Below are 57,671 nucleotides of genomic sequence, written 5' to 3'. Positions count from 1 at the left end.
TTAATTCCATAAGCAATCCCGACCTTTCTATATTCGTTATTGTAACATAATTGCCTAATGGAGTTGGGGTTTACGGGTGGCTTGACCTGTATGGGATACAGAAAAAAGACGCGAATCATCACAGGGATAATCCGCGTCTTAGCAGTTGTTTATGTTTATTTCAGCCGCTCGATCAGCAGCTTGTTAGCGAGTGCCGGATTGGCTTTTCCTTTAGACGCTTTCATAATCTGGCCGACTAGGAACCCAATCGCTTTATCTTTGCCAGCTCTATAATCCTCAACAGATTGAGGATTCGCTTCTATGATTTGATCTACGATTTGTAGAACAGCACCTTCGTCGCTTATTTGAACAAGCCCTTGCTCCTCAACGATTTGCTGTGGCAGCTTGCCTGTTTCCAGCATCGTCTTAAACACCGTTTTAGCGATTTTACCGTTGATCGTGCCTTTCTCAAGCAAACCAATCATTTCTCCAAGGCCTTGTCCGGTTATTTTCACATCGCTGATTTCCTGATTGTTCGCATTCAAATAGCCAAGCAAATCGCCCATGATCCAGTTAGACACGGACTTGGCATCCTTTGTATAAGAAAGGCTCTCCTCAAAGAAATCCGCGAGTTTTTTGGATGATGTAATCACTTCCGCATCATAGGATGGCAAGCTGTAATCGACCGTATATCTCGCTTTGCGTGCATCCGGCAATTCTGGTATGGTCGCACGAATGCTTTGCTTCCACTCTTCGCTGATGTGCAGGGAAACCAAATCCGGGTCTGGGAAGTAGCGGTAATCATGTGCTTCTTCTTTGCCACGCATTGAGAAGGACTTGCCAACTGCATCATCAAACCGGCGAGTCTCCTGTATCACGACTCCGCCGCCATCCAAAATTTCTGCTTGGCGGAATTGCTCGTATTCAAGACCCCGCTGAACTCCGCGGAAGGAGTTCATGTTTTTGAGCTCGGCACGCGTGCCGAATTCCTTCTGTCCATAAGGGCGCAGACTGATGTTCGCATCGCAGCGAAGGCTGCCCTCTTCCATCTTAACGTCAGACACATCGCAGTACTGCATGATCGCTTTGATTTTCTCCAAATAGGCCTTTGCTTCCTCAGGCGTACGGATATCCGGCTCTGAAACAATCTCGATCAGCGGCGTGCCAACGCGGTTGAAATCGACAAGGGACGCATAGCCGCCATCCACATGTGTCAGCTTGCCTGCATCCTCTTCCAGATGAAGCCGCGTAATGCCAATACGCTTGGTCTCGCCGTTCACTTCGATTTCAATCCAGCCATGCTCGCCGATTGGCTGGTCGAATTGCGAAATTTGGTAAGCTTTCGGCGAATCCGGGTAAAAGTAGTTTTTACGGTCAAACTTGCTGATATCGGCGATCTGGCAGTTCAAGGCCATAGCCGCCTTCATGGCATATTCAACCGCTTGGCGGTTCAATACCGGCAGTACGCCGGGATGCCCAAGGCAGACCGGGCAGGTATGGGTATTCGGAGGCGCGCCGAAAGCCGTGGAGCAGCCGCAAAAGATTTTGCTGTTCGTGTGCAGCTCCACATGGACTTCCAGCCCGACAACCGTTTCGTATTTGTTCGGTTCAGACATTCGTATCGATCCCTTCGTAAACGTATATATACCCGCTTATAGCTGCGGACGTTGTTTATGATGCTCCGTATGCTGCTCGAACGCATGAGCGGCGCGCAGCACCGTCGATTCGTCGAACGCTTTCCCGATAATTTGCAAGCCGATTGGCAAGCCATCAGCCGTACCGCATGGAACGCTAATCGCGGGAACGCCCGCCAAGCTTACCGGTATCGTACAAATATCATTTAAGTACATCGTCAACGGATCGCCAACCTGCTCTCCGATACGGAACGCAGGCGTCGGAGCCGTAGGTCCGACGATGAGGTCATATTGGTTAAATACATTGTCAAAATCTTGCTTGATTAGCGTCCGTACTTTTTGTGCTTTTAAGTAATAAGCATCGTAATAGCCGGAGCTAAGCGCATAGGTACCCAGCATGATCCGGCGCTTCACTTCGGCGCCAAAGCCTTCGCTGCGTGATTTTTTGTACAGATCAATCAAATTCTCAGGATTTTCTGCACGCACGCCGTAGCGCACGCCGTCAAATCGAGCCAGATTCGATGAAGCTTCCGAGGAAGCAAGCAGGTAATAGGTTGCGATCGCGTATTCCGTATGAGGCAGTGAAACCTCTTCCCACGTTGCGCCAAGCGATTCATACACCGCCAAAGCTTGCAGCACCGCTTCCTTAACCCGCGGATCGATGCCCGCTCCCAGATATTCCTTAGGCACGCCGATGCGCAGCCCTTTCACATCGCCTGTCAAAGCCGAAGTGTAATCAGGAATTTCGACATTAGCCGAGGTAGAATCGCTTGCGTCATAGCCTGCAATAGCTTGTAGTACGTAAGCGGAATCCTCTACATTTTTGGTAAGTGGCCCGATTTGGTCAAGCGACGAAGCAAACGCAACGAGGCCAAAGCGCGATACGAGGCCATAGGTTGGCTTCAGACCGACAATTCCGCAATAAGCTGCTGGCTGACGAATCGATCCGCCCGTGTCAGAGCCAAGCGAGAAATACACTTGGCCGGCAGCAACCGATGCCGCCGAACCGCCGCTTGAGCCTCCAGGCACGTATTCGGTGTTCCATGGGTTACGCGTAGGGAAGTAGCTCGAATTTTCATTTGAGCCGCCCATAGCGAATTCATCCATATTGAGTTTTCCGATAGTTACGGATTGGGCTGCCTTCAGCTTGCGAACGACCGTCGCATCGTATATCGGATTGTGATTGCTAAGAAACTGGCTCGCACACGTAGTCAAAAGCCCTTCCGTCACGATATTATCCTTCACTCCCGCGGGCAATCCGAACAGCAAACCGCGTTCGCCGCCTTCTTGCAATTGCTTGTCCAGCTCGGAAGCCTGCAAGCGCGCATTCTCTTCATTTAATGTAATAAAAGCCTGGATCGCAGGCTCAGTTTCCGCAATTCTCGCATACGATGCGCTAACCAGCTCAGAAACGGATAGTTCCTTGTTGTTAAGCTTGTTATGTACATCCTGCAGGCGCAAATCAAACAGTGCCAACAGTAGTTCCTCCCTTCATATCAAACCCATTCGTATTATTCAAGTACCGCTGGTACTTTAAATTGTCCATCTTCTTCATCCGGTGCATTAAGCAGCACCTTTTCGATCGGCAGCGACGGCCGCTTCTCGTCCGCACGCATAACGTTTTTAATCGGCAGTACATGGCTGGTCGGCTCCACGTTTTCCGTATCGAGGCCGTTCAGCTTTTCTGCGTATTTCAAAATCGCATTAAGCTGTTCCGTAAACTGGTCCTTCTCCGCATCGGACAGCTCCAACCGCGCCAGTCTCGCGACATGCTCTACATCCTTGGGCGTAATGCTCATCAGGTATTCTTCCTTTCCTATTTCCTGTAATCATTCTTCCCATTATATCGCACATCTAGGGCGAACATCAATGAAAACGGCAAACGACTTGATTACCGCAGCAAAAAAAAAACTGCCCCGCTGTCAGCAAAGTGACATACAGAACAGTCTGCGGCTTGCAGCTGCGTTCTAAATCCAAGCCTTTAAATTCACCTGACGGATAAAATCTGCCGGACTGAGCTGTTCCTTGCCGGCAAGCTCTGCCTCTGGCTCCGGCTCTTCGCCGCCGTTCATAATGCGCTTGAACAACTCCTCATTATGAGTAGCGAGTGCAAAATCAATAAGCGCCTCCCGCTCGATGCGGTCAACCTCATCTTGGATAAGCACTTCTTCAAGCTCTACGTCTTCATCGGGAATAAGAAAATTCCGATTAGCCGAAGGAACTCTAAGCACATAATCAAATACATTATCCGCATTGCGGTCGTACGCTATTATATAACCATGCTCCCCTATGGGAAGGTTTTGTTCATATTGGTCAGCCACAATGACGACCTTTGTGCCTAGTTGTAGCATCGTCCTCAACTCCTGTTTCTTCGTCGCTGATTCTTTCACTACTATCCTACTAAAAAATAATAGCGGTGTCCAATCGAAGAGAGAGTTCATAGAGTTGTTTTTTTTATTATTCGACCGCCGAGCTTCTGCGAAGAGCGCCTGCAGCTGCCAAAACCGCCGAAGCCATGCCGATAAAAACGACTAATATTGCCAAGCCAAACTTTCCGCTATCAGATATTTCAGAAACAACCGCCTGAGAAGCAAAGCCGCTGAGCGCACCTGGATTCCAGCCAAGCGCCTTGGGGAATAACCCCGCCAACAAGGATAACACAACCGATCCAACTAACGTGGAGAAGGCTGCTGCTGCAGGGCTTCTAAGCAGCGAACTAAAGAGTATAGTAATGGATACTACAAATGTTAACCACAGCCCATAGATGAGCAGACTGCCAATCACCTTACTCAGAGGAACCGCTCCAATCAGCAATCCTGTATAGTACCATGACGCCAAATATCCAGCAGCAAGAGAACCCCATGCCAGCATAAGCATTGCCGTCCATTTGGATCCGACATAAGAGAGCGGCGATACTGGCTTGACGAGAATAAGCGATGCCGCTCCACTATTGCGCTCCCCTGACACGCTGCCCATGCAGACGAGCACCAGCACTAAAATACCAAGCGTACCGAACTGCTGCAGCGTTTGAGCTAGCACCTCTGCAGCCTGCGGCAATGGAATATCAATAACGGTCCCATCCGGTAGGCTGCCAGCGTGCTCAAGTATGACCGGCATATAATAAGTAGACACCGGCTGCATGATGCCAAGTAAAATAAAAACGAGTGGAACCCATAACAGCTTGAAGCTGCGTACGAGCTCAAGAAGTTCCTTTTCAACCATCACCCTATACCGGGTCATGCTTGATGATAGAGGAGGGTTGGCTACAGAAAACGACGGAGATGCCTTCGTTTCGCTGCTCATCCGGTCACCACCTTCATGAATAAATCTTCCAATGAGGTATGGCCAACTTCCAGCCTGCTCACCTTGACCTGCTCGCGCGCTAGCTCCTCGATCAGCATCCTTCTAGCAGCATCCATCTCGCTGACAGTAAAACGCGCTATACCGTTTTGCAGCTGGACATCTTGAAATAAAGCTCCCTCATCCTTTTCGTTCAAAAGGCTCTGAATGCGCCTAGAAAAAGTGGACATCCATCGCTGCGAATGCTCGTCCTGCTCGACTTGGAGTTCTATAGTCGGTTTTCGGTGGTTTTCGCGAATGCGATCAATTGCCCCTTGCAAAGCGACCTGCCCATTACGAATGATGATGACATCATCGCACAGCACCTCTGCATCATGAAGCACATGAGTGGAAAACAACACCGTCGTTTCCTGCTTCAGCTCGCGAAGCAGTTCCAGCACCTCTTTACGGCCAAGCGGATCAAGTGCGGATACCGGCTCATCCATAACGAGCAGCTTAGGCTGATGAACGAGAGCCTGTGCCAGACCAAGCCGCTGCTTCATTCCTCCGGAATAGGAGCCGATACGCCTCTTGGCTGCGCCGGAAATGCCTACCCGCTCAAGCAGCGCTTTGGCCCGTAGTTTGGCGGTTGCAGCGCTAAGTCCGCATAATTGCCCCGCATAGATGAGATATTCGCTTCCCGTCATCCAAGAATAAAATGAAGGTGATTGCGGCAGGTAGCCGATTAAACTTCGATAATGGACGCCTTCGGCCGCCCCTTGAAATTCCATCTTGCCCGAGGTCTGCTTCAGCAGACCGGTAATCATTCGAATCGTCGTCGTTTTGCCTGCCCCATTTGGCCCTAACAATGCCACGCAGTGCCCTTCTCTGATCGTAAAATCAATATTTGAAACTGCTCTTACAGCACCAAAGGACTTGCTCAATCCTTTCACTTGCAGCAGTGTTGTCATCCATCCGTCCTCCTTCCCGCAATAAAGAAAGCAATCGGGCCGAATATATTAACGAATATAATGATCAACACCCAAACCCACTTCGGTCCCCGCGTATGATCTGCTTTGGCGCATAATACTAACGCAATGACCATCAGGATCAGTTGGATGACGATAATTGGCGCAATAATGGGTAAAATTTGCGATAAATCAATGGATTCCTTCATAAAAAACGCTCCTTTCTTCTAAACAAGGACAGTTTATTCCTTTTTCTCCTTGCTTGGGCTGCTTGAAAACCACCCGCTCCGCACAAAGATAAAATAAAATACCAATGGCATTGGCGTTTGAATCAAGCCCCATAGTCCCCATAGCCAAGGCATGCTGTCCCGTTTGCGAGCATCGATAAATAACCATGTGGACTGTGCAATTAGTATGGGAATGAGCACTATCCAGAACCATGGCGGCAAAACCTTCAGCTCTTCCATGTGCTCACCTTCCTTCGTCTGAACCTCATGGTGACAAATGAAATTCCGCCTACTGCTATGCAAATCTGAAGAATCGCAAACCACACCACGTTTCGGTCAAGCACCCATAACATCAGGCCAAGAATGAAACAAGCGATCAACCAAAACAGCAGCAGCTCCTTCCACAGCCGTTTTTTCATTTCTTGCTTGTGATCATCCACAAGCGCTTCAAACTGCTGCAGGCTAGGGACCTTCGGCGCATGAACAGCGTCAAACTGGGTCATCGCGTCTTTTAGCCGATCCTCGAACCACAATTGATCTTCTATTTCCTCATTAGGCTTCTTCATGCTCCGTTATCTCCTTCCGCAGCTGCTTTAAACCGTTGTGCAGCCTCGATTTTACTGTTCCGACAGGTATGTCCAGCATGGAGGATATTTCCTCCTGCGCATAACCGTAATAATATTTAAGCAGCACGGGAATCCGAATATCGCTGCTTAGCTGCCCTAACGCTTGAAGCGCCTCTGGCCATTCGTCTCCCCGCTGCAGCGTATCAAAGCGGATCGAATGCAGTGACTGCTGCTCCTGCAGCCAATGCTTCTCCAGCTCATTTCTCCGAATTCGATCAACGACGAGCCGCGATGCGATTGTAATGAGCCAGGTTGAAAATTTCGATTTCCCTTGAAAGGACGATATTTTCTCGATGGCCTTCAACATCGTCTCCTGCGTAATATCCTCTGCGCGATTTTTGTTCATCGTTACCTTAAGCAAGTACTGGTAAAGAAAAGAATAATGCTGCTGCAGCAGCTCAGAAAGCGCTCGCGAGTCGCCGCGAACCGCTTGCTTGATTAGCTTCGTCTCGTCATGCACGAGCGCGTAACCTCCTTGCGTTCAATTACTTATTGCTATGACGTATAGAGTCCCCATTTCGTTCACTCGGTTTTCAAAAAAATATTCAAGCGATCATTTCGTTTCTAACTAAAAGATAAAAAAAACAGCCGTCGAAGCAAGAAACGCTTCTGCAGCTGTTGTATGGATTGTCGCTATGCTATTGCTTACTAAGGCTGCGGCTGTACCACTGCCACACCGGCTCAACATCATGCCGGTCCAAGCATTTGACCTGATATTCCATAGGGCTTCCGAGCGCGCGAACCGATAGCGTAAGCAGTTTTTTTCGCTGCTGGCCTGCCGAGCGGCTCGCCCGCATCGTAACAATCTGAGGCCGGCGAATCAAATACGTAGATCTCGATAAGAATCGGTTGCGCAGCGTGAGCTGTCCTTCTTGGAGCAGGACGCCAGCTGCGAGGTAACAGCTCCTTCTCCACCAGAGCATCAGTGGCAAAAGCAGCAGCGACCATAATCCGTCTGTCTTGAAAAACACGATGCATCCCGCACAGATGAGCGCGGTAATCAGCAGCTCGATTCTTACGTAATAAAGCAGCGCACGCTTCGGCGCCCCTGCCAATGCCTCATTCGATGGCAGCTTCATCTGAGGTACAAAATCATGCAGCACCCGCTCAATATCTGCCCGTTTCAAAAATGGATGCAGCATCAGCTGCTCCTTCTTGTCTGACGATACGATCTGGAGCTGAATTTCCGCGTAGCCAAACGCTTGGCGCAGCAAGCCTTCATTGACGATGACAGCCTGTACCTTCTTCGGATCAAAAACAAAGGTTTTTTTCTCCAGCAGGCCATAAGAAACCGAAATCTGATTGCCATCCTTTTTGACGGAAAATCCGCTGTATTTGAGTATGTATAATAGGATGGAAAGCAGCCATGCACATCCAATGCCTGCAATAATAACAATGACAATAAAGATAACCCCTGGCATAAAACTCGCCGAATCCTCTACCACCGACTCGAAAAAGTGATCGGGCAGCAGTTGGTTAATCAGATCATCGGCAAACGAGTACACACCGGCCATAAAAGCAGCAACAAGCCCAAAATTCGTGGATGTAGCTGCCGCTTGCAGCAATTGCAGCGGACGAAGCGTAAAGCTTGATACGGTCCTGCTTGTCTGAGCTTCTAGTGCTGCTTTCGCTTTCTCATTCTCGAGCAGCTTGTCATTAATTTTAATCACAGGCCCTTGGGCTAGCGAGGCTGGTTGGTCTGGTTGTGTCATTACATCTATGAGGCTTATGCTCTCCGTGCTCGTAGTCGCTTGTTTCCTTAGGACTCGTTGAATATCATTAGCTTCCTTGACCGAGAGTGCAGGCAGTATGCCATCAGCCTTCTTGTTGCCGCCAGGCGTCTCGATCTTCACCTGCGCAACGCCGAGTATTCGCTGCACAAGCGGCTGCTCTACGTTGACTGAATGGATGCGTCCATAATAGATGGTTTTCTCGTCGCGCAGCAGCAAGCCTTTTCGGATGATGATTCGGTCCTCCTCCAGCCAAAAGCCGAAGCTTCTCCATTCAAGGAAACTGAAAACCGTAACGATGATTGCTAATGCGCCAGCTCCGGCATACCAATACCAAGCCAATTCGGTCCAATCCGTTCCCCTCACTAAACCGATTAATATAAATGGCAAGAAGCCGCGAATCGTCTGCAGCAGCCCAAACAAAACATAGATGGGATGTAGCGTGCGGCGCTTACTCATCCTGATCATCCACCTTCGCCAAAATGCCGATTCTCCGTTTCAGATGCTCTGCTTCCGTCTGTTTTAACCCGCTGATTTTATGCGTAGTGGCAGCCGTCACAACCGAAACGCTGGCCAGGTTATACTTTCGCATTAAAGGGCCGCTTTCCAGCTCAACATGCTGCACGCGCACCATGGGGACCAACACATTGCTTATAAAAATAAGGCCAGACTGGATCTCCAGCTCATCGTCAAACAGCTCATATTGAAAACGGGTATACTTCATCCTCGGAATGAGCCAAATAAACAAGATGAATGTAAGGACAACAATAGACAAGGCGATCCAACCGGGGATAAGCGTCCAATCCCAAAGGGAAGCACAGGTCAAATAAGCGATAATGACGGCTAGAAACACACCATGCGTAATTAAACCGCTAATCCGATAAACTTTAATATAGTCGCGATGAAGCCGATTCGATAAGTCCCGATTCATTTCCATGTCTCCCTCATGTCTCTACGGCAGGACAATAAGCTCCGCCTTCGAACGAGTCAGCGCTTTAGCGCCCTGCTCTGTAATCAAATAGCTGTTCTCAATCCCTACAACGCCTTTGCCAGGAAACGTGAATTTCGGTTCTACCGCAATCACCATGCCGGTCTCCAGCGGCATGTGAAAACCTTTGGCAAGCACTGGCCACTCATCAATTTCCAGTCCGATGCCATGGCCGAGAAACTTCGCCTGGTCAGCGCCAAAACCCATAAAGTGATCCGTCAGCTTTGCCGCAGCACACAGTTCAAGCGCATCTTCGTACAGCTTCGAGCATAACGTACCGGGTACCATTTGCCTCTCAGAGGAAGCCATAATCTTTTCTGATATTCCATAAGCATACTGCAGTGACTCTGGCAGTTCTCCGATTACCGCTGTTCGAGTCTGGTCAATGACATAGCCATCTACACAGCAGCCAATATCGATAAGAATCGGAACGTTACGCTTGATAGGTGACCGGCTCACGCTCTGAGGCGATGCCGCACCCAGTCCCAAACCTCCTGCAGGTCCGTCAAAATAGGATGGAACAGCGGCTTCCGCTCCTGAAATGACCATTCCCGTCGTAATTTCCTGATTAAAACCGCGCATGCGCATCAAGCCGATATGTCCGCGTATGCGCAGCTCATATTCAACGCGTGCCATCCAAGCGAGCTCGCTAACGCCTTCCTTCAGGTCATTCAGCGCTTCATTCAACGCTTCCGCCACAACTTCAGCTGCTGCTTCAATCCGCATGATCTCCCAAGGCGCTTTAATCATCCGGAGCTTGCGCACGATCGCTGAGCCGTCTATGAGCCCAGAACGTCCTTGCTTGCTCATTAGTTCCACAAGCTTTAGATACAGCTGCGCTGGCAGTACATCCAAATCAGCTGCAATCTGAATTCCTTCGCTCTTATCAAACAAATACGCATACTGCTTAGCCAGCGTTTCTCCAAACATACGAAAAGCCCCAAGCTCCACCACGCGCAGTGCCGTCTCCTGTCTCGCGCGCTGAACGCTGCGTCGCACGTAAAAAGTAGCCTCCCCTTCGCTAGGGACAAACAAATAACCATTTTGCATCGATCCGCTGAAATAATACAAATCGACATTTTGCGTAATGAGAAAAGCATCAATGTGTGCCGATCTCATCGCTTCTTGGAGACGTGCGATACGCTCGTTGACTAGCTCAGCAGGTATATCCGGTACAATATCTATCACTTCAGTCCTCAGCTCCTATAAGTTCCCTCCCCTTATTACACCAATTTTCCAAATGCTAGTCAACCGGATACGAGCTCGGCCGCCCCCTTTAAGTACCATTCTATCGGTTCCATGACTTGAAAAGCTCTCGGGTATACCATATGGACAATCATAATAACCCCCGGCTTTCTCAGCGTAACCTCATAATTATATTCAGTGTTTCGGTAGGTATACGGAAAAGCTTGCTCCGTATTCACCACCTCAAAAACGACCACCTTTACTTGATGCTTCAAAAAAGAGGACGGCAGCGGCACGCCTAGCGTATCCAGCCTCAAGTTTTCTCTTAAATACAAAGAAGCAGCGCCCGCAGCTTCTTCGGGCGCTAAGCGAAGCAGCCCTTCGCCAAGCGCTTCCAGATCAACCTGCTGGGCTGCCGCATGCGTGGCCCGATTAATCGCATGCTTCCCCTGGAATAATGTCTTCATCGCGAGCTCCTCCTCCACCTGCAGCAGATGAATCGAAACCCACACCGTCATCATCACTACGATAAGCAGCAGCTTGTACATCGATTCACCCGCTTTCTTCACCTAAGGGACATATTCGCTCATTTTCTTGCCAAATGCTTTTATTCGCTCATCAGGCAAAGGCGGTGTCAGCCCGATCAAACGATCGATATCAAACAACCCTTCATAGGGATAGCTCATCGTTAAAGAGATGCCAGTTCCGCGGATTAGAGGGATGTTCGGATTGGATGCGGTAAGCCCGCTTGTCGTAGAAAGCTCAAATGTTATGTTCTCTGCACGCATCCCAAACCGGGCAATCCGCTGCCGAGACTGCTCCTGCATCTCCTCGCTAATGTAACCATATGCCCCGCTTGCTCCAACCTCCAGCAAATAATCAACCTCCTGCTGCAGTACCGCTTGTCTGACAATAAGAACATGCTTATAGATAGGAGAGAACATTAACCAGCAAAGAAGTCCGGCAAACAGTACAAAAACCAAAATTTGCTTCACGGATTCGTTTCCCTAATATGGCTGCCGATTGCACTACCCGCGCCGTCAAGCTGCTTCTTCATGCCTTTATCACCTTCCGCGACAGTCTGATAGAGCACAATGACAGTGACAAGCAGCAGCATCGAGATTAAGATTCCACGCATAAAATGGATACCCCCATCCTCATCGGAGTATAAATATGTTGAAGGAAGCTACGGCAGAAGCTGGCTTATCTTCGTATTGGCAGAGGTTCCCTGTGATTCAATTTGGCTTCTCGTACCTGTTGTATCCTTGGCGATTATCGTATTGAACAGAACAACCACAACAACAAGCAGCATTACGGTCATCAAAATATTGCGCATGCGATCACCTCCTTTCTTATTTTCGAAAAATGGCTAGTCAGCTTAGCGATTGAAAAAGCTTCTGCCCCTCGCGGACCCACGGATAAATAAAGATTTGAAACGTATACAAGATGGGAATGCCCGCTATAACAAATAAAAGGTACGAGGCCGATTCCTTGCGGCTTTCTTTGGCCAGCTCAATCTTTTCTTTGTAATCCTCGATGCGTACGCGCAAAATATCATAATACTGGCGGCTCTCATGCAGCCGAAGCGCATCGAGCGTTTCCACAAAGCTTAGTCCCTCTTCTGTGCCAAGCCTTTGCTTGAAGCGCTGCAGGGCGCCGCCCGCGTCATGGTACCATTCCGCCAGCAGCCGCTCGAGATCAACCCGCGTAGCTCTCGTAAACGGAATGCACCGCAGCAGCTTGGCATGAATATGCAGCGAGGATTCCGACATATAAAGAAGCTGCTTGCTGATAACGAATATTTCTTTGGTGATCTGAAGTGCACGTACTCTTCGAAAAGAGCGCAGCCAAACTAAATCAAAAGTAATCAGCAGCATAAGGATCAGCAGGTAGCTAATCAAATAGGAAGCAGGAACATAGGCGTTCACATGCTCGTGTCCTGCAGCAGCAGCAACCAAAGCAGCACTAACGGCTGCGAAGAGCACTCTTCTAGCCAGCACATACCATGCGGCATCCGAAGTTACGCCGCAGCCGGCGAGGAGCAGCTCACGCTCCATAAAGGAAGGCTGCTGCCTCGAAACGAGGAGCAGACGCAGCCACTTGTCAGGTGCAGACTTCGTTCGCCAGCTCAGCAGCGCCAGATGCCTCCATCTGGAAGGACGCTGTGGCCAAAGCTCCAATAGCGCATAAATGGCGATCGCTCCGAAAAGAGACTGGCCTGCCAACACCGCGAAACGAAGCAAGCTTTGAGTAAACTCTGGCATTGACGAACTCCCTTCACATTTTTTTGCGCGACAGCCACAAACCCATTAGGAATGAAGCGAAAATAAGCAGCAGCGCATTTAATAACATATCTCGCCCCTGCGGATCGACAACGTAATAATAGTAAGAATTATCCTTGTTGTAGCGCAGGTTGATGCCGATAAACAGACCAAGAAACAACAACGGGGAGAAATTAGCTACGCGTATTTCGAGCATTCGATTTCTCTCCTGCTCATTCGCGCGCCTTGCCTTGCGCATATCGGTCAGAAGCTCTTTCAAGCTATCTGTTATAGGAACCCCTTCCACAAGCGCCACGCGCAAAATATTCACAAAATAATCTGCCCATAAATGGCCCAGCGATAAGGACAGCAGACGAAGACTCGCCTCATCATCACCGCGTACAGAAAGATTGCGATACAGCTGTTCAAATACCGCTTGCATCGGGCCAAGCAGCCGACGCTCCTCAACTGTACGCTGAAGAGCTACCCTTACCTGACTCTCGCCTGTAACCAAATAGCATTGATAAAATAACTCTACCGCAGGTAAAAAATCCATTTGCGTCTGCATCCGCCGATGCACCAGTAATGCTCTTAACGATGTATAAGGCAGCGCACCAAGCAACCCCCCAAATAACAGGGTTCCCCGCACGCTTTGGAAAAAAAGACCGCCTGACGCAACTCCGGCAAGCAGCAGCAAGCCAGACAGGGATACGAAAGCAGAAGGCGTCATCTTCAAGCGGAGCGACTCCATTAAATCCGACAAGTGAACATACAGCCTCTCATAACGCTTGAAACGGCGAATGAGCCGTTTACGCCAGCTGCTTTCCGCACGGTAAGTTAGTTTCCGGACCATCTCCCGCTCCTTGGACCAAATAAGCAGCAGATGATATAGAGCAATGAATATCAAGCAAAAGAGCAGGCAAGCAGCCGCACTGACCGATAGCTGGCTCACCGCTCACCCCACCCGTTTAAGAGCTGGTCGGCCACTCTTTTTGACGGAGGGTGAGGATACATCCATTCATCCAGCGACTCGTCAAATCTTACCCAATCCCGGACATGGGTTTGCCCCTCTTCCCAGTAAAGCTCTCCGATTCTGCTAATCACCCGGCGTCCCCCAAGATAGCTCATTTCAATGCCTATCTCTGTTACATACTGCGTGATACGTTTCGTCAAGCGCTCAGCATTCATTCCTCTGCCATCGAGCATGCACATATCGGTAATCGCCTCCGGCACGTCCTCTAGCCTGTTCGCATGAACCGTCGTCATGCTCCCGGAATGTCCCCTCGTACACGCCCGGACATAAATATTCGCATCCAGATCACGAATCTCGGCATGAATAATCCGCTGCGGAGACTGCCTAAGCGCAAGTTTAAACGCCTGATCGGCGCGATGGTGCGCATCATCTTCCTCGGCCATGTATTCCACAACGTTTTTGTTTGGAAAATCACGGCCAAGCATCATTTCAAATCGCCCTTCGATTGTAATGATCCGCTCTTCGTCCGGAAGCTCGGCAATCAATGCTTTAATAAGATTGGTTTTGCCGGAATTGGTTGGTCCAATAATGACCAAATTATATCGGGCCGCCAATATCGCTCTAAGCAGCTGCTCCACACGCTCGTTCATCGTCCTATAAAGAGGGTTGCTGAGCGTAACTAGACTGAAGCTGCGGACAGTATAGAAGCGGATCGTCAGCGTTGGGCTAGCCGTAAATCCAAAGCCAGTCAGCGTTACGCGCGAGCCGTCGCGCAGCATCACCTCTGCCCATCGTTTGCGCGGATTAATCCGGTCATTGTTGTAGAGCACCAGATTTTGCTGGATGCGCTCAACCTCGCGAACACTGTTGAAGCGATAAACCGAAGGAACAGTCAAGCCGTTTCTGACAACGAATATCCGTTCTCCAACAACCTGTATTTCCTCCAGATCCTCCTTATCCGCCAAAATCAACTCAAGCACATTCAGGCCAATGACCTCTGCAAACAGGGCTTCCGCTAACGTTTGATAAGGATGCTGGACATTAGAAGAACCATGAATACGCAATCTGATCAGTCGGTCCGTAATAACGGCAAGGATTTGTTCGCGCTCCTGCGAATAGCCGAGTACCGCACGATTAAGCGTCTCGCTGTATTGCCTGCGCTCTTCTTCGCCCAATCCGTGCGGAGCGCTTAAATACCCTCTTATATCCTCAGAGAGCCTTATAAATTCATCCTTTGTTTCAGAAGACCAATAGGGAGCCGCTGCTTTGGCCTCGCGGCTATCCTTTTCTAATTGCAATTGGGCTGCAAATTCCGAGGGTGAGAAGCGCGATGGCTGAGCGGTCATGAGCTCGTACCGTTGCGATGAGTCATCAGCTTCCGATACCAGGGTTGAACCGAAATCATTGCCGGCTTGCTTCGGATACCATGCCTCTGCATAATCGCTTTCGTAGGCAGCTGCATGGCTTGCCTGCCCTCCGGGTCTGCTTTGAGCCACTGCGCATACGTTCCATTATCCAACTGGCTGAAAACCGGCTCACTCAATTGAAGCTTTCCTAACGCAGACGTACCCAGCTCTTTGCAAATATGTTTCATCTGATAACCTCCACTCCTCCATGGGCTATTGATAATAATCGAATCATACTGTTCAGGCGCTACACCAAATAGCGGAGATACCTGACTAATCCAGCGTTTTCCATCCTCTTGAAAATGAGACAATGCCGGCGTCGTCACCAGAATGCGCGTGCTGGCCCTTTGGATCGAGCAAATGGTAGCCGCATTATCCCAATAAGCTCCAACGTCCAAAATGACGAATGCGAAGGTTTGCTCCGCTATTGCAAGAAGATGCTCCGCTTCTTCAGGCGTAAAATACTCCGCTTGGTCCCTCATCAAATTGCCGAACAATACTTGAAGATTGGGCTGACTAGGGACAATATAAGCGGCTCTTCGCAGCTTCTCCGGAGTCAGCGTATAAGACCGCAGCTCCGGTCGAAGCTTATCCAGCGTTACCGGCGGCTCTTCCACGCCGAGGTAGCGATGAATCTTGGCGCTCTTTAAATTGAGGCACAAGTATCCGATCGGCATGCCGCTTGCTTCCGCCATTCGGAACGCTGCGGCAAACGCTGCCGCCGTAGTTCCTATATTCGGGGTTGTGCCAACAAATGCAGCAAGAGGCGTTAGAGCTCCGCTCACGTTCCATTTCCCTCCTCATCCGCAATGAGTTCAAGCGACTCGGGGCTGTAGGCAACGACCAGCTTCAGCACGCCGCTGCGGCATAATTCATCCAGCTCAAACCACTGCTCCTCCGTTAAATTCAAATTCAAATAATCAATCATGCCATTGGCTTCGCGCCTTGAAGCATACATCTGCTGCTTGTCCCCCTCTGCTAGCGAGAACAAGTTAGGATTCTCTATGTTATCAACCTCTACGTTGCCTGAAGTTTTTACCGAAGCTACAGTGACAGCCTGTGTGAACAGCCTCCGCGAAGGCGACTCCTCTCCTGAGGCATAAAGCAGCACCTTGTCACCCGCCCTTATTCCGTTTGAAATGGAGAGAATGTATGCCTTGGGTATTTGGAACGTCGACTCCGCTTTGCTCGGCTGCAAATAATAATCGTCAACCTTCCATAGCAGGAGAGGCTCTCCTTTCCCTAAAGGAATGATCGTTTCCTTTCCTGTGGCCTGCTCCAGCTTGGTCACCATTTCAGAGAGATAAGCAGCCTGCGGAAGCATTTTAAACTCCAGATCACTTTCAGAGAGCCGCTCGCCCGCTCCAATAAAACGCTTTGGTACCACGATAGCGACGGTATCCTCCCGTTCAATTTGGATTCGCTGCAGCTCATACATGCCATAAACCAAACTTGCTGAAAGCACCGCAGCGGTTAAGCTGATGATTGCACTTCGCCTTCTCTTCATCTCCACTCCTCTCTGAGCATAAAAAAAAGAACGCAGCAGTAGCCCTCTAAGGGTACCGCGTGCGTTCTTCGCATAATAAAGCTCATATATTAGTAGCAATAAGTAATTGAGTACATAATAGCAAATTAAACTTTCATTTGTCTATCATTTTTTTCCTAAATTCAGCAAAAAACAGTAAATGTCGACAAAAGAACCATATAACCTGTCATTTTCCAACGTATTTTGTAATCATACCGAACCACATTTTAGAGAATTTGCCCATTCCTGAAAATAAAAATAGAGCTATTCGGTTCAGCAGCTGCAGCTCCTGAACCGGATAGCTCTATTTCACCGTTATTAAAAATCGATTAACCCTACACTAATTAACAACGCATCATCAACCTTGCGCATCGTTTCGTCGTCCAGATGCGTAATTTTATCGGTTAACCTCTGCTTGTCAATTGTTCGGATCTGCTCAAGAAGCACGACGGAATCACGATCAAATCCATGTGCGGCTGCATCCATTTCTACATGGGTGGGCAGCTTCGCTTTCTGGATCTGTGCCGTAATCGCAGCAACAATTACCGTAGGGCTGAAGCGATTTCCGATATCATTCTGAATGACCAGTACGGGGCGAACACCACCCTGCTCCGATCCGACGACGGGGGATAAATCCGCAAAAAATACATCTCCGCGTTTTACTATCACCCTCTACACCCCGCTAACGAGACGGCCTAACGTATGATCTGCTTCTTCCTCCGCTTGAAAAGCTTCCGAGGCCATGTTCAGGTTTATTTTCGCCATCTCCATATATCCGCGCTGCATGGATTCCCGGATTTGACGCTTTTTGCGCTCGACCAAATATAGCTTCATGGCTTGCCGAATAAATTCGCTGCGGTTGGAGTTTTCCTTGGCAACTATCCCGTCAACCTCCTCCAGCAAGTGATCTGGCAGGCTTATCATGATCCTTTTGGTATTTTGTACATTGGCCACCGTACTCGCACCCCCAAAACTTTTCCATAACCTTACTACTCATTATAACAATTTATTGCCGTCGCTATACTTCAACATATCTATGATCGCCGTATATCAAATATGCTGTATGTTTTCATGTATAGCCCTTATAGATGATCTGTCTTACTACATTCGTCCTATTTAGCGAAAATCCTCTTCATTTGCGAAAATATGCAGAAAGAAAAGATTTCCATGTTAGATTCCGGCTTAAGCTAAGGGGTTGTGAATGGCAGTCACTTGGCCTCCATTTACGTATACACGCGGTATACGCGCAGCCAGCATGCAGATCAACTCATAGTTGATCGTGCCAAGCTGATCTGCAACTTCTTCCACCGTAATAACCGCATCGCCTTGGCGGCCAATGAGCACCACCTCTTCGCCAGCCGCAACGGGCGTCGAAGCTGCTTCTGAAGCTGCGTCAAGCGCGATCATACATTGATCCATGCAAATAGTCCCGCGTATCGGCTCCTTCATGCCGCGAACAAGCCCGTAAGCCTTTCCACTAAGCATGCGGCTAAAGCCGTCAGCATACCCGATAGGCAGCGTACCGATCAACTCTTCGCCTTTCGTGACATAACGCGTGCCATAGCTGATGCCCCAGCCTGGCGGCGCTGTTTTGACCATCGTAATTTCCGTTTTTAATGTCAGCACAGGCTCTAGATCAACCCGCTGCTTGTTAACCTCTTCCGACGGATATAAGCCATACATGCTTATTCCAAGGCGTAGCATGCCACCTGCCCAATTCGGAGTATCGATTCCCGCAGCGCTATTAGCCGCATGAATAATGGGGATTTGCAAGCCTTGCTTCTCTACATACTCAGCCACTTCACGGAATCTAACGTACTGCAGCATCGTGTAGTCCTTATCAGCCTCGTCTGCACGCGCGTAGTGTGTAAATAAGCCCTCAACGTCAAGCTGGGGAACTTGCAGAGCCTTTTCAATAAAAGACACCGCAGCAGCCGTTCCAATCACACCAAGACGTCCCATGCCGGAATCAACCTTAATGTGCACCTTAAGCTTGCGACCGCCGGGATCAATAGGCAGCTTAGCTGCCGCTTCCAAAATATCATCACGAAACAAGCTGATGGTCACATTCCGGTCTCTGGCAATAGACAAGGCATCCGCAGCCACGAAACCAAGCACAAGAATCGGGGTTTGGATGCCAGCATTCCGTAATTGCAAAGCTTCATCAAGAAATGCAACGCCAAGATAGTCAATGCCGTTGCGTTCGGCTTCTCGTGCTACCTCGATGGCACCATGCCCATAAGCATTTGCTTTGACCGAAGCCATCAGCTTGCAGCCCTGTGGCATGGCTTTTCGAAAAGCCTGTAAATTATGTCGTAATGCATCTAATGACAATTCTACCCTGGTTGGGCGATAAAACGAATCCAAGCCGTTCACCTTCTCCTTATATAGCAGCCACAACAATCCGAGCAGCAAACATCAATAGCAATAATGTTAAACGTTGCTGCTGGGACTGTCAATGAAACGAAAGCCGGAATTGGCTAGTACGTCTTGGAAATTCTCGCGTTTACCCGTTTTATTTCCCGATTTCACCCTGTACCGACTGTGCGACCTTAATCATTTCGGATTCCGGCAGATTAGCGCTCGTCAGACGGAATTGATGCCCTTCATACGTCCATGTAAGCGTCTGCTGCTCGTCTGTGTTGAGCTGCCCCATCGTAAATCCGAGATCGACCATCATCCCTGGAACAAGCGATGCCGCTTGATCTTTCGGCTCTGTCTGGATAAGCGTATAGCTGTAGTCTCCGGTGTAACGGCTCATCAGTCCAGGATTACCGCCGAACACGATATCTACAAAATCCTGTTCAACTACGCCATCCGGTGTGTAAGACGGCTTCATCGCAGTAAATTCAGCCTTCTCCTCCGGTTTCGCGCCAGTGGCAGCATCATCCTCTTCCTCTTCTGCCGCATTGCCGCTGTTATTCGTTTGATCATCGCCATCTACGGCGCTGTTCTCTGGCGTCTTGCCGCTGTTGTTAGTGCCTGTATTCGCATTGCTCGATTCGTTGCCTGTTGCTCCATTATTTCCCGACTCATCCGGCAAGGTCATCGTCGGCTCTTCTGTCGTTTGGCTGGACGGGGTTGCATTCATATTCGCTTCCGTCTCAAACACGGCTTTATCAAATTTCGGACCGAAGTCGAATTTATCAAATTTCACTTCGACCATCACCGCTGCATTCGTGTCGCTGACCTCCACCTGAACCGGCTTGTAATCCGATTTATTGAGCCAAATTTTCTGGCGGGCCAACGATCCGTTATTATAATTGGCCATTACATCAAACACGTAAGAATCCTCATCAATGACAAATTGCCGGGAGTTATCCACCAAGATGCTTTGAATGAGCGTTTGGTACAAATAAACCTGGCCTTGATTTTGCGGCCAATCGCTTTGGAAGCGGAATACTTTATTCAGCTTCGGTGTGAGAACGAATACGCCGTCGTCATTGCGAAGCACGATTTGTGTAATGTCCTTCTCTTCATTGGTAAGCTTGATCCGATAGTATTGCGGCTTCTGATAGGATACTTCCACCTTGTACTCGAGTGGCTGCTGTCCCGTCCGCAGCGTCATCGTCCCGCTTCCTTGATAGCTCTCCATACTGTTTACTACTTTGTCGAGCTCCTTAACCACGGACTCGGCGTCCTTCGTTCCGCAAGCTGCTAATACTAGCGACAAACATAATATTATTGCCGCGGTCCATGTCATGCGACGCATGTAATCATCCCCTCTGCACATTGTTTTTTACTGGCTGATAACATGTCTATGAGGGGACTTGACCAATTATGCGGACTAGTTTGACAAGCTTAGGCAAACCGGCCATTTTTTATTTCCAACTCACAATTGCGTGACTTATTCGTCTATCATGTAAACCTTATTTATTTCGATCCTCTCCTATCCATGCGATTAAAGGCAAGCTCCTCTACATCTATAGAAAATAAAAATAGCCTACTTGCCTGCCCCGCCGTTTGTCGCAGCGATACCCGCCTAAAGCCTAGTACTCAGAACCGACTGCGGTCCGTTACGGAATCCAAGATAACCCTCTACAATTAGGACATAGACGAACACGAGGAAGGATGAACGAAAATGAAAAAATTATTTCGATCAACTACGGATAGTAAGCTAACAGGTCTCTGCGGAGGTCTTGGGCAATGGCTGGGCATTGACCCTACAATTATACGATTGCTTGTCGTCATTACTTCGTTCTTCAGTTTTGGAGCTGTCCTAATCGCTTATTTCATCGCAACGCTGGTTGTGCCAAAAGCACCGAGCCAAGATTTCAGATTTGCTGACCACTACTAATCAAACACATATAAGGAGAGATGATAGAATGGGTATTTTACAACGCGTAGTTAGCATGACGAAGGCAGCAGCCAATGAGGTGCTGGACAAAATGGAAAACCCGGTTACGATGCTTAATCATTACCTGAGAGATTTGGATGAAGAGATTGCGAATACCGAACGGGAAAGCTTGCATCAGCAGGCGCAAGAACGTGTCTTGCAAACAAAACTTAGCGAGCTGAAGGAACAAGCACGTTATTACGAGAGCAAAGCTGAGCAAGCTGCAGTGGAAGAACGCGAGGAAGAAGCACGTACGGCGCTTGAAGCAAAAATTTTGTATTTGGACCAGCATGAAGAGACCTCGAAACTGCTTCAGCTTGCCAAGCAAGCAGCGTTCGATCTTGGCCTTCGACTCGAGTCGCTCAAAGAAGAGAAAGTCAGGCTGCAAGAAAAACGCAAAGAGCTTGTCCTTCGCATGAAGAAAACCGACGGTACACCCGGGTATTCATCTTCAGACCCTTTGCATGCCAGCTCCGCTTCCAGAGGTTTTGAGCGCATCGAGCAGAAACTAATGGAACGAGAAGCACAGCGGGAATTATCCAAAGGTTTGTACGGCCTGGACTCGGGTCAGCAAGGGCATGAATTTCAAAACGAGCAGCGCAATGCCCGTGTGGATGAAGAGTTGAAACGGTTATTGCAGAAGAAAGCCGGAAACTAATTCCAAATCCAAGTGAGTGCACATATATCCGTAGAATAACAGCCGCCTTCCTCCCCCGAAGGCGGTTTTTCTTATGGCTAATCGGTTCTATTGCCTCCCTCTTAAACTATCCATTCTTCTCCCATCTATTAAAATGGTTGGATTGCTTCGCTGCCTGTTTTCGTTTAAAATATTAGTGATAATCATTATCATTTAAACAAACAGGACAAGCTCTATTCCGGAGGAACGACATGAAAAGATTTTACTCTAGCGATCAGATGCCCGAAGGACAAAGCCATTTTGCAAAAGCTCCTTCCAATACAAACACTACTTCGTCCAACACCTCATTTATGCAAGCGGAGGAGTGCTCCACCTTAGAGAACAAAGCATGCATAGACCAATCCATTACATTCATGAATGAAAAATACGCCGAGGAGCTCACCAGAGAGAGTCTTTCTACTGTGGCTGGCATGAGCCTTTGGCATTACTCTCATCAATTCAAGCACTGGGTCGGGAAAAGCCCAATCGATTACTTAAATAGCATTCGCATAAACAAAGCCAAGGAGCAGCTTCTGCAATCCGGCATGCGCGTCAAAGAAGTTGCCAGCCAGGTTGGCTTCGAGGACGAGTTTTATTTTAGCAGAAAATTTAAAAAAGCAGCGGGCATTACCCCAAAAGAATATGCCGCATGGACAACCAGCAGAATTGCCGCCTTCTCTTTCCCTTACGCAGGTCATTTGCTCGCGCTTGGCATTATGCCCTACGCCGCATTGGTCGATAGCGAGAGAGACGTTCATCGAAAAAAAGTTCTACCCGAAATCCCTTATCACCTAAGGCGCTCCAAAAGAATGGACCAAGATATGGTTGACTATAACCGCAATACCCTTGTCCATGCGAGGCCCGAGCTGATTTTTTGTGACGATATGGTCGACGAGCAGGTTAGATCTTCGATCAGCCGAATTGCCCGCACCGTCGTTATTCCATGGCTCGGGCTCAATTGGAGACAGCAGTTCATACAAATAGCCTCCCATCTCGGGAAAACTAGAGCTGCTGACCAGTGGTTAGCCGACTATAATGCAAGAGCTTCGCTTGCAGGTGAAAAAATAAGGAAGATCTTACAAGGCGACAGCGTGTCCATCCTTCATTTAATGCTGGGCCATCTTATTGTGTACGGGAGACGCAATGGCGGAGCCGTTCTTTATGAAGATTTAAGCCTACATTGCCCTTATGATCCCGATACGATCGATGTGTTGAAATCGATTCAGGAGCATGAGCTTTCTGCCTTTACCGGTGACCGGTTGTTATTGATTATCGATTCGGATGCTGCCTCGCAGCAAAAATGGCAGCTGCTGCAGCACAGTGAAATTTGGCAACAGCTTAAGCCTGTCCGTGAGGGTGCCGTCCATCTTATCTCAGAATGCCCTTGGCTTGATTATTCCCCATTCGCTCACAGCATCATCATTGAAGAAGCCCTGCGCCTTTGCGAATCCAGCTAGCCGTATGGATTGAACACGATTGTCCATGTTATGTGCAGGCAGCACGGCTTATAATACATTTTGATCATGATGATGACTAACAAAATGGAGGTTTACCGATGCGCCGCACCTATCACTCATTCCTATGCCTAACCGTTATACTCGCTGTCTTCCTACTATCCGCCTGCGGAAGCGCTGCTGGAAACAATCATCCGGCAAATGCTTCTTCAGAGCCTGCTTCCTCTACTGAGACAGCTGGCGAGCCACAAACCCGTAAAGTGGAGCATGCCTTTGGCATCACCGAGGTTCCCTCACATCCAGAGCGCATAGCTTCAATTAATTTGGAAGATATGCTGTTATCCCTGAATATTCCGCTTGTGTTCGGGATGTCTATCGGTGAAGGGTACTATTTGAACGACAAGCTGAAGGAACAAGGAGCAGCTTCCGAAATCTGGGGAGAAAGCCTTAATCTCGAAGCGATTCTCGCCGCACAGCCTGACCTCATAGTGGCAAGTACGGCGTTTGAGCAGGCTGATTACGAAAACCTGTCCAAAATCGCTCCCACGATCACTTATGACCGTGAAGATTGGAAAAATTCGCTTGCTTTGATCGGCGACGCGCTAGGTGCTGCCGACCATGCCAAACAGGTGATAGACAGCTATGATGAGAAGGCTGCGCAAGCGAAAATCGCTCTTGCCGATGCCAATATTGATGAGAAGAGCATCGCCTTCATCCGAATGACTGGCAAGGATTTCCGCGTTTATTTTCCCAACTATCAAGACAAAGAAACCGGCAAAGAATGGCCAACCTATCCGGGCGTCATCTACAATGAGCTGGGCCTAGCACTTGATCCAACGGTAGAAGCATGGCATGAAAAACAGCCTAATTTTCAAAATATGACCGTCTCGCTGGAAATGCTGCCTGAACTGAAGGCCGATTATCTATTCGTAACGATGGGCGGTGCCAGAAGCACGGATGACGAGATCAAGCAGGCAAGGGAAACCTTCGCTGATTTTGAACAAACAAGCGTATGGCAATCCTTAGAGGCCGTTAAGCAAAAACAGATTATATATGTAAACGCCAGACACTGGATCAGCTCTGGCCCGATCGCAAACAGCCAGAAAATCGACGATGTCGTAGAGGCGCTTACCGCTGTTGATGCTGAATAAACTGGCTGCAAGCATACAAGAATAAAAGCCTAAAGATGCCTTCTTTCATCCAAAAAAACAGGAGTTACACCTTTAGCAGTGAAAACTGCCTTTGGAGTAACTCCTTTTTTTATGCCAACGCACATCGAGCAAACGACTGAATTAGCTGTATGAGCAATGAAGCACTAGATTACCCTCTAGAGCGCTTCCCTTTTTTCCTTAGCCTCTCAAAGCTTTGGTATATCCATTTGGAATCCTTAGTCAGAAGCGGCCCAAGAACAGCCAAGATGAGGACATAAAGGACAGCAAAGGATTGAATCGATACCATCAAGCCGCCCGCCTTGCCGATGTTTGCCATAATGATGGAGAACTCGCCTCGGGAGACCAGCGTGAATCCGACATTAAGCGATGCCTTTGGCGAAATGCCGGATATCCGGCCTGCGAGCATACCCGCGCCAAGGTTGCCGATAATCGTTAGAACAACCGCTATCAGCGTCATCCCTACTGCCCCGCCTAAGGAAGCCGGCTCAATCGTCAAACCGAAGCTAAAGAAAAATAACGCTCCGAAAAAATCCCTGAAAGGCAGGACATGCTGCTCAATCCGCTTGACATGCCGGGATTCCCCAAGCACAAGCCCAATCATTAAAGCTCCGATCGCCTCTGCGACATGCAGCGTTTCGGAGAAACCCGCTACAAGGAACAGCAGCGTCATAATCATCAGTAAAAATAGCTCCGATGATTTGATATTCAGCGCCAAATCGATATATTTGATTATTTTCCTGCCGATAAACAAAAATAATACGATAAATACGAGCGCGGTCATCGAAATCAGCACAACGCTCCAGAAGGATGTCGCGCCACTCAAAATCAGTCCTGTTAATATCGAGATATGGACCGCAATGAACAAATCATCAAACATGATCATGCCCATAATAATTTCCGTTTCGGGATTTGCGGTCCTTTTTAAGTCGACCAAAACCTTGGCCACGATTGCAGTTGAGGAGCTGGTCATAATGCCGCAAACGACAAGCGTTTCCTTGATGGGCAGGTCCGCCATCCAACCGAGCAGCAGGCCTGACAAGAAATTTAACGCTACATAGAAAGAGCCGCCCACGATTATCGCCTTGCCCGATTTCAATAACCTGGCAACGGAAAACTCCAGCCCCAAATAAAACAGTAAAAATAAAATGCCTAAACGTCCCATAAATTCGATAAAGGAAGAGCTCTCAATAAACCGCAGGTCTATAATCCAAAAATGCGGCGCATGCGGTCCTACGGCCATTCCAATAAGAATATAAAAAGGAATGACCGAGAAACGAAGCTTCGCTGAGAGCAAGCCTGTCAGCGTAATGAGTGCCAGTGCCATCCCGACTTCAAATATGAGCGTCTCCATCGGCTATAGCGTCCCATTCAGCAGTAATGTTTTTAACTGGTTTAATTGCTTGCGTTCGCCGGCTACGACCAAGGTCAGTCCAGCGGTAAATACGTATTCCGCACCCGGATTAATATGCTTCGTCTTATCCTTCTCCACTACGGCAAGGATCGTTGCTCCGGTCGTTCTGCGAATATCGAGCTCCCCAATCCGCTTGCCTACGCATTTGGACAGTGGCTCCAGCCGAAGCCATTCAATGATCAAGCTATCCAGCGCAATCTCCTGATTTTCCAGAAACTTCGGCTTGTAGGTGATCCCTGCGATAATGGCGGAGACGACTCTTGCTTCCTCATCGTCAAGCGTAACCATGGAAAGCATATCGTCCGGCTCATCAGGGTCCAGATGAAAAATATCCCGCCGTTCATCGTTATGAACAACGATTACCAGTTTCTCACCGCTGCGGGTGACCAGACTATACTTGCGGCCAATGCCAGGCAATTCGGTTTCTCTAAGATCCACGTGCTTCTCCCCCTTCCATAGAAGAGTTTCCGCCCGTAAACGTGATTGCTGCAATGCGGGTACGGATCGCTCCGGATGGCGCGGCAACGGAAATAAGGTCGCCAAGGTGCGCCAGCAGCAATTGCCTGCCTACAGGAGACAGAAAGGAAATCAGGTTTTTGTCTGGATCTGCTTGATCAGGCAGCACAATTGTAAAAGAATCCTTGGTATCGAAATCTGGATATTCAAACGTGACATAGCTGCCAATAAGCACCTGGGAATGAAGCACCTCGTCTGCAACCGAACCCAGGTCCGAAAGCAGCTTTTGTACGGTCTGCGTATACAGGGATAAAAATTGGCTGATTTCCGTACGCTCCTTGCCATGCATGACAAAATAGGCGTCGAGAAAGCGATTCTTCTCGTCACCCAACAAGACAAGCTGCGCGACCAACTGTTCTCTTTCACGGGATAATCCGGTACTATGGTTCATAGTAGACTTCCCCCCCTATGCGCACAATGCTGATTCTGCTCAAACAACCAACTGCTTTTTCCATGCTTTTCTCCTCCTAAAAAAATATAAGGCCTCTGCGTCAGAGGCCTTATACCAAGCTTACCAAACATAATCGATATGTCCAGCTATTATTTAGCATTTACTCTTATTCGTCACTTTCGGGATGCTCCCGACTAGCCTTCCTCCTGCTTAATTTCCTCCAGCAGAACCTGTAACTCAGGGTTTGCAGGCGGATCCTTAAGCTCTAAGCTGCGCAAAGCATCTACCGCAATGTTAAGCACCGCATAATTGCGATACCAGCGGTTATCGGAGGGAACGATATGCCATGGCGAAGCTTTGCTGCATTTTTCAAACAGTTCCTCATAGTACTTGCCATACTGCTTCCATGATTTGCGCTCCAATAGATCGGAAGGGTCGAATTTCCAGTTTTTGCTGGGGTCCTCAATCCGGCTGATCAGCTTTTCGAGCTGGAATTCTTTTGATATGTGCAAAAAGATTTTGACAACCTTCACCCTGCTATCCGCTAATAAAGCTTCAAAATGGTTAATATGCTTAAAGCGCTGCTTGGCCTCCGAATCTTCCACCTTGCCATGGATTCTCGTAATCAGCACTTCCTCATAATAGGAACGGTTAAACACGGTAATCTGTCCAAGCGCAGGGACGAGGCGATGTGTTCTCCATAAAAAATCATGGCGAGCCTCATCCTCGGTAGGAGCTTTGAAGCTGTAGGCCGAAATACCTTGCGGATTCAGACCTGCGAACACTTTTTTGATGACGCCGTCCTTCCCGCTGCAATCCATCCCTTGGAATATAAAAAGCACGGACTGCTGTTTGCTGGCGATAAGCTTCTCTTGCAGCTCCTGCAAATCGAGCTCCAACTCTTTTATCTTCTCGGCCACTTCTTCTTTGCTCGCAAAGCTTCCTGTATCCCTGGGATCAAAGTCCGATAAATCCACTTTCTTCTTCTCTGGCAATCTAAAGTTTTTCGGCAAATTCATCACAGCCTTCCTTATTTACTTATTAGTATCCCTCCTGGCCTCCTCTTAAACAAGTAGCCGATGGCTATTTTGGCGCACCATAGGGCAAAGCCGCAAAATAAAAGAGACCAAACCATTGCAGGCACAGCCGTCGTTTCGCTTAAACTCGCCGCATCGCCCGCTGCAGCTGGTTCCGATACCGATATCACGAGCAGCACAATCGGGCTAATAATCGACTCCACCAAGCAAATGAACGCAAGCAGTAAATAATAACCCGTCCGCAGCCAGGCTGGCGCGGCAAAATAAACCAAAGCCGTAAGTACCGTAAAGCCTCCACTCCATGCCATCCCATATCCATTGCGAACGAACAGCGCCAGAGCTACAGCAGCCGTTCCGGCAATCAGAGCTAAACCCAGCCGCAGCTTTCCTTTTGCATATAAGACGAACAGAAGCAGTGCAAATAAAGCGGACCCCATATAACCAGCCAGCGCAATCGGAATTTGCATCCAGCTATCCGTATATGAGGAATAGGTCACTCCGCTCTGGTCCGCATACAAGTAGATATGCATCACGCTGCCTTTGAGCAGCAGCGTTGCAAGTGCGTGAGCAAGCTCATGCATCAACGTGTTTACGTTTTGAAAGTAAGCCGAGAATGGGATCAATCTCGTCAAAAAGGCCGTAACGATCATAAAGGCCGCCATTCTTATCCAAGAGAACATGCCGTAGCCTCCCATTGCTCTTTTATTCTACTTCTACATACGGATGAGAAAGAAATATTGTTCAAAATACGCGCGATTGGGTAAGGATTGAGATAGAACCGAGAGGAGAGATACAATGGGACATTACATTGAAGTTGAGAAAAATGTAAGACTATACGTTGAGGATATCGGCTCCGGGCCCCCTGTTATTTTCCTGCATGGCTGGCCGCTAAGCAGCAGGATGTTTGAAGCTCAGTTTACTTTGCTCTCCGAGCACGGCTATCGTTGCATTGGCATTGACCAGCGCGGCTTTGGCAAATCCTATGCTCCCGCAGGCGGATATGCCTATGACCGGCTTGCCGACGATGTAAAGGCGGTGATCGATTATTTAAAGCTCGATCAAGGTTATTTGGTCGGCTTCTCCGTAGGAGGCGCCATTGCCGTCCGGTATATGGCAAGGCATGGAGGATTCGGCGTTCGAAAGCTGGCCTTGCTGGGCGCGGCGGCTCCTTCGTTCACGCAGCGTGAACAGTATCCCTACGGCATTACGCAAGAGGAGGCCAATGAACAAATTGCCGCCGCCAAAAAAGACCGGCCTCAGATGCTTCGCGACTTTGGAGAAAAGTTTTTGGCCGACCGGCCGGAAAACAAGATCAGCGAGCCTTTCAAGGACTGGCTGCAAGCGTTAGGACTTGAAGCCTCTGCTTGGGGAACCGTTCGCACCTTCGAATCTTTGCGGGATGAGGACTTGCGGGCGGACATGCTGCAGATCAAAGCTTCCACAACGATCTTTCAAGGCTTGCTTGACACCATTTGCCCGCCGGAATTCGCCAAGCAGCTGCTAAATGGCATTGATGGGTCCACGCTGGTGGAATTCGAGCATAGCGGACACGGCATACTCTACGATGAGCCGAATCGATTCAATAAAGAGCTGCTGGAGTTTTTGAAATAAAATAGAAGCCAGGGGTTGTCCCGTTAAGCAGCATAAGCTGTTGCAGGATAACCCCTGTTTGGTATCTAGCCAGAGAAGCAGTCACCCCTCCGCTTGCTCCTTATGATACTTGTTCAATAAGAAATGAAAACGTTGAAAATCGCTGGAGAGCACCTTTATTTTTCTTTTCTGCCTCAGCCTTTTTTTGTGATCCTGCTCGCCATCCATATACAAATCAATATTTTTGTCCAGCTTCTCGCGCAGCGTGAGGATAATGCCTATCGCAATATGCGATCGCTCCATCTCCTGTAAATCGGCTGCAAGAGCCTCTCCGAGATGATCCAGCGTTTGCTGCTGGCTCTGCCATGTTTTCTCCAGCATCAGTTCATCCGGCGTAAAGTCCTCCCGGTAATCCTGCCCAGGAATCTGGTCCCAGAACATGTACCAGCCCTCTAGCTGTCCAACCTCATATAATAAATATTTATGAAAGCCGCATAACCAAGCCGTGCAGCTCGTATTTCGCAGTTGACAGCCTACCCCGTCAAGCAAGTTTCGGCAGCCGTTGCAGCATGAGCCGCTGTTTGCAATGCAAACCTTGCAGATATGATTTGCTCCAAGCTCGCTTAAAACCATCAGGCCGCTCTCAATCACGTCCGACTTGCTCACCTTTTCAGGAGGATGAGTAGTTGTCCACGGGGACTTGTCCCTTCGCTCATCAAGCGTAGTATCGGGCATATGGGCACGCCCTCCTTAACATTCAAATATGGTTAAAGTATACCCTAACCTGGGATGACTGTCATTTTAACGCAAAGAAGGCTGCCCGCAGAATAGATGCTATTCTGAACAGGCCGCCCCGTAAAAGCTATTGCTATGCTACAAAGCTACCAGGCGTTTACCCCAAGCTTCTCAATCGTTTCCCGGATAAATGCAGGCTCGTCCTCCGGTGAACGCGACGTAATTAAGTTACGGTCAACGACAACCTCTTTGTCGACAAACTTCCCGCCCGCAGCTTCAATTTCCGTTGAAAGGCCAGGATAAGAAGTCAGCGTGCGGCCCTTCAGCAGACCGGCTGCCTCCAATATTTGCGGACCGTGGCAAATCGCTGCAATCGTCGTGCCCGCCTCATCTGCTTCCTTTACGAAGGCTTGTACCTTCGTATTATCCATCAAATGAGAGGGGGACTTGCCACCCGGAATAATGATGGCGGAATAGTCATCCGCATTGGCCTCATCGATGCCCAGATGGGAGGTATACGTAATCGTTCCTTGCTTGCCCGTCAGTTTTTCATTGCTATTCAGGCTAATGATGACCGCTTCATGACCATTTTTCACCATTTCATCAAATGGATTTTTCATCTCGGAATCTTCAAAATCGTTAGCTAGTAGAAAAGCGACTTTTTTCGCTTGCGTCATATTTTGCACACTCCTCTCGATATTCAAACCCTACCTTACTATACCCAAAAGGTAACCGTTTGAAGCATCGTCTCTTAGCTGCACTTCATAGATACGCTGGTGAAAACCTTTGTCGCCCCGCGCTACGACCAAGACTATTTTGACGTGGAGAGGTTGCTCGACAATAAGAAGAGATTACGGGACTATGCTTACAAAATAGGAAAAGGAGTCCACAGTGGACTCCTTTTCTGAATAATTAGGCTTGCAGCTGAGCTAAAATTTGCGGGTCCTTCAGCTTGGTATCCTGTGCTAGCAGCACGATTTTGGACAAAATCTCTGCTGTCTTCGGATCTTCATCCATAAAGGGCAGGAACAGCTTCCCTCTATGCTGCGAATGAACCGGAATGATGGCGAGCGCCCCCTTGGCTTGCTTATAAACGCTGCCGCTTCCCAGATGGACGCTGTATTCGCCAAGCTTCCCGGCGATCAAGGCATGATTGCCTTCCAAGCGGACGTTGTCAATCTTCAGCAAGCGCAGCGATTCACGCACGATCGCTCCACGCATGCCGATCGTGGTCAGGCTAGCTTCAGGATCGATGCCGCCAACATGGGCTACGCTCACGACCAGATCAACATCTCGCATCACTTCGGAGAAAACGAGACTTGGCACCTCGGCAATATCGAGTCCCTTCATCGTCATTCGATCGAAGAAACGTACCGTTTCAAGCGTTGGACTCTCAACATCGGAAGGAGAGAACCAATCCGCCAGGGCGTAGATATTCGCAATGACATTCTGTTTGTAATAGACCTTTTGCAAGCCCTCCTCGTAGCTGACCGTCCATTTACGGCCTTTGAGCAAACTGACGGTCTTGCGCGGCTGTACCTGGTGCCCCGCATAGCGGCGCGACAACGATCCGCTCGCAAGCTCATCCTCGCTAGGCAAATATAACTCTCTAAATATTTGCTTAAAGGGCTGCTTTTGCTGCCTGTCAAACAAATCCTTCTGATAGTAGCTCCAATCGCCGCTTTCATATAAATGAAGCGGATGAGCAATGATTAGCTGATCGCTCTCTTTCATTTGGTAAGGAGCGTCATTCGCACCGTTTAGCCTTCCCGCTTCAAAATAACCCAAATGCTCATTTACTTTAAATACAAGAATACTGACTAAAGGCGACAGCACCGGATTTTGCGCTAGTTTGCTGATTTCCTGCAGCGTGAAGCTGCTTCCTGCCTCCATCGAGCGTTCCAGCTCTGCCCGTGCTCTTCTGTACTGGTCCGTCAGCTCGGTCTTGGTTTCCTTGAGCGCTGCAATGTACTCATGCTTCTTGTAAGCAGGCGGGACTGCCTTTAATGCCTTGCCTTGCTTCTGCACCTGGATCTCCGTCTTGCCAGCCTCGTCAATAACCAGTTGAACCGTCACGGCGTCATCCAACGGATGCGGCTCGAAAAAGTGAAGGAGCTCCTCCAGCTTCTTGCTCTCCATATCCCAGGTTAAGCGGATCACATCAGCATAACCCGCATTGCGCGCCAGATTATCCAGCGCTATGCTGGACGTCTTCTCCTCGCTTGCCCTACGCTGGGCGCCAAATGCCTTGCTCTCCTTCAGGAAGCGCTGAATAAAGGAATAACGCTCCAGCACGTCTCGTGACTGCTCTCCATCCGCAGCCAAAGGCAGCAGGCTGTAGCTTAGCAAATGATCCTTGTTTCGTTTCTCGGCAATCGAGCTCTGAAGCTCCCCTAAGCTGAGCTTGCCTAGCACTGCATCGGCAAACAGCTGCGAACGCCTATGGTTCGATCCCGCAGAAATATATTTGGCGCATTGGTACAGTACGCCAAATCGCTCTACCCCAAGCTCCTCATAGGCTTGCCGGAACCATTCAATATCGAAGGCGCCATCATTGAAGTCCTGCGGTGCAATCGGCGAATAATGCGCTACGACGGTTTCCTTTTCGGCTGAGAAGGATTCATTGATATGTGCATGGAAATACCAAGCCGCGCTGCGCAGGCCGCTCCATCCCAAGTAACTGGAGATGAGATCTACCCATTGCGGTGCATACATCGCAGCCTCAAGCAGGCGGGACTCCGCAATGTTGCGGGACTGCAGCAGCTCTCGCAGCAGCACCTCGTCCTCTCCTTTGCGAGGATGGCATACCTTCAACAGGTGGCTAAAGGTTTCCTTCTTCGTTACGTCTTTGCCATAGCCATAAATGTAACCCCGAACGAACGACTCTTTATCCAGCCCTTCCAATATGGCGATCAAGTAATTCATACCCTCTAGATATCGAATGCTTGTAGCTAGATTCGTAACCTCGGTGGCCAGATCTCCCCTGCTTAGCTCAATCTCCAATATTCGCTCAACGACTCGATCCTTGTACTGGCTCAAGTTCGGATAAAGCTCAAGCAGCTTACTTTGCGGACTAGTCAGCTCCCTGATCCGGTTGCTGCTGCCTTGCCTTCCGATATACTCCCTTAGCAGCTCATTCTCATCAATAAGCCCCAGTTCGAGTGCCCGAGCAAAGTCGCTGGCATTTAAATGATGAGATTCATAACGGCTCATTTCGTACAATTGGTAATAAGCTTTGAAATAAGCCTTAAATGACTCGTCATCATGTATGCTCGAACGTACCCATTCCCTCCAGAAGTCGGTATACAATTCCAGAAGCTCGCTTTCCTCGTATACACGGTCGGCTGGAAAGCATTGCATCATCAAGCCCAGGATATGGTTCGAGATTTCAAATAGCTCCGGCTTTGCGCATTCTTCCAAATAAGCGCTGATGAGTTCATATACCTGTCTCTGATAGGGAACATTTTCGGTCAAGGCATTTGTCTCACGCAGAACATCCATCGGATAAAGCTGATCCAGCAGCTCCTTGCGCCAGCCCTCCGGCGGCTCATAGGTAGATGTCCGCCAGTGCTCCAGCTCTCCGTAATAATAGCGGGCCAGTGTCTGGGCTCTACGGTAAAAGTGAAGCTGCAGCAATTCAGATGCTCCAAATCCGCTTTCCTCCAAATAAGTCTCCCACACCTGAGTTAAAGGGTATCTTGCCAGTATGGGAGTGCCATCTTCCTCCTCATAACGCCATTTGAAGCTCGTTAGCCTAGCTCCTACAAGAAGGGATTCCTTAGCGCCTGAATAATCCGTTACTTCGTATTCATGCTCACGGTGCAGATGAACGAGATCGGAGAGCCCTTTAACAAACTCATTAATTTGTTCGAGGCTCAGGTTAAAATAGCCTCTTGCCTCCTGAAGAGCGGATAGCGGCAGCTGCTCTCTCTCCGACAGCTCTCCCGTTCCAAGCGCAGGGTCGAATAAACCAAAACCGTTGCTGAGCGTATAGGTTTCCTTTTGCTTGAGCTTTGCAATTAACAAGCGTTCCTTTTCGGTTGGCTCCGCAATGGAATCTACGTTATCCTGCAAGGCTTCAGAAAGCCCGGCGTGTGAGGGCTCATCCTTCATCTCCGTCAGAAGCTCAAGTGCGGCCAGGCGCTGAAGCTCGTTGCGGCTCTTAAGAAGAAGCGAGAGGACCGCTTCCAGCTGCCTTGCCGGCTGCTGCAGCAGCAAACCAATGGCTCCTTGACGCAGCGACCCTGTTTTTAGCTTCAGGAGAGCAGAGACCGCTTCAATCTCATCGTCGTTCAGCTCCATATGGGCAGCCTTCCGAATGGCAATCTCTCGGTTGCTCATGCTTTTGTCTGACAAACTGTCGATCAGGAAATTACGCTGTGCCTCGTTCGCCGGATCATTCATAAAATAGTTCAGCAGCTCGGACCTGCTGTCAGGGCTGAGCGTATCCTTTAATCCGATCAGCTCTGTAATCCATTCCGCATCCATATCATAGGCCGTCAAATAAAGCAGCTTGCGAACGATCATTTCGGTTGAATACGTGTAGCCGCGCCAATCAAATACGCTGGACTTGGCCGTAACCTCCTTCGAGGGCATGCCGCTGAGGAGCAGCCTGAACTGCTCGAACTGCGTTCTTCTCACAGCCTTGTCAGCCAGCAGCAGCGACGGCTTCAGCTCTAAAAGCCGTTCGGTGCCTCCTTTCGAACTCTCCCAGCGGTAGGAATAACCAAATGTGTAGTTAGATACGACCCAATATTGCAGCTCCTTGTTCGTCTCGCCAAGCCAGTTTTGCGCGATTGAAAAACGGGCATCGTCATTCTGGCTTTGCGCTAGCATATATTGCGCCGCAATTTTGCGATAATCGTCGTTGCTCTCCATAATTAGATTGATTTTATCGTAAAGAAGCTTCTCTTCCTTCACTGCAATCGCCCATAAGCTGATAAACAGCTCATTCACGTTGCTGCTCTCAAGGCCCTTTTCCACCACAGCTGGATCAGCAAGACACTGCGCAGCAAACGTTATCACCTGCTTAGTCACACGTGTATTAGCCGCTTCCAGCCCCAAGCCCGTCCATACATCAACCGCTCTGACAACCGAGCTATAACGGATCAAATCATGCTCGGTCACAACCTCCAGCATGTACTTCATCGCCTCAACGGTTCCCTCATCCATCGCTTCCACGATACTTTGGCGAAGCCCCTCCTGCAGCCTGGCAGCAACAAGCAGCTCCCCCATCATCCGGTAGGCTTCCGTGCTATGACTAAGAAAAATGCCTGTAATCATGCTGCGCGCCAGCAGCGCCGTGTTATTATCGCCATGGATAATATCCTTTAAAGCCTCCAGAATGGCTTCATTTCCGTCATCAATGCCATAGGCGATAATATCGGCAATAGCCGTAGCCGGAAATTGGTATTCATTTTGCGCCATATAGCCAGGCTTCATTAGATATTCAGCAACCGAGAAGTCGCGGCCATTCAAATGAAATAAGGAAATCATTTTCGTCAGCAAACGGTCCAAATGCAGCCTTTGTTCCTTCGTTCGAAACGGTCTGCGCGCATAACCGCTGCTATAAGGATATTCCGTCGCATGCTCAGCCATATAACGGAATACATGGGCGTATGACGGGTCAAGCAGCTCGGCTACGATGTCAACTAGCGGCTCGAACAGCGGTTGCTCCTGCTCCGAAGCCAATGACAGAAGCTGCTCCTTAATGCCTGTGCTGATCTCGTAATCGTTATATCCTCTCTCACCAAGAGTCACGAGCAGCAAAGCAAGCTGCTTATGGGAATCGGAAAGCACAAGTCCGTTCACTTTGTCCTTTATGCTTTGAAAGTACTGTTTTTGTTCTCCTCTATCCATTCTCTTGCCTCCTTAGCTTTTCGTTTACCACATTCTCCCTGCCAGCATCGTAAAACGAATAAATGCGATTTCATCGCCTTCTTGCAGCGCAAGCGGCGCATCAAGATTGTCTATTTCGTTATCCTTGATGAACACCCGGAATAACCCATCCTCAAAGGCAAGCAGCGCTGTTGCTGCCGCTTCCTCCTCATCCGCTTTTTTCTCATTATATAGCATTCCAAAGCCAACCTTGCCGCTCGTGCTCTGCAGTTCGATATCTGCTTTGGTTAGAAAAGAAACAAGCGGCACCTCTGTCTGCCGAGCATTAAACAACCTGACATTCGTCGCAACGATATCTATGATTAAGGACCGCAAAGTCGATGGGGCTTCTGATAGCTGCCACGCCAGACGATCAAGATGGTTTTTTTTCTTGCCTAAGCTTTTAACTGTTATGTAAACCTTTAACACCGCTGCACCTCCAGCTTATTAAGTACAGAATCAAACGATATAAGTTGAACTAAAGCTTCTCGTTTTGGTGGCTGCGCGAGTAGATCATTTGATGGGGTCGCGCTTGCAGCCGAATTCTTAAATTGGCTAAGACATGTAAAGGTAAGAATCTAGCTACTAAGGCGAGCACTTCATTTTTTCCAATCGATCTTCTCGCTTCTCATATCCTTCATTTCTTTCGTTCAACTTATCTATCTCTTCAAAACCCAGGCAAAGTTGCCCATTTGGGGCTTCTGAGCTAGATTAGATCTATTTTGTAGACCTATTTCATCGGTTTCTGCTACTTGCGCCAAAATTAGATCTAAAATTAGCTCTATTGCTCCAAAACCCAACCATCAGCTGCTCTTTTGAAGGCGCTGGGTTAGATTAGATCTACTTTTTAGACCTATTTCATCAATTTCGGATATTTATGCCCGAATAGATCTAAAAATTAGATCTATTTCTCCAAAACCCAGCCATATCCAGTCCATTTGGAGCCGCTAATCTAAATTAGATCTATTTTTTTAGACCTATTTCATCCATTTCGGCTATTTGCGCCAGATTAGATCTAAAAATTAGATCTATTCCTCCAAAGCCCAGCCATATCCAGTACATTTGGGGCCGCTGGGCTAGATTAGATCTATTTTTTAGACCTATTTCATCCATCACATCTATCTCATCGATTTCGGCTATTTCTGCTTAAATTACGAGACAAGTGATGACCATGGAAATCGAACAGCAGACTAACAGAAAGTTTGTGCGCGAACGGTTTCCCCACTAAAACAAGATTAATGAATGATAAGATCCAACAACTGCTGTTTGAAGACGGGAGGATGATCCAAGATTATTTATGGAGGAAATCCCCAATTATAAATGGACGATCATTAACCAACTGTGCGTCCGTTTGGAATCCTGCTTTGAGAAGCTCTTTAAGTCTAAAATCATTAATTGAACTTATATAGTACCCAGATGAGGGTAAAACCTCACTCCCTAGTACCAAGAAGGAGCTGCCGCAATGATAAAGATGGAGCGACTCTGCTTAGTACCAAGAAGAGCTGCCGCAGAGATAAGGAAGGAGCGACTCTGCTTAGCACCAAGAAGGAGCTGCCGCTAGGCATCGACGTAAACATGCTGCAGGAGCTCCTTCATGATTGCCACGTCCATTAGCGGGCGTAGCCGGCCGGAATTCTCTCCAGCAGACTGCTGCCGTAAAGCTTGTTCAGCTCCAGCTCCGGCATATGAATGTAACCGATATAACAGCCACACGCCTTCATCCCGCAGGGCCGATCCGCCGTTAGCCCTTCCAGGCCGTCACGATAAAGATGCCCAATGATTCTGCGATCACTGTAGCAGCGCTTGACGATGCCCGCTCCCTGCACATAAAACACGTTTGAGCCTGCTCCGCAAGCTTTGCCGAGGCTGTCATAATCAGGCACGTTCAGCTGGAAGTGCGGGTCAATTTGTGTTAAATATGCCTTTTCTTCCTCCGTATAATACGCTTTGCGGTCCTTAAAAGCATTGACCCACAGATAGACATCTTCCGGGAGCACCTTCCGTAGCTCACCGATCGCGTCGAACGCACTACGGATACCCACCGACCCCACGCTGAACGGAATTCGCTGCTCATAAAGCGTCATGCATTGGCGCAGAAAATTCGCTTCGCTCGTTTGTCCGGGATGATAAGTCACCCAAAAGGCAGCCTTCTCCCTTGCAAGCTGCTGCGTCCAGTCCAGCTTTACCGACAGGTTCGTTTGTACCGCCACCTTATCCACATGCGGCAAGCCGGATAGCTCCACCATCGCTTCACGGTACCAGCGATGAACGAGCGCTTCCCCGTAAGGGTTGAAAAATATCGAAAGCCGATGGCCAGCAGACTCTTGCCCGCGAACCCAGCTCATGAAATTTTCCAGCTGCTGCTTATCCTTTGCAAGCGTTGCTTTGCTATCCGTCGTCTTGCTAAAGGGACAATACGGGCAATCATAATTACAGGATGACAATGCGCCGCGATAATAAAGAGTTGCCCTCATCGAACAACATAGCTGTTCATCAGCTCTCTCACATCGCCAGAAATAAACTCGTCCCCGATTGCATCCGAATACGCCATCCCTTTCGTCGTCAATCTCAAAATGCCAGACTCAAGAACGGCTAAATCGATGCTGAGCAGCTCTTCCAAATCGGGGTGCTCGTCCATAGCATCGCTGCCGAAACGGTCGCCGTAGGTCGACAGTTCGAGTCCCTCTTGGTGCAGCAGCGCCTTCAATATGAATCTGCGCTTTTGCTCGGCCGCATTTAAGAGGAAGCCATAATTGGCCGAATCATGCCGGTCAGCGGCTACATACTCTTCAATAATACTGCGCGTTGCCGCCGCACTTACTCCATATTTTGAAGCATAGTGCACCTCGCGCGTATAAGAGCGGGCGCCGCAGCCAAGTCCGGCCATTCCTTCTTCCTGACAGCTGAAGGGCAGTATGCTCTTGTGAGCAAATGACGTTTCCTTGGCAAAGCGACGCATTGAAAATTGCTTATATCCCGCTTCCTCCAGAAGCTGGCGGGCAATATGATAAAGCTCCAGGCGGATATCCGATCCCGAATTTCGAATCTGCTCCGGCTTTAGAATCGTATTCTCACGCGTGTACAGCGGATAAATAAAAATTTCTCCCGGTCCATAGCTGATTGCCTTCTCCAATGAATATAACCAAGTCTCTGCCGTTTGACCCGGCAAGCCATAAATAAGATCCAAATTCACAAGCGGAAACGAATAGGACATCAAAGTGTCCAGTGCTTCTTCTGCAAGCCGCGGTTTCTGTGGACGGTAAATCGCCGCTGCTTCTTCTTCCACGAAGCTTTGGATCCCCATGCTCACGCGGTCTACGAGGCGTTCCTTCAGTACACCCATGCGATCTGTCGTCACCGTCTCCGGTGACGTTTCAACCGAAATGGATGCTTTCATCGGATCAAGGCCCATCGTATGCTCAGCAATATCAAATAGGCGATTTAGTTGTTTTGCTTCCAGCAGCGTTGGCGTTCCTCCGCCAATCGCGAACCGGGAGAACGTACGGTTACGGAACCATGGCGCCCACTGCTCCGCCTGCCTCTGCAGCGCATCGACATATTGCTCATGAACGTCTACTCGCCTGTCCGGCAGCGTAAACAAATTACAGAACCCGCAGCGGGCTCCGCAAAAAGGAATATGGATATACAAAAAATGATAGTCTGTTTGGTCCTGTTCCCAAAGCTCCCGGAGAGATACAGGGGGCTGCAAATCGCGATAAGCCGTCTTATGCGGGTAGGAATATAAATACGAACGATATGGCGCGCGCATCCAGCGCTGCTCCCGTTCCTGCAGCTCGGCAGATGTGTATGGCGAAGTTGGATGTAACAAGCTGCTTCCCCTCCTTATTCCAAAATAAATTCGCGATACGGAACGTTCCAGACGACTTCATGGGCCAAACGGTGGCCCTCATAGCCATCCTCGCCGTAAGCCGTCCCATGATCGGAAAATGCTAGGCATAATGTCTTACCCCTTTTCCGCATCGCTTCAAACAAAGGACCTAATTGGCTGTCCACATACCGAAGCGCAGCCCGCTGTGTCTCAACCGAATCCTGCTTTGCGCCAGGCACAAAGTAGTGATTAGGCCCATGCATAGCCGAAATATTCATGAATAAAAATAACCGTTCATTCGGGTCAGCCTTCTCCAGAAGTTTCAGCGCATGATTGACCTGATGCTCGGTCGAGCGGGGATTCGTCACTCCAAAGGTCATCCGCCAATAGCTCTCTTGAAAATAGCCGGGCAGCACTTTGGCCAGCTTGTTTTTTTTCGTAAAAAAAATGACGCCTCCGATGCAGACCGTCCGGTAACCCGCCTCCTGCAAGCCGGATACGAGATCCGGAGCGTCAAATAACCATGTATGGGGATCCGTTCTGAGTCCCGTATTTTCCGTATGGAACAGCCTTACGTGGGAGGCTTTGTCCGTATTCGCAGGCGTAGGCAGGAAACCGCCAAAAAAAGCGTGATGGGCAGCATAGGTAAAGCTGCCCGGCGTATGCCGCTTCTCCCAGCCTCCGCTTCCGCATAGGTTAGGGCAATATTCTTCCTCGAGCTTCGCTGCGTCGTAGCGAAGCGTATCAAGCGTAATCATCAGTATATCGTGGCTGCCCACGATTTGGTTCATATCAAGCATAGTTGTCTAATCCTTTCCGTGAAGCTGAAGCATCTGCCACTCATAGGTGTTCATTCCCTCGTACTCAGCTCCGTATAGCAAATCGCCAAAAGGATTGATGTCGATCGGATAGGTCATGCCGTTTCCCCGCTGAACGAGCACATCTACGCCTGCCATAGTGCTCCCCGGAAAAGCACGAAGCGCAGCTTCTGCGGTATGTTTCACCGCTTGCCTCAGCTCTGCCGAGAGCAGTTCGGAAGCATCTGTCCGCCGTTCATTACGCAAATGCAAATTCGTAATCGGCGTATGGCTTAATCGCACTACGGTGTGGCAAGCCTGACCTCCCACGACCAGCTGTCGCACATCGAATGACTTGCTGTCATAGCTCTCCTTTTCAATCCAGCGCTCAACATGCGCGCCTTGACGGCAAACCCAATCGACAATGCGCCGGATATCCGAACGTTCTTGGTAGCGCCTAAGCAAACCCGCGTTATAAAATCGGTAACCGCCCGCAATCTCTTCGATGCCAATCGTTGTAATGGCAATCTCAGCTCCCGTACGAGGGTTTGTCTGGTAAGCGATAACGCCTGCGGCTCCAGAGCCGCAGGCGAGTTTAATAAACAAACGCTTCATTCCGCTTAGAAGGATAGCAGCCTGAAGCTCGTCATAGTTTTTAATGGAACCCACTGGCGCAGGCAGCGCTGGCATTGATAAGCCATGCTGAGACAGCAGTTGCCAGCATCTTCTTTTGTCAAACATCCTTGCGATACTATCCGGGGTATTCACCCAGCCAACCCGAACGCCTGCCGCTTCCGCCTCTTGCTGTATAACCGCAAGAAAGCGGCAGTAACCACGGTACCACTGCGCCGGATACAAGAGGGTTCCATGCTCCTGAGGCAGACGGATCGCTTCTGAAGCCGTGACGGAAATATCCTCCGGCAAAGGTCCTGCCGACCAAAACGAGTCGTCCCCGCTTCGATCCGGCGCTCCCCAAGCAATCAGCTCACGCTCAACGGTCTGATCCTCACCGGGCGCGTCCAGCCGTACAATCACCTCGCTGCAGTCTTTGTACTCTAGCAGCACCTCTTCTATGTACAAAGTCCGCTTAAGGAGCTGCTCGTAAGGAAGAACGATGGCAGGAGCGAGCCCCAGCTTGGTTCTTGCAGCTTGCAGTCCAATCGTACGTTTGTTGGCGGGATTTCCGATCAACAGAAACGGTCGCTCCCCGCTCGCTTTCTCAACGGTTCTAACCATTACTCCGTCAGGAACGGATAACGCCAATCCTCTTCATCCGCTTCCTGCTGGTCCGTCACGTCAACCGACAAACCGGATTGCTTCCACCGCAGCAGCAGCTCATCGGACATATAATGGTAGCTTAGGTTCAAATGCTTAAGCTTCTTGATCCGCTCGCTTGCAAGCAGCGCTTGCCCGCCTTCGTCCGACAGCGTGCCGTAAGACAAATCAAGGGTATCCAATTGATCCAAAATAGGCGCATCCGCAGCCGCAATAGCAATTTCGTCCTGAATTTCACTGTCCTTTAGTCCTAGGTATTTCAGGTTGGGAAATAAATCCCCATTAAGCAGCGGCAATATATCTTCGACGCCGCCGTCGAAGCCGTAATTATCCACACCCAAATAAAGTTCCAGCTTCTTGAGTTTTGGCAACCTTGCGCTTGTGATTTCCTCGATCACTGATTTTGGCAATCCGCCGCAAATGATAACGAGCTCCTCCAGCTTGCCGTGAACGAGCGGCTGCAAGCTCAGATCCTGACTGCCCTTGATCGTCAAGGATTGCAGCTCAGGGAAAGCTTCTAGCAGAGGCGCAAGGTTCGTCTGGTTAATCCACGAAACCTCGCATTCTTCAAAACCCATATCTCCAATAAAGATCTTTTTCAAATTTGGAAAAGAGTCCTTATGTTTTATCAAAGTTTCCACGAAGCTGTCCGGAGAATTTTCATACGCCTGACCCCAATCGCCAATCGTCAGTATGGACAGCTTCGCGCCGTCCGGGCTAGATGCCAATTTCTCGATCAAGTCTGACATCCTTGCGCCTTCTTCATACTCGTCATAACCTATCGATAAGCGAATTTCAATCAAGAGTATCCCTCCATTTGTTTCCATATGAATTTAGGGTAACATGTCATTTTTCCACGCGTCAATGGTCCCATAGTCACATCTACCCTGCTCATGCCAAGCTCAAACATCCCGTTTCACCTACTCGCCACTACCTAGCCCCGTTTCTGCTCTGTAAGAACACCTGTGTTCTTACTGAGCAAAACCCAAAACAACAAAAAAAGCTAAGCAGCTCCATAGCGGAGCTCTCAGCTTTTTAGGCGGGATAATGACAGGCTACCCAGTGCTCGCGCTCAACCTCCACAAGCTCCGGCTGCTCGTTCTTGCAAAGCACGGTCGCTGCAGGGCAGCGGGTATGGAAGCGGCACCCTGAGGGAGGGCTAGCGGGGGAGGGTATTTCGCCGCTGATCGCGGTCAGCTCACGCTTGCGCGATGGATCCGGCCACGGAATCGAGGCAATTAGCGCTCGCGTATAATGATGTGAGGGATGCGTGAACAGCTCTTCGCTATCAGCAATCTCAACTAGCTTGCCTAAATACATGACGCCGATTCGATTTGAAATATGCCTAACCACATGAAGTCCGTGGGCAATAAACAGATAGGTCAGTCCTAGGTTTTGCTGCAGCTCCTGCATTAAATTGACGATCTGCGCCTGAACGGATACATCCAGCGCAGACACCGCTTCGTCTGCGAGTACAAACGAAGGATTAAGCGCAATCGCTCTCGCGATACCAATCCGCTGCCGTTGGCCGCCAGAAAATTCATGCGGGAAACGCTCGTGCCAAGAAGGATTTAACCCGACTACGTGGAGAAGCTCCTCGATTCGCGATTTTTTCTCGGCTGCGCTCAGCGAGGTATGGATAGAAAGTGGCTCTCCAATAATATCGCCAACCCGCCAGCGGGGATTCATCGAACCGAACGGGTCCTGAAAAATCATCTGCATTTCCTTGCGCTTCTCATGCAGCAGCGACGGTTTCATATCGGTGAGCTGCTGACCAGCAAAACTCACCTTGCCCGCCGTGGCTTTCTCCAGCTGCATAATGACCCGTCCGAGCGTCGACTTTCCGCTGCCGGATTCGCCGACCAGCCCAAACGTCTCGCCCTTGCGAATTTGAAAAGATACGTCATCCACCGCTCGAATAGAGGATGAGTGGCGCGACAGGATACTTTTGCCCAGCGGGTAATACTTTTTCAAACCTTCGATTTCAAAGAGATGATCCGCTATCTGCGGCTCGGCTTCAGAAGTCTCGCGGACGATTAACTTCTCGGAAAGCACCGGACCTTCGGTCCGAGGATTGAGCCACAACTCCGCCTCCGCAATATCCTCTGCATACCAGCAGGCTGCCAAGCGGTCATTCACGTTTAAAAGCGGCGGGCTTTCCTTGACACATTTCTCCGTGGCGTGGGGGCAGCGCGGATGGAAGCGGCAGCCAGTCGGCAGCTCGAACAAATTGGGAATGCTCCCGTCGATCGAGAACAGCTTAGAGCCTCGGTCACTGTCAAGCGTCGTGACCGAACGAAGCAGACCTTGTGTATATGGATGATGCGGCTGCTCGAACAACTGCACCGCCGTCGCCTGCTCTACCACTTGTCCGGCATACATAACGATGATCCGGTCAGCCATCTCAGCCGCAATGCCCATATCATGTGTAATGAGAAGGATGGACATATTAAATTCCGACTTTAGCTCCTGCAGCAGCTGCAGAATTTGTGCTTGGATAGTCATATCAAGCGCAGTGGTCGGCTCATCGGCAATAAGCAGCTCTGGGCCGCAAGCCAATGCCATCGCAATCATTGCTCGCTGCAGCATGCCGCCAGACAGCTCTCCGGGATACTGCTTCATCCGCAGCTCCGGCTCAGGAATGCCGACGCGCCGCAACAGATCGACTGCCCGCTCCGAGGCTTTCTCGCGATTGCTCATTTTATGACCGACGATCACCTCAATGATTTGGCTTCCGATTGTGAACACCGGATCAAACGCAGACATGGGCTCCTGGAAGACCATGGCCATTTTTTTGCCGCGCAGCGTCCGCATGCTTTTTTGCGGGGCACGCACCAAATCTACGCCATTGAGCTTCATTTCTCCGCCCGCGATGACGCCGTTCTCATAATCGATCAAGCGCATAACCGATTTGGAGGTAATCGTCTTCCCGCTCCCCGACTCGCCGACAAGGCAGACGGTTTCGCCCGGCTTCATGGTCAGCGATACATCCGAAATCGCAGTCAGCCAGCCTTTCGGAGTGGCAAACTTGACGGTAAGATGCTCAATTTCAAGCAAAGCTTTCAAATGGATGCCCCCTCCTTAAAATCTGCTTTTTTTCGGGTCAATATGATCTCTAAGCTTGTCGCCCATCAGATTCACCGACAGCACAAGCATGGTGATCGCTAGGCCTGGGAAAGTGGACATCCACCAAGCCACGGTCAGATAACCTCTTCCTTGCGAGAGCAATGTTCCCCAATCCGGAATTTCCTTAATAACCCCGAGACCGAGAAAGCTCAGTCCCGATCCGATCAGGATCGACGTCCCCAAACCTATCGTTGCCATTACGAGCAGCGGAGACCAGGCATTCGGCAGCACATGGCGGAAAAAGATTCGCAGGTTGCCCGCGCCGACCGACCGTGCCGCCGTAATAAACGGCCGACCCTTAACACTAATGATTTGACCCCGGAATACCCTCGCATAGCCGGGAACGGCTGACAAAGCGACCGCCAGCACGACGTTGAACAAGCTAGGCCCCATGGCTGCGGCGATTGCTAGTGCGAACAGAATCCCCGGAATCGTCATTAATACTTCAATAAACCCCATAATGATCGTATCGAATATCCCGCCCAGAAAACCGGACAACGCCCCGATGGAGGCTCCAAGCAAGCCGCCAATAATGACCGAAGCGAGGCCGATCAGCAATGAATCTCGGCTGCCGTACACAACTACGCTGAACACGTCACGCCCGTAATAATCCGTCCCAAAAAAATGAGTTAGGCTTGGCGGCAGCATAATATCCGTCATAACCATTTCCGTAGGAGAATAAGGAGCAATTTGCCCTGGCATAAGCGCGCACAGCACAATGAAAATAACGACAAAGCCTGCTGCGTAAACGAGCAAGTTGGACACATTAAGTTTGGCCGTTCTCGGTGCTGATTGGCGCCAAGCCCTTGTTCTCGGCCAAGCGGTCTTGGCGACTGCGGTCTCCTTCACGATACATTCCCCTTTGCCTACTGCGAACGTCTTACTCTCGGATCGATAATTCGGTAAGAGAGGTCCACAATTAAATTAATAATGACGTACATGATCGCCGAGAAAAAAACGACGCCCTGCACAACCGGCAAATCCTTGGCCATGAGCGCATCAGAGATGACCCTGCCGATTCCTTGCCTTGAAAATACCGTTTCGATGACAACCGTGCCTGCCAGCAGCTCCCCGCTCAGCACGCCAATCATCGTCAGAGCCGGAATTAGCGCGTTCCGCAGAGCATGCCGGTACATGACCAGCTTCTCCGCTACGCCCTTCGCCCGCAGCGTCACGATAAACGGCTCATTGATCACCTCAAGCATGCTGTTGCGCACTAGCCGAACGACGAAGCCCGCACCAACGATACCCAGTCCAACTGCCGGCAGCACCAGCGTCTTCCAGCCCTCCGAGCCCATGGCGGGAAACCAGTCGAGTGTAATGGAGAAGATAAGGATGAGCAGGATGCCCGACCAGAAGGTCGGCATCGAAATGCCGAACAAGCCAACCACTCTTGCCGTAATATCGATCCAGCGATCACGGTGGATGGCCGACAGCACGCCAAGCCAAATGCCGACCACGGCTGCGATGAAGCAGCTCGCGGCCGTCAGGGCAAGCGTTGCCGGCAAATGGGTGATAATCTTAGGCAGCACCGGCTCGTCGTTAACGATCGATTTGCCGAAATCACCTTGCAAGGCCTTGCTGACATAAGAGCCGAACTGCTCATACAGCGGCCGGTCCACGCCAAGCTGCGCACGCAGGCTGGCCAGCACCTCCGGCGTTACCGTGCTCGGATCAACCATGGACAGAACCGGATCTCCAGGCAGCAAATAGACGATAACGAATACAAGCACAAGCGATCCGAGAATGACGAGTAGGGAGGTGAACAACCGAATACTAATCGTTTTGAGCATCACTTGCCTCCTGTATATGATTTGGAGCAATACCGGCTATTCCGCGGAGACGGTTATGTTCCGATAGGTGATCTCCTTATTTTTGAATAAAGACATCATTGAACAGCGGGTACGCCAATGAGTCAAATTTGATGTCTTTTACGGTTTTGGACGCAGCAATGGTGTATGGGAATACATAGATCGGAATGATAACCGCTTGCTCGATAATCGCCTGCTGAACTTTCGCGTACAGCTCCTGGCGCTTCGTTTCATCCTTCTCGACCAAGCCTTGATCGATCCAGCCGTCTACCTCGGCGTTTTTGAACCCAGGCAGGTTTTGGCTCGCGCCTACACTGACCGCACCGGAATGGTAGAAGGAGCGCAGTGCTTCGGGGTCGGAGTTCACCTGGCTGTTGCCATAAATATCGTAATTTCCGTTCTCGTAGACAATCGTGCGTACATCCTTTGTAATCTCGACTTCTACGGCAACGCCGATTTGCTTCAGCTGCTGCTGAATAATGGCGGCGATATCATTTCTTTTCTCGCGGTTTGGCGAACCGTCCACATAATGGAGCGTCAGCTTCTTGCCGTCTTTCGCGCGAACGCCATCGGCCCCTTTGACATAACCAAGTTCATCAAGCAACGCATTCGCCTTGTCGAGATCCGGCTTTACGCCGCCTTCAAGCGACTTGTCGTAGCCAAAGGTGCCCGGTGTAAGCGGCGACCATGCGCGGTCATACGTACCCAGATAGAGGGTCTTGACGATCGCATCGACGTCGATGGCTGCTTGCAGCGCTTGCCTTGCCTTCAATTCATTCCATGGCGCTTTATTCTGATTAATAAATAACGTATACGGCAAACCCTGCGTATTCGATTTGAACAGCTGCAGCTTCTCGTCCTTCTCTAAAGCGAGAATGTTTTGCGGCGGGATCGTTTCCCCAGCCAGCACTTGACCGCTCTGTACGCTTCCGATCCGCGTAGCCTCTTCTGGTGCAATTTTGAAAACAACCTTATCGAGGTATGGAGCTTCTTGATTCACGACAAGAGGCGGCGCCCATTTGTAATCCAGGTTGCGCTCAACTGTAATCTGCGAGTTCTCCTCCCAGCTAACGAACTTGAACGGACCAGTTCCTACTGGATTTTTGCCCAATTGATCCCCGTACTTTTGAGCTGCGGTTGGCGATACGATACTTACCAGCGCTTGGCTAAGGTTTCCGAGAAACGCATTGGAGGGTGTCTCCAAATTCAGCTTGACCGTAAATTCATCGATTACATCCGCCGATTTATAAGGCCTAATCAGCGCTGCCGAGTTAGCTGCCTTCGTCTCCGGGTTCAAAATACGATCGTAATTGTATTTCACAGCTTCCGCATTAAACGGCGTGCCGTCATGGAACTTCACGTCCTGACGCAGTTTGAAAGTATAGCTCAGGCCGTCCTCTGACACCGACCATTCCGTTGCAAGCCATGGCTGAATGGTGCCGTCGGGCAATTGAGCAACCAGATTGTCATGAATCGTCCGAATCGCACGGACAGCAACGGCGAGCCCGCTGCGGTGCGGATCAAGCGTATCTGGCGACGTGGCAAGCGCATAGGTGAGCTCCCCGCCCTTTGCAGGCGCTGTCGCCGTCGTGGCATCCGTAGTTGCGGCCGGTGCGGCACCTTTATTCGTATTGCTAGCTTTATTCGTGCCTGCGCAGCCGCTAAGCACAAGCACCAACGCCGTCGTAAGCGCAATAATCGTTTTCCAGCTGTTTCTTTTCTTTAACATAATAAGAACCCCCGTTTCATTTTCTTAAGTTATACCGCTCCGTTTACTTGTGCTGCCGCTGCCTCAGCCTCGGCTTTCTCCTCTTCCGTGCCTTTCAGCTTTTCCCTTTGCTCCGTATAGCGATTCGCCGGAATCGGCAAGCCGAGATTGCCGCGCAGCGTATCCGCCTCATACTCGCTGCGGAATAAGCCACGGCGCTGCAGCACCGGTATGACAAGCTCCACGAATTCATCCAGTCCTGTTGGTACGCCCGCTCCTACAATAAATCCGTCAACGGCGCCTTTCTCAAACCACTCCTGAAGGATATCAGCCACTTTCTCTGGCGTTCCAATGAACGGTGTTCTAGGCGTTGCCGAACGCTGGGCTACCTGACGCAAGGTTAAGCCTTGCTCCTTCGCTTCGCGTTTGATTTTGTCCGTTGTGCTTTGGAAGCTGTTTTTCCCAAGCTCGCCTAGTTCAGGAAACGGTCCGTCGAGCGGATATTGCTTGAAATCATGATGCTCGAAAAAACGTCCCAAATTATCAAGCGCGTTATCGATGCTGATTAAATTCGCAACTTCTTGGTATTTGCGTTCCGCTTCCTCGTCTGTATCTCCGACAATAACCCCGATGCCTGGAAAGATAAGGATCTCATCAGGTGAGCGTCCGAGATCTGCCGCTCGGCCTTTCACGTCTTGGTAAAAGGCGATTGCATCCTCAAGCGTCTCTTGATTGGTAAAAATCGCATCGGCCGACGCTGCCGCTAGATTTCTGCCACTATCGGAAGAACCTGCCTGGAATACGACTGGCTGCCCCTGCTTCGATCTCGCAATATTAAGCGGGCCTTTGACCGAGAAGAACTCTCCTTCGTGATGCAACGTATGCAGCTTGCTTTGATCAAAAAACTCGCCGGTTTCCTTGTTTCGGACAAAAGCGTCATCCTCCCAAGAATCCCATAACCCGCGTGCCACCTTCAAATATTCGGCTGCAATCCGGTAACGCTTGCTATGGTCCGGATGATTCTCAAGCGGAATGCTATAGTTCAGCGCGGTTCCTTCAAGAGGGGAGGTCACAACATTCCAGCCGGCTCTTCCTCCGCTAATATGATCAAGGGATGAGAACTGTCTTGAAACGGTAAAAGGCTGGCTATAGGAAGTGGAGAGCGTGCCTACCAAGCCGATCTTCGAGGTAACTGCGCCGAGGGCAGACAATATCGTAATCGGTTCAAAGCGGTTCAGAAAATGGGGATTCGATTTCTCGTTAATATAAAGCCCGTCTGCGATAAATAAAAAATCAAACTTCCCTTCCTCTGCTTTGATCGCCTGCTGTTTGTAAAATTGAAAATTAACGCTCGCGTCCGCCACTGCATCAGGATGTCTCCACCCTGCCAAATTGCCACCTGCTCCATGCAGCACAGCACCCAATCTAAGTTTTCTTTGCTCCGCCATACACTCTCCACCCTTCTCTAACCCATTAATTTTTCAATTTCCTAGTACAACCTAATCTACCTGTTTCATATTTAACAATTCAAATAGGTTTTATCGGAATTATGTTGAGATGAGTCTATCACCTGCGATCAAATGCAGTCAATCGCATCCATAATAGATAAATTCTATATCGATATACAATAATTCAATGCGCCCGCTTACTTTATATAGAGATAGACAGAACAAATAGGGGGACTTCTTGTCCCCCATGGTTTTTTTGAGCTGAGCGTAATCAGTGATCGTTTTAGTGAAGCGCTTTGCGGAGAGCCCATTCGATCAGTCGCCATGGGAGCAGTTTTTTCATGAGGAAAATCATTTTCGCATCGCTGCCGCAGGTATAACGCAGCTTCGGATGGCTTTTTCGGCATATTTTCACAATCGTGTTGGCTACGTGAATCGGGTCGGGAGCATTTTGCTCCGACTTCGCGTTGAAGGCGTTAAAGCGTTCGATCATTTTGCTGTAGGGGGAGTTCGGCTCACTGCAATATACATGCTTGGCTGAAATTCCCGTATCATAGGTCCCTGGCTGAACAAGCACCACTGAAATCGAGAAAGGCAGGAGTTCCAGGCGAAGCGCCTCGCTAAAGCCCTCCATCGCAAATTTGGAAGCGGAGTAGGGGCCCGTGTTGGAGAAGCCAATAATGCCGGCTCCGCTGCTGACATTAATCACTTTGCCAGACTTGCGAACCCGCATATGTGGTAGAACCGCCTTGGTCACTGCGACCATGCCAAAAAAGTTCGTCTCCAGCTGCGCCCGCCAATCGGCCATAGGCACTTCCTCAATAACGCCCATTACCGCATAGCCTGCATTATTAACGAGGACGTCGATACTCCCCCACCGCTGAATGACTTGTTGAACGACATCTGCGGCATTTTCGTGGTTGGTGACATCAAGCTTCATGGTTTCCACATACGCTGCCACTCCCTGTTGCTCGGCCTTGCCATGTACGTTATCCTTTTTGCCTATGTCCCTCATCGTTGCGATGACACGGTATCCTTCCTGCGCTAAACGAATTGTGGTTAAAAGTCCAAACCCGCTGGAAGCTCCCGTCACCAGCGCGATGGGGCGATCTGACTGCTTTGCAGCGTTGTCCATCCCAGCACCACCTTTCTTTTCTCATCCAATGACCGTAGCAGACCATCCAGATCCATATTCTCCATGGCATTGATTATAGCTCAAAAAGAAAAGCGGTGCTTTGACGAATCGGATGAAATCAGAAAAATCATTACAATAACCTTTGTCTGTGAAACTTTAAACTGCTATTGAAGAGCACAGCATTAATGCTCCAAACTGTACTGCTGCGAAACAAGCTTACCGTAGAGCTCGTTATTCTCGAGCATCTCCACATGGGTGCCCTGACCGGAAATTTCTCCATTCTCCAGCACGATGATTCGATCCGCGCCACGTATCGTTGACAAGCGATGTGCGATGACAAGCGTTGTTCTTTGATTCATCAGACTTTGCAGCGCTTCCTGTACCGACTGCTCAGAGTTGCTGTCGAGATGGGCTGTCGCCTCATCCAGCAGCAAAATATCCGGGTTCCGCAAAATCGCACGAGCGATAGCCAGCCGCTGACGCTGCCCGCCCGAGAGCATAACGCCTCTCTCTCCCACTTCCGTTTCATAGCCGCTTGGCAGCGATTCAATAAAAGAAGACAAGTTAGCCTGCCGCACGGCTTCTTCCAGCTCCATCTCGTCTACCTGTTCAAGTCCGTAAGTGAGATTATGGCGAATTGTGCCCTGCATCATTGGACTTTCCTGCGATACGTAAGCCATACGCTTGCGCCAGTCTTCCAGCCTCATCTCTGCAATCGGTTCGCCTCCGTAAGTGATAGAGCCCGCCGTGGGATCGTAAAAACGCTCTAGCATCGAGAAAATCGTCGTCTTCCCCGTGCCACTCGGTCCTACAAACGCCGTCACCTGGCCCTGCTTCACTTGAAAGGAAAGGGAATGTAAAATCGGCCGATCTTCGGTATAGCCAAAGCTAACCTGGTTAAACTGGATTGCGGCTCCGCGCGGCTCATTACTTGGCAGCACTGCCTTAAGCTTTGCGGCTCCAGACTGCTCCTCCTGCTCATTGAGCAGCTCCACGATGCGCTCAGAAGCGCCCATCGCCTTCTGGAATTGGGTGAAAAACGAAGCCATTTGCGTAAAGGGCATGACAATCTGAAACATATACAATAGGATGGCGACCAACTCGCCGCCAGTCAAAGTGCCCTGCGCCAATCTCACGCCGCCATATCCAATCAGCAAAACAAGAATAAAGAGCATCACCGTCATCATCAGCGGAGTTACTATGGCCATGATCCGTGCTTCCTGCAGGCCATACTTGAACAATTGATTGATCCGCAAGCCGCCTTTCCGCTGCTCGGTCGGTTCGGCAAGCGATGCCTTTACCAGCCTAATGTCAGAGAGTACGCGGCCAAGATCACCCTGAAACATCGCCGTTTCGTCCTGCATGGATTTGGAAATGGCGAACATTTTAGCTCCGAGCGGCCATAGGACGAGCAGCGCCAGCGGAACGGCAACCAGCATAAGCACCGTCAGTTTCCAGTCGATGAGCAGCAGCAAGACAACGCCTCCGATGATCGATAAAATGCCGCCCATAAATGAAATCACTTGCCCGGTAATAAATTCCTTAATCACGTTCGTATCATTGGTCATGCGGCTCATCGTCTCTCCGGAATTGTTGCGGTCAAAAAAAGGAACGGGCAGCCGCAGCACCCGCTCCCATACCTCGTGGCGCAAACCGGAAATCACATGCTGCCCTACATAAGACATCGTATAAACCGAGAAGCCTGACATAATCGTCTGCCCAAGGAACACCACTCCCAGTACGATAAACGTGGCCGCTTGTACGGTAGAAGCAGAAAGCTCCTCAACGAGATTTTTCGTCAGAAGCGGGATCGTTAAGGATAGCAGCGTTTCCCCTAGACCAAGCACAACCGCCGTTATAATTAATAAATTGGACGGTTTATGCTTCATAATCACTTTGATAAACTGCGATAAGTGAACAGCCTTTTCCGGCTTTGCAGCATCAGCTCTTTTCCCCATTCACAAGCTCCTCCCTAAGTATGTTGAATGCTTCCAAATGGTCAAATACAATTTTTAAGTAGGCCTCCTCCTGCTCGGTAAACGCATTCGGAAACAGGATAGGATCTATCGGAGCTTCCCGATCGGTCAGAAACCCTATATTGGAAAGCTCCTCTTCATTCATGCTCTCGAGGACCGGACCAAGAAGCTCGTCCAGAAACGCAACCAGCCTTCGTCCACTCCCAAGCACTTCTTCATCCAGCGGCTCCTTGCCTTGCTTATAATGTTCTTTCAATTCCATCACCATTGCGGTAATGGTACTTTCCTTAGCCAATCGCTCATCTAAGTTCATATCATCCATAAAAAGTGCTCCCACGAACGAAGAAGGCATTTGCTGCGACAGCCACTGCTTCTGATTCTCCTCATGCTGGATATTGTGGATAAACACAAGCATCAAATCACTATCGACCCGCCCTGCTCTTTCGACGATTTTTTGCATCCGTCCAATCGTATCCAGCACCTTCTCCAAATGCCGTTGCTTTTGTTGCAGCAGCTCAAATTGCACAGCTAACGATTGCTGGAAATCCTCATCCGGCCTTTGCAAGTAAGAGACAATATCCTCAAGTGAAAAATCCAAATATTTGAGCGTTACTATTTTTTGCAATCTAACCAGATCCCGCTCGGTATAGAAACGGTGACCGTGCTCATTCCGCTTAGAAGGCGTTAACAAGCCTTTCCGATCATAATAACGGAGCGTGCGCTCCGTTAATGATGTCAGCTTAGCGAAAGCCCCAATCGCATAAAGCGCATCCTTTTCCATGTGTATCCCTCCCCCCTCTGAAAAAAAGTATAACCCTTGACGCAGCGTCAAGGGCAAGTGGTTTTTAAAAAAAAAAAATAAGAAATGTTTCAATTCCCCTTAATCGGTTTAATAGATAGACAGCTTATTCCATTCGACAAAATCCTTTTATATTTTCAATATATTAAAGGACAAGTTTGTATAATATTTTTAATTAATTTAATATTTTTACAAAATAGGGGTTGTAAGTTATAGGAAAGTATATATAATAAATTTGTGAACAATTTGTTACAGCAACACGAAATTAAAGGAGAGAACTTAATGGATTTTTATCAACAAAACCAAGGGAATCCGGGAGCGCCTGGTTATGACGGCTACCACCAGCAGCAACCCGTGGCACCCATCATTACCGTGAAAGAATGGATGCTTATGATGCTCATTCTTATCATTCCGATTGTAAACATCATCATGATGTTCGTATGGGCGTTCGGTGAAGGCAATCCTACGAAACAAAACTACTTCAAGGCTTCCTTGCTCTGGGCTGCAATCGTACTTGGCATTTACGCGGTTATTATCGTGGCGGTTATAGCCATAACTGCTGCAACGGCAGCGAACTACTAATCGGCCTTCATTATACATAGCAGCAGATAGAAAAAGCTCTTCCCCCAAGCAGTTTTTCTGCCTAAGGAAGAGCTTTTTTTGTTTCTATCATCAGCCTGAACGTTTGCCTTGCATTCAGATGTACTGTGATTGTTCTATAAATCGCTATTCTACTTCGCGGAAACGGTATACCTTGCTTGCATAATCAGCGGAAAATTGCGGTGTGGCCAAGCCAGCGTGCAATAACTGATCGCCGCCGTACACCGATTCTTCGCCATGCAGTTTATAATCCCGATTCGGATCAAGTCCTTGCAGACGGAAGCGGTTAAGCTTCGTATTAGGCTCTTTCAATACAGAGACGTACACGACGAATGCTTCGCTCTTGTCTTTGGAAACGAACATCCATGCCGTATCATTGCCTTCAAATGGACTCAATAGGCGATAAAAATCGCCGAATTGCACGAGATGGCGCACATCCTTGTACAATTCCACTTGTACTTTAACCGCGTCCTTCTCTTCTTGCGTAAACTGGGTCAGATCAAGCTCATAGCCAAAATTGCCGGAGAGCGCGACGTTTCCTCTCGTCTCTAGAGACGTGATCCGGCCTACTTGATGGTTAGGCACCGCTGAAACATGGGCGCCCATCGAGCTAACCGGATAAACAATGCTCGTTCCGTATTGAATCTTCAAGCGGGATATCGCATCCGAGTTATCGCTTGTCCAGGTCTGCGGCATATAGTGCAGCATCCCCGCATCGAAGCGGCCGCCGCCGCCAGAGCAGCTCTCGAACAGGATATTCGGGAAAGCTGTCGTAATTTGCTCCAGCACTGCATACAGGCCAAGCATATAACGATGGGCCGTCTCGCGTTGGCGATCCGCCGGAAGCAGAGCTGAACCGACCTCCGTCATATTGCGGTTCATATCCCATTTCACATAAGTGATAGGCGCACTTGAGAGAATATCCGAAATCGACTTCACGATATACTCCTGAACATCCTTCCGTGACAAGTCCAGCACGAGCTGATGCCTAGCCTGTGTCCGTCTGCGGCCTTCGATATGCAAGCACCAGTCCGGATGCGCTTTGTACAGCTCGCTCTCCGGCGAGATCATTTCTGGCTCGAACCATAAACCGAATTGCATATCAAGGCGCTTCACACGGCTAACCAAATCCTCCAAGCCGTTAGGAAGCTTATTGCGGTCTACGAACCAATCGCCAAGCGATGTGTTATCATTGTCGCGCTTACCGAACCAGCCGTCATCGAGAACGAACAGCTCGATGCCAAGCTCTTGGCCCGCACGCGCAATATCTTCGATTTTGTCGGCATTGAAGTTGAAATACGTAGCTTCCCAGTTGTTAACCAGAATTGGGCGTGTCTGATCACGGAATGTTCCCCGAATAAGACGCGCACGGTAGAAATCATGGAAGCTGCGCGACATGCCGCCAAGCCCTTGGTTAGAGTGGACCAAAACCGCCTCGGGCGTTTGGAATTGCTCGCCAGGCTCTAATTGCCAGTTAAAGTCAAAAGGATTAATACCAATAAACAGACGCGCCGCATGGAATTGGTCCACTTCGACGCCAGCTGTGAAGTTCCCGCTATAAACGAGGTTTACCCCGTATACATCCCCATGCTCTTCCGTTGCCCCTTCAGAAAGCAGCGCGACGAACGGATTTTGCATATGGCTGCTTGAGCCTCTGCGACTCTCAACCGATTGCAAACCCGGCACGAGCTTGCGCTTATGAATATGGCGCTCGCGAATCCATGCGCCTGACAGCTGCAGCATTTCAAATTGATCATGTGCAAAATCAAGGCTCATACTGAATGCGCGCTGCAGCTGCAGCGTATCCGTACCATGGTTAACGACTCTTGCCGATCTCGCGATCGCGTCATACTCTTCGAATACCGTGTAGGATAAAATAACAGACAAACCCGCTAGCTCGTCCTTCAATGTGATTTCAAGCGTTTGTGCTTCCTTGTCGCTTTCGGTATAAGTCGAAGGAAGTCCTTCAAGTGACTTCTTACCATTTATAATCGTATGGGATTCATAACGAAGATCCGTTACCGTCGAGCCATTCGGCTGCTTTACCTGGAATGCAGGCATGCGGAAATCGGAGTTGCCGTAAGCCGGATACTCATGCGGAAGCGTGTCGAGCGACAATTCGAGCTGGTCCAGCTCCGTGCTTGGCGTAAAGGACGCCCGTTCGGTAAGCTGGAACAAGCGGTCAAGCTGTACTCCGCGTACCTTCTTACCCCAGTAAACATGGGCAGGATAGCCTGCTTTGGTCACATGAATAACGTAGCTCGTATCCTTGGATTGCAAATGGAATAAAGAACGCTGCTGATCATATTGAATCGTCAAAATAATAACCTCCTGAAGTTAAATGTCGTTTTGGAGCAAGGGGCTGCCGCAGCTTTCCCGTACAATGAGCGTCGTATTGATCGTCATATGCACGGCCGCCTCGCGCCCTTCAATTCGCTCAAGAAGCAGCTGTACCGCTGCTCTGCCCATTTGTTCCGTATAGGCACGGACGGTAGTTAGCGGCGGGTTCAAATAAGCCGATATTTCAATATCGTCAAATCCTATAATCGCCATATCCTGCGGTACTTTAAGACCATGCTCATGAAGTGCACGCAGCGCGCCAACCGCCATCGGATCGCTTCCGATAAAGCATGCTGTCGGCTTTGCGCTTTGCTCCAGCAGCCTATTCATTGCCTCATAGCCGCTATTCGAGGACCACTGTGCCTTGATTACCAAGCTTTCGTCATACAGCCCCAGCTCACGCATCGCCCTCTCGAAAAAAATACGGCGCGGCTCGTCATTCTCAAATCCGTCTTCGTGGCGATAAAGCCGATGAACCATATCGTTACCGCCGATATACCCTATTCTTTCATGCCCGAGTGTCCTAAAATGCGAAATGACAGCTCTGGTTGCCTGCTCAAAGTGCAGCATCACCGTGTCATATTCATTCAGCTCAAACGAATGGTTAACGAATACAAGCCGTTTGCTGTTGCTGTACAGCTGTAGAACATCGCCTTCGTCTATGGAGCCTACAACAATGACGCCATCCAGCTCGTGTGCAGGCTGCATCTCCGCGCGGCTGCCGCCCCGCATGACCTTTACGATACTGATTCCGAGCTCCTCGCAGCGTGTTTCGATGCCTTTGCGAATCGAATAAAAGTAAGGGTCATCATGCTCATCCTCCAGCGTGGACCACATCAGCAAACCAATTT

General features: G+C 49.5%; 58 protein-coding genes (2 of these 58 cut by a window edge). 7 read left to right on the top strand and 51 right to left on the bottom strand.

All coding sequences use genetic code 11. From position 1 onward, the window contains the following. The 27 genes from E0496_RS15700 to E0496_RS15580 form a co-directional block, all read right to left on the bottom strand. Window positions 1–10, bottom strand: partial view of an MgtC/SapB family protein gene (locus tag E0496_RS15700; RefSeq protein WP_141502737.1) — the start only. 701 nt of this gene lie to the left of the window's left edge; 10 of the gene's 711 nt are visible here — the first part of the coding sequence; its start codon is at window positions 8–10; the stop codon falls past the left edge of the window. A gap of 145 nt (window positions 11–155) precedes the next feature. Next, window positions 156–1,595 carry an Asp-tRNA(Asn)/Glu-tRNA(Gln) amidotransferase subunit GatB gene (gene gatB, locus E0496_RS15695; RefSeq protein WP_141502736.1) on the bottom strand — a complete coding sequence of 480 codons (1,440 nt, stop codon included), beginning with the start codon at window positions 1,593–1,595 and terminating at the stop codon, window positions 156–158. A 36-nt stretch (window positions 1,596–1,631) separates the two neighbouring features. Next, window positions 1,632–3,089, bottom strand: a complete 1,458-nt coding sequence (gene gatA / locus E0496_RS15690; RefSeq protein ID WP_141502735.1) for an Asp-tRNA(Asn)/Glu-tRNA(Gln) amidotransferase subunit GatA — start codon at window positions 3,087–3,089, stop codon at window positions 1,632–1,634. A 35-nt stretch (window positions 3,090–3,124) separates the two neighbouring features. After that, window positions 3,125–3,412: an Asp-tRNA(Asn)/Glu-tRNA(Gln) amidotransferase subunit GatC gene (gene gatC, locus E0496_RS15685; RefSeq protein ID WP_141502734.1), complete on the bottom strand. Its 288-nt coding sequence runs from the start codon at window positions 3,410–3,412 to the stop codon at window positions 3,125–3,127. Window positions 3,413–3,580: 168 nt separating this feature from the next. Further along, window positions 3,581–3,964 (bottom strand): ATPase, encoded by a 384-nt coding sequence (locus tag E0496_RS15680; RefSeq protein WP_141502733.1) that lies wholly within the window; start codon window positions 3,962–3,964, stop codon window positions 3,581–3,583. A 106-nt stretch (window positions 3,965–4,070) separates the two neighbouring features. Beyond that, window positions 4,071–4,916: an ABC transporter permease gene (locus E0496_RS15675; protein WP_141502732.1), complete on the bottom strand. Its 846-nt coding sequence runs from the start codon at window positions 4,914–4,916 to the stop codon at window positions 4,071–4,073. Continuing rightward, entirely contained in the window at window positions 4,913–5,863 is a 951-nt protein-coding gene (locus E0496_RS15670) for an ABC transporter ATP-binding protein (RefSeq protein WP_141502731.1), read from the bottom strand. The genes E0496_RS15675 and E0496_RS15670 overlap by 4 nt, the downstream gene beginning before the upstream one ends. Then, a complete protein-coding gene (locus E0496_RS15665) occupies window positions 5,860–6,069 on the bottom strand; it encodes a PLD nuclease N-terminal domain-containing protein (RefSeq protein WP_241674820.1) in 210 nt (69 codons plus the stop codon). Before E0496_RS15665 ends, E0496_RS15670 begins: the two co-directional genes overlap by 4 nt. Before the next feature lie 33 nt (window positions 6,070–6,102). Then, window positions 6,103–6,327, bottom strand: a complete 225-nt coding sequence (locus tag E0496_RS15660; RefSeq protein ID WP_141502730.1) for a sigmaY antisigma factor component — start codon at window positions 6,325–6,327, stop codon at window positions 6,103–6,105. After that, window positions 6,315–6,653, bottom strand: coding sequence for a YxlC family protein (locus E0496_RS15655; RefSeq protein ID WP_141502729.1), 339 nt, complete (start codon window positions 6,651–6,653; stop codon window positions 6,315–6,317). The genes E0496_RS15660 and E0496_RS15655 overlap by 13 nt, the downstream gene beginning before the upstream one ends. Then, entirely contained in the window at window positions 6,640–7,173 is a 534-nt protein-coding gene (sigY, locus tag E0496_RS15650; RefSeq protein ID WP_141502728.1) for an RNA polymerase sigma factor SigY, read from the bottom strand. The genes E0496_RS15655 and sigY overlap by 14 nt, the downstream gene beginning before the upstream one ends. 178 nt (window positions 7,174–7,351) lie before the next feature. Then, on the bottom strand, window positions 7,352–8,902 hold the full coding sequence (locus E0496_RS15645; RefSeq protein WP_161601439.1) for a PH domain-containing protein: 1,551 nt from the start codon (window positions 8,900–8,902) through the stop codon (window positions 7,352–7,354). After that, window positions 8,895–9,374 carry a PH domain-containing protein gene (locus tag E0496_RS15640; protein WP_141502726.1) on the bottom strand — a complete coding sequence of 160 codons (480 nt, stop codon included), beginning with the start codon at window positions 9,372–9,374 and terminating at the stop codon, window positions 8,895–8,897. Before E0496_RS15640 ends, E0496_RS15645 begins: the two co-directional genes overlap by 8 nt. A 21-nt stretch (window positions 9,375–9,395) precedes the next feature. Next, on the bottom strand, window positions 9,396–10,619 hold the full coding sequence (locus E0496_RS15635) for a M24 family metallopeptidase (RefSeq protein WP_338325858.1): 1,224 nt from the start codon (window positions 10,617–10,619) through the stop codon (window positions 9,396–9,398). Window positions 10,620–10,678: 59 nt separating this feature from the next. After that, a complete protein-coding gene (locus tag E0496_RS15630) occupies window positions 10,679–11,185 on the bottom strand; it encodes a hypothetical protein (RefSeq protein WP_241674819.1) in 507 nt (168 codons plus the stop codon). Beyond that, window positions 11,186–11,611: a hypothetical protein gene (locus E0496_RS15625; RefSeq protein WP_141502724.1), complete on the bottom strand. Its 426-nt coding sequence runs from the start codon at window positions 11,609–11,611 to the stop codon at window positions 11,186–11,188. Beyond that, window positions 11,608–11,754 carry a hypothetical protein gene (locus E0496_RS35610; RefSeq protein ID WP_161601438.1) on the bottom strand — a complete coding sequence of 49 codons (147 nt, stop codon included), beginning with the start codon at window positions 11,752–11,754 and terminating at the stop codon, window positions 11,608–11,610. The genes E0496_RS15625 and E0496_RS35610 overlap by 4 nt, the downstream gene beginning before the upstream one ends. A gap of 48 nt (window positions 11,755–11,802) precedes the next feature. Then, entirely contained in the window at window positions 11,803–11,952 is a 150-nt protein-coding gene (locus E0496_RS35870) for a hypothetical protein (protein ID WP_175598066.1), read from the bottom strand. A 37-nt stretch (window positions 11,953–11,989) separates the two neighbouring features. Further along, window positions 11,990–12,880 (bottom strand): hypothetical protein, encoded by an 891-nt coding sequence (locus E0496_RS15620; RefSeq protein WP_141502723.1) that lies wholly within the window; start codon window positions 12,878–12,880, stop codon window positions 11,990–11,992. A 13-nt stretch (window positions 12,881–12,893) separates the two neighbouring features. Further along, on the bottom strand, window positions 12,894–13,829 hold the full coding sequence (locus E0496_RS15615) for a hypothetical protein (RefSeq protein WP_141502722.1): 936 nt from the start codon (window positions 13,827–13,829) through the stop codon (window positions 12,894–12,896). Continuing rightward, window positions 13,826–15,196 (bottom strand): ATPase, T2SS/T4P/T4SS family, encoded by a 1,371-nt coding sequence (locus tag E0496_RS15610; RefSeq protein WP_141502749.1) that lies wholly within the window; start codon window positions 15,194–15,196, stop codon window positions 13,826–13,828. Before E0496_RS15610 ends, E0496_RS15615 begins: the two co-directional genes overlap by 4 nt. Further along, on the bottom strand, window positions 15,193–16,041 hold the full coding sequence (locus E0496_RS15605) for a CpaE/TadZ family protein (RefSeq protein WP_141502721.1): 849 nt from the start codon (window positions 16,039–16,041) through the stop codon (window positions 15,193–15,195). Before E0496_RS15605 ends, E0496_RS15610 begins: the two co-directional genes overlap by 4 nt. Beyond that, window positions 16,038–16,763: an SAF domain-containing protein gene (locus E0496_RS15600; RefSeq protein WP_141502720.1), complete on the bottom strand. Its 726-nt coding sequence runs from the start codon at window positions 16,761–16,763 to the stop codon at window positions 16,038–16,040. The genes E0496_RS15605 and E0496_RS15600 overlap by 4 nt, the downstream gene beginning before the upstream one ends. A 336-nt stretch (window positions 16,764–17,099) precedes the next feature. Next, complete coding sequence (locus tag E0496_RS15595; protein WP_028609438.1) at window positions 17,100–17,450, bottom strand: type II toxin-antitoxin system PemK/MazF family toxin; 351 nt, start codon at window positions 17,448–17,450, stop codon at window positions 17,100–17,102. Window positions 17,451–17,453: 3 nt separating this feature from the next. Further along, window positions 17,454–17,735: a CopG family ribbon-helix-helix protein gene (locus E0496_RS15590; RefSeq protein ID WP_028609437.1), complete on the bottom strand. Its 282-nt coding sequence runs from the start codon at window positions 17,733–17,735 to the stop codon at window positions 17,454–17,456. A gap of 228 nt (window positions 17,736–17,963) precedes the next feature. Next, window positions 17,964–19,148, bottom strand: coding sequence for an alanine racemase (alr, locus tag E0496_RS15585; RefSeq protein ID WP_141502719.1), 1,185 nt, complete (start codon window positions 19,146–19,148; stop codon window positions 17,964–17,966). A gap of 148 nt (window positions 19,149–19,296) precedes the next feature. After that, window positions 19,297–20,493 carry a LolA family protein gene (locus E0496_RS15580; RefSeq protein ID WP_141502718.1) on the bottom strand — a complete coding sequence of 399 codons (1,197 nt, stop codon included), beginning with the start codon at window positions 20,491–20,493 and terminating at the stop codon, window positions 19,297–19,299. 369 nt (window positions 20,494–20,862) lie between these two features. Between E0496_RS15580 and E0496_RS15575 the strand changes: the two genes are divergently transcribed. The 4 genes from E0496_RS15575 (at window position 20,863) to E0496_RS15560 (ending at window position 24,398) form a co-directional block, all read left to right on the top strand. Continuing rightward, window positions 20,863–21,078: a PspC domain-containing protein gene (locus tag E0496_RS15575; protein ID WP_141502717.1), complete on the top strand. Its 216-nt coding sequence runs from the start codon at window positions 20,863–20,865 to the stop codon at window positions 21,076–21,078. A 28-nt stretch (window positions 21,079–21,106) separates the two neighbouring features. Next, window positions 21,107–21,775, top strand: coding sequence for a PspA/IM30 family protein (locus E0496_RS15570; protein WP_141502716.1), 669 nt, complete (start codon window positions 21,107–21,109; stop codon window positions 21,773–21,775). A 230-nt stretch (window positions 21,776–22,005) separates the two neighbouring features. Continuing rightward, the gene (locus tag E0496_RS15565; RefSeq protein WP_141502715.1) at window positions 22,006–23,250 is read left to right on the top strand and encodes a helix-turn-helix domain-containing protein; all 1,245 of its coding nucleotides are present in this window, start codon (window positions 22,006–22,008) and stop codon (window positions 23,248–23,250) included. Between the two features lie 98 nt (window positions 23,251–23,348). Beyond that, window positions 23,349–24,398, top strand: coding sequence for an ABC transporter substrate-binding protein (locus E0496_RS15560; protein WP_141502714.1), 1,050 nt, complete (start codon window positions 23,349–23,351; stop codon window positions 24,396–24,398). Window positions 24,399–24,567: 169 nt separating this feature from the next. Here the strand turns inward: E0496_RS15560 and E0496_RS15555 are convergent, their stop codons facing one another. The 5 genes from E0496_RS15555 to E0496_RS15535 all read right to left on the bottom strand — a co-directional run bounded on the left by E0496_RS15555 (window position 24,568) and on the right by E0496_RS15535 (window position 28,454). Continuing rightward, window positions 24,568–25,770, bottom strand: coding sequence for a cation:proton antiporter (locus E0496_RS15555; protein ID WP_141502713.1), 1,203 nt, complete (start codon window positions 25,768–25,770; stop codon window positions 24,568–24,570). A gap of 3 nt (window positions 25,771–25,773) precedes the next feature. Beyond that, the gene (locus E0496_RS15550) at window positions 25,774–26,268 is read right to left on the bottom strand and encodes a cation:proton antiporter regulatory subunit (RefSeq protein WP_141502712.1); all 495 of its coding nucleotides are present in this window, start codon (window positions 26,266–26,268) and stop codon (window positions 25,774–25,776) included. Next, a complete protein-coding gene (locus tag E0496_RS15545) occupies window positions 26,258–26,737 on the bottom strand; it encodes a GreA/GreB family elongation factor (RefSeq protein ID WP_141502711.1) in 480 nt (159 codons plus the stop codon). Before E0496_RS15545 ends, E0496_RS15550 begins: the two co-directional genes overlap by 11 nt. A 194-nt stretch (window positions 26,738–26,931) precedes the next feature. Next, window positions 26,932–27,756: a PPK2 family polyphosphate kinase gene (locus tag E0496_RS15540; RefSeq protein ID WP_141502710.1), complete on the bottom strand. Its 825-nt coding sequence runs from the start codon at window positions 27,754–27,756 to the stop codon at window positions 26,932–26,934. Window positions 27,757–27,767: 11 nt separating this feature from the next. Further along, window positions 27,768–28,454, bottom strand: coding sequence for a M50 family metallopeptidase (locus E0496_RS15535; protein WP_161601437.1), 687 nt, complete (start codon window positions 28,452–28,454; stop codon window positions 27,768–27,770). A 115-nt stretch (window positions 28,455–28,569) separates the two neighbouring features. Between E0496_RS15535 and E0496_RS15530 the strand changes: the two genes are divergently transcribed. Next, on the top strand, window positions 28,570–29,385 hold the full coding sequence (locus tag E0496_RS15530; RefSeq protein WP_141502708.1) for an alpha/beta fold hydrolase: 816 nt from the start codon (window positions 28,570–28,572) through the stop codon (window positions 29,383–29,385). A gap of 81 nt (window positions 29,386–29,466) precedes the next feature. Here the strand turns inward: E0496_RS15530 and E0496_RS15525 are convergent, their stop codons facing one another. From E0496_RS15525 to E0496_RS15510, 4 genes are all read right to left on the bottom strand, one after another. Beyond that, entirely contained in the window at window positions 29,467–30,099 is a 633-nt protein-coding gene (locus tag E0496_RS15525) for a hypothetical protein (RefSeq protein WP_141502707.1), read from the bottom strand. A 146-nt stretch (window positions 30,100–30,245) separates the two neighbouring features. Next, window positions 30,246–30,776, bottom strand: a complete 531-nt coding sequence (locus E0496_RS15520; RefSeq protein WP_141502706.1) for a type 1 glutamine amidotransferase domain-containing protein — start codon at window positions 30,774–30,776, stop codon at window positions 30,246–30,248. Between the two features lie 235 nt (window positions 30,777–31,011). Then, window positions 31,012–35,958, bottom strand: coding sequence for a DUF4132 domain-containing protein (locus E0496_RS15515; protein WP_141502705.1), 4,947 nt, complete (start codon window positions 35,956–35,958; stop codon window positions 31,012–31,014). A gap of 24 nt (window positions 35,959–35,982) precedes the next feature. Next, window positions 35,983–36,405: a hypothetical protein gene (locus E0496_RS15510; protein WP_141502704.1), complete on the bottom strand. Its 423-nt coding sequence runs from the start codon at window positions 36,403–36,405 to the stop codon at window positions 35,983–35,985. Window positions 36,406–37,392: 987 nt separating this feature from the next. Here E0496_RS15510 and E0496_RS36185 point away from each other — a divergent pair. Next, a complete protein-coding gene (locus E0496_RS36185) occupies window positions 37,393–37,590 on the top strand; it encodes a hypothetical protein (RefSeq protein WP_206669783.1) in 198 nt (65 codons plus the stop codon). On the opposite strand, the gene E0496_RS15505 is transcribed toward E0496_RS36185, so the two are convergent. From E0496_RS15505 to E0496_RS15445, 13 genes are all read right to left on the bottom strand, one after another. Beyond that, window positions 37,587–38,450: an STM4011 family radical SAM protein gene (locus E0496_RS15505; RefSeq protein ID WP_141502703.1), complete on the bottom strand. Its 864-nt coding sequence runs from the start codon at window positions 38,448–38,450 to the stop codon at window positions 37,587–37,589. The two genes, E0496_RS36185 and E0496_RS15505, sit on opposite strands and share 4 nt — an antisense overlap. Continuing rightward, entirely contained in the window at window positions 38,447–39,745 is a 1,299-nt protein-coding gene (locus E0496_RS15500) for an STM4012 family radical SAM protein (protein ID WP_141502748.1), read from the bottom strand. The genes E0496_RS15505 and E0496_RS15500 overlap by 4 nt, the downstream gene beginning before the upstream one ends. Before the next feature lie 74 nt (window positions 39,746–39,819). Continuing rightward, a complete protein-coding gene (locus E0496_RS15495; protein WP_141502702.1) occupies window positions 39,820–40,605 on the bottom strand; it encodes an STM4013/SEN3800 family hydrolase in 786 nt (261 codons plus the stop codon). Window positions 40,606–40,611: 6 nt separating this feature from the next. After that, the gene (locus tag E0496_RS15490; RefSeq protein ID WP_241674818.1) at window positions 40,612–41,865 is read right to left on the bottom strand and encodes an STM4014 family protein; all 1,254 of its coding nucleotides are present in this window, start codon (window positions 41,863–41,865) and stop codon (window positions 40,612–40,614) included. Next, complete coding sequence (locus E0496_RS15485; protein ID WP_421923980.1) at window positions 41,838–42,704, bottom strand: STM4015 family protein; 867 nt, start codon at window positions 42,702–42,704, stop codon at window positions 41,838–41,840. Before E0496_RS15485 ends, E0496_RS15490 begins: the two co-directional genes overlap by 28 nt. A gap of 208 nt (window positions 42,705–42,912) precedes the next feature. Beyond that, window positions 42,913–44,943 (bottom strand): ABC transporter ATP-binding protein, encoded by a 2,031-nt coding sequence (locus E0496_RS15480; RefSeq protein WP_141502700.1) that lies wholly within the window; start codon window positions 44,941–44,943, stop codon window positions 42,913–42,915. 15 nt (window positions 44,944–44,958) lie between these two features. After that, window positions 44,959–45,852 (bottom strand): ABC transporter permease, encoded by an 894-nt coding sequence (locus tag E0496_RS15475; protein ID WP_141502699.1) that lies wholly within the window; start codon window positions 45,850–45,852, stop codon window positions 44,959–44,961. Window positions 45,853–45,869: 17 nt separating this feature from the next. Continuing rightward, window positions 45,870–46,796 carry an ABC transporter permease gene (locus E0496_RS15470; RefSeq protein WP_141502698.1) on the bottom strand — a complete coding sequence of 309 codons (927 nt, stop codon included), beginning with the start codon at window positions 46,794–46,796 and terminating at the stop codon, window positions 45,870–45,872. A 76-nt stretch (window positions 46,797–46,872) separates the two neighbouring features. Then, window positions 46,873–48,543 (bottom strand): ABC transporter substrate-binding protein, encoded by a 1,671-nt coding sequence (locus tag E0496_RS15465; RefSeq protein ID WP_141502697.1) that lies wholly within the window; start codon window positions 48,541–48,543, stop codon window positions 46,873–46,875. Window positions 48,544–48,572: 29 nt separating this feature from the next. Beyond that, complete coding sequence (locus E0496_RS15460) at window positions 48,573–49,970, bottom strand: LLM class flavin-dependent oxidoreductase (protein ID WP_141502696.1); 1,398 nt, start codon at window positions 49,968–49,970, stop codon at window positions 48,573–48,575. A gap of 283 nt (window positions 49,971–50,253) precedes the next feature. Continuing rightward, window positions 50,254–51,105 (bottom strand): SDR family oxidoreductase, encoded by an 852-nt coding sequence (locus E0496_RS15455; protein ID WP_141502695.1) that lies wholly within the window; start codon window positions 51,103–51,105, stop codon window positions 50,254–50,256. 182 nt (window positions 51,106–51,287) lie between these two features. Beyond that, on the bottom strand, window positions 51,288–53,063 hold the full coding sequence (locus tag E0496_RS15450) for an ABC transporter ATP-binding protein (RefSeq protein ID WP_141502694.1): 1,776 nt from the start codon (window positions 53,061–53,063) through the stop codon (window positions 51,288–51,290). Beyond that, window positions 53,047–53,862: a MerR family transcriptional regulator gene (locus E0496_RS15445; protein WP_141502693.1), complete on the bottom strand. Its 816-nt coding sequence runs from the start codon at window positions 53,860–53,862 to the stop codon at window positions 53,047–53,049. Before E0496_RS15445 ends, E0496_RS15450 begins: the two co-directional genes overlap by 17 nt. Window positions 53,863–54,162: 300 nt before the next feature. Between E0496_RS15445 and E0496_RS15440 the strand changes: the two genes are divergently transcribed. Then, the gene (locus tag E0496_RS15440; protein WP_241674817.1) at window positions 54,163–54,462 is read left to right on the top strand and encodes a hypothetical protein; all 300 of its coding nucleotides are present in this window, start codon (window positions 54,163–54,165) and stop codon (window positions 54,460–54,462) included. 144 nt (window positions 54,463–54,606) lie between these two features. Here E0496_RS15440 and E0496_RS15435 read toward each other — a convergent pair whose 3' ends face one another. After that, window positions 54,607–56,799, bottom strand: a complete 2,193-nt coding sequence (locus tag E0496_RS15435) for an alpha-galactosidase (protein WP_141502692.1) — start codon at window positions 56,797–56,799, stop codon at window positions 54,607–54,609. An 18-nt stretch (window positions 56,800–56,817) separates the two neighbouring features. Further along, a protein-coding gene (locus tag E0496_RS15430; protein WP_141502691.1) for a LacI family DNA-binding transcriptional regulator crosses the window boundary here: on the bottom strand, window positions 56,818–57,671 show its 3' portion. Its footprint extends 193 nt past the window's final position; only the last 854 of its 1,047 coding nucleotides appear in the window; the start codon falls outside the window, past its right edge; the stop codon is at window positions 56,818–56,820.

This window comes from Paenibacillus luteus (genome assembly GCF_006542765.1).
GTDB lineage: Bacteria > Bacillota > Bacilli > Paenibacillales > Paenibacillaceae > Pristimantibacillus > Pristimantibacillus luteus.
This window is presented reverse-complemented; position numbering and strand designations above follow the sequence as displayed.

Excerpts from the sequence above, each read along its gene's own strand:
- gatB (WP_141502736.1), bottom strand. The coding sequence starts at position 1,595 with ATGTCTGAACCGAACAAATACGAAACGGTTGTCGGGCTGGAAGTCCAT.
- gatC (WP_141502734.1), bottom strand. The coding sequence starts at position 3,412 with ATGAGCATTACGCCCAAGGATGTAGAGCATGTCGCGAGACTGGCGCGG.
- E0496_RS15680 (WP_141502733.1), bottom strand. The coding sequence starts at position 3,964 with ATGCTACAACTAGGCACAAAGGTCGTCATTGTGGCTGACCAATATGAA.
- E0496_RS15675 (WP_141502732.1), bottom strand. The coding sequence starts at position 4,916 with ATGAGCAGCGAAACGAAGGCATCTCCGTCGTTTTCTGTAGCCAACCCT.
- E0496_RS15670 (WP_141502731.1), bottom strand. The coding sequence starts at position 5,863 with ATGACAACACTGCTGCAAGTGAAAGGATTGAGCAAGTCCTTTGGTGCT.
- E0496_RS15665 (WP_241674820.1), bottom strand. The coding sequence starts at position 6,069 with ATGAAGGAATCCATTGATTTATCGCAAATTTTACCCATTATTGCGCCA.
- E0496_RS15660 (WP_141502730.1), bottom strand. The coding sequence starts at position 6,327 with ATGGAAGAGCTGAAGGTTTTGCCGCCATGGTTCTGGATAGTGCTCATT.
- E0496_RS15655 (WP_141502729.1), bottom strand. The coding sequence starts at position 6,653 with ATGAAGAAGCCTAATGAGGAAATAGAAGATCAATTGTGGTTCGAGGAT.
- E0496_RS15645 (WP_161601439.1), bottom strand. The coding sequence starts at position 8,902 with ATGAGTAAGCGCCGCACGCTACATCCCATCTATGTTTTGTTTGGGCTG.
- E0496_RS15640 (WP_141502726.1), bottom strand. The coding sequence starts at position 9,374 with ATGAATCGGGACTTATCGAATCGGCTTCATCGCGACTATATTAAAGTT.
- E0496_RS35610 (WP_161601438.1), bottom strand. The coding sequence starts at position 11,754 with ATGCGTGGAATCTTAATCTCGATGCTGCTGCTTGTCACTGTCATTGTG.
- E0496_RS35870 (WP_175598066.1), bottom strand. The coding sequence starts at position 11,952 with ATGCGCAATATTTTGATGACCGTAATGCTGCTTGTTGTTGTGGTTGTT.
- E0496_RS15620 (WP_141502723.1), bottom strand. The coding sequence starts at position 12,880 with ATGCCAGAGTTTACTCAAAGCTTGCTTCGTTTCGCGGTGTTGGCAGGC.
- E0496_RS15610 (WP_141502749.1), bottom strand. The coding sequence starts at position 15,196 with ATGACCGCTCAGCCATCGCGCTTCTCACCCTCGGAATTTGCAGCCCAA.
- E0496_RS15600 (WP_141502720.1), bottom strand. The coding sequence starts at position 16,763 with ATGAAGAGAAGGCGAAGTGCAATCATCAGCTTAACCGCTGCGGTGCTT.
- E0496_RS15580 (WP_141502718.1), bottom strand. The coding sequence starts at position 20,493 with ATGCGTCGCATGACATGGACCGCGGCAATAATATTATGTTTGTCGCTA.
- E0496_RS15575 (WP_141502717.1), top strand. The coding sequence starts at position 20,863 with ATGAAAAAATTATTTCGATCAACTACGGATAGTAAGCTAACAGGTCTC.
- E0496_RS15570 (WP_141502716.1), top strand. The coding sequence starts at position 21,107 with ATGGGTATTTTACAACGCGTAGTTAGCATGACGAAGGCAGCAGCCAAT.
- E0496_RS15565 (WP_141502715.1), top strand. The coding sequence starts at position 22,006 with ATGAAAAGATTTTACTCTAGCGATCAGATGCCCGAAGGACAAAGCCAT.
- E0496_RS15560 (WP_141502714.1), top strand. The coding sequence starts at position 23,349 with ATGCGCCGCACCTATCACTCATTCCTATGCCTAACCGTTATACTCGCT.
- E0496_RS15555 (WP_141502713.1), bottom strand. The coding sequence starts at position 25,770 with ATGGAGACGCTCATATTTGAAGTCGGGATGGCACTGGCACTCATTACG.
- E0496_RS15545 (WP_141502711.1), bottom strand. The coding sequence starts at position 26,737 with ATGAACCATAGTACCGGATTATCCCGTGAAAGAGAACAGTTGGTCGCG.
- E0496_RS15540 (WP_141502710.1), bottom strand. The coding sequence starts at position 27,756 with ATGAATTTGCCGAAAAACTTTAGATTGCCAGAGAAGAAGAAAGTGGAT.
- E0496_RS15535 (WP_161601437.1), bottom strand. The coding sequence starts at position 28,454 with ATGTTCTCTTGGATAAGAATGGCGGCCTTTATGATCGTTACGGCCTTT.
- E0496_RS15530 (WP_141502708.1), top strand. The coding sequence starts at position 28,570 with ATGGGACATTACATTGAAGTTGAGAAAAATGTAAGACTATACGTTGAG.
- E0496_RS15525 (WP_141502707.1), bottom strand. The coding sequence starts at position 30,099 with ATGCCCGATACTACGCTTGATGAGCGAAGGGACAAGTCCCCGTGGACA.
- E0496_RS15520 (WP_141502706.1), bottom strand. The coding sequence starts at position 30,776 with ATGACGCAAGCGAAAAAAGTCGCTTTTCTACTAGCTAACGATTTTGAA.
- E0496_RS15515 (WP_141502705.1), bottom strand. The coding sequence starts at position 35,958 with ATGGATAGAGGAGAACAAAAACAGTACTTTCAAAGCATAAAGGACAAA.
- E0496_RS36185 (WP_206669783.1), top strand. The coding sequence starts at position 37,393 with ATGAGGGTAAAACCTCACTCCCTAGTACCAAGAAGGAGCTGCCGCAAT.
- E0496_RS15505 (WP_141502703.1), bottom strand. The coding sequence starts at position 38,450 with ATGAGGGCAACTCTTTATTATCGCGGCGCATTGTCATCCTGTAATTAT.
- E0496_RS15500 (WP_141502748.1), bottom strand. The coding sequence starts at position 39,745 with ATGCGCGCGCCATATCGTTCGTATTTATATTCCTACCCGCATAAGACG.
- E0496_RS15495 (WP_141502702.1), bottom strand. The coding sequence starts at position 40,605 with ATGCTTGATATGAACCAAATCGTGGGCAGCCACGATATACTGATGATT.
- E0496_RS15485 (WP_421923980.1), bottom strand. The coding sequence starts at position 42,704 with ATGGAAACAAATGGAGGGATACTCTTGATTGAAATTCGCTTATCGATA.
- E0496_RS15470 (WP_141502698.1), bottom strand. The coding sequence starts at position 46,796 with ATGCTCAAAACGATTAGTATTCGGTTGTTCACCTCCCTACTCGTCATT.
- E0496_RS15465 (WP_141502697.1), bottom strand. The coding sequence starts at position 48,543 with ATGTTAAAGAAAAGAAACAGCTGGAAAACGATTATTGCGCTTACGACG.
- E0496_RS15460 (WP_141502696.1), bottom strand. The coding sequence starts at position 49,970 with ATGGCGGAGCAAAGAAAACTTAGATTGGGTGCTGTGCTGCATGGAGCA.
- E0496_RS15455 (WP_141502695.1), bottom strand. The coding sequence starts at position 51,105 with ATGGACAACGCTGCAAAGCAGTCAGATCGCCCCATCGCGCTGGTGACG.
- E0496_RS15450 (WP_141502694.1), bottom strand. The coding sequence starts at position 53,063 with ATGGGGAAAAGAGCTGATGCTGCAAAGCCGGAAAAGGCTGTTCACTTA.
- E0496_RS15445 (WP_141502693.1), bottom strand. The coding sequence starts at position 53,862 with ATGGAAAAGGATGCGCTTTATGCGATTGGGGCTTTCGCTAAGCTGACA.
- E0496_RS15440 (WP_241674817.1), top strand. The coding sequence starts at position 54,163 with ATGGATTTTTATCAACAAAACCAAGGGAATCCGGGAGCGCCTGGTTAT.